Genomic DNA, 56,220 nt, shown 5'->3' with positions numbered 1-56,220 from the left:
GCACCTGGTAGAACTCTTCGAAGACACGCTCGCGCTCGTGCTCGGGAATGCCCACACCGGTGTCCCACACCTGCAGCTGCACACGCCCGCCGCGCCGGCGGCAGCCCACCAGCACGCCGCCATCGGGCGTGTAGCGAATGGCGTTGGCGACCAGGTTGCGCAGGATGCGCTCCACGAGCACGGGGTCGGCATGCACCCGGCAGGCCGCACCGCGGAAGCGCAGGGACAGGCCCTTGTCGAAGGCCACGGGCTCGAAGTGCAGACGCAGCTTGCGGAACACCTCGCGCACCTCGAAGTCCTCCGGCGACACGGTCACCGCGCCGCCGTCGATCTTGGTGACGTCGAGCAACTCGGAGAACAGGTCTTCGAGTGCACCGACCGAGCTGTGCAGGCTGGCGACGAGCGGCGCGAGCGCGCGGTCCTGGCTGCGCTGGCTGAGCGCTTCAGAAAGCAAGCCCATCGCATGCAGCGGCTGGCGCAGGTCATGGCTGGCCGCGGCGAAGAACTGCGTCTTGGCGCGGTTGGCCACCTCCGCCTCGTGGCGCGCCGCATCGGCCACGTGCCGGGCCTCCTCGGCCAGCTCCTTCTCGCGCCGCAGCTGAGTCATCACGACGCCGCCGAATCGGCGCAATTGCAGCAGGTGATGGCGTGCGATGAAGGTGGTGCCGCCGACCACGCCGAGCACGAAGAGCGCGGCCATCAGGTCGCTCAACCGGCCCGGCAGGGCAATGCGCACCAGCAACGGCCCGATCAGCAGCAGGCAGTTCACCTCGAACGCACGGAAGGCCGCCACGGTGTGGAAGGCATTGAGCATGCACAGCCCGTAGAGCACGAAGCCGAGCAGCAGCGTCTCGATGGCACTGCCGTGGCCATAGAGCAGCCAGCCGTTGAAGCCCCAGTAGAGCCCCGTCACGGTGGCAAGCAGGAACCACAGCGGCTGCGAGTCGCGGGCCTGGCGGTCGGGCCGGGCGCGCCAGGCCTTCAGCGCGCGGATGATGGCCAGCCGCGCGCCGATGAAGACCGCGAGCCCCACGACCCACGCGATGCGCTCGGCGGTGGGCAGGCTGGGCCAGTACCACGGCACGAGCAGGAAGGCGAGGGCCAGGTAGAGCGCGGTGAGGCGAGGCAGGATCCAGAAGCCTCGGTCCAGCCATTCGACCTCGTCGGTCAGTCCGCCAGTGTTCGGGGCCGGGGAGAAGGCGACTTGCTTCCCGGGTGCTTTCAGGGCAGTCATGCCACGCCGTCGAGTTGGTTCAATGTCGGCCGCCCGGCGCACGACGTAAAGGAAAGGAACACAAAGAAAAAGGGCACAAAGGATTTTCTCCTTTGCACCCTCGTGCACAACACCAGGACCCAGGGGTGCGGCACCCCCGGGTGGCCGCCAATCGTGGCTCATGCCTTGGGTGCGCGGTACTTGCCCATCTCCCAGCGGGCGATGGCGCGGTTGTGGACTTCGTCCGGGCCGTCGGCCAGTCGCATGGTGCGCATGCTGGCGTACTGCTTCGCAAGGCCGAAGTCTTCCGACACACCACCGGCGCCGTGCGCCTGGATCGCGTCGTCGATGATCTTGAGCGCCATGCGAGGGGCAGCCACCTTGATCATCGCGATCTCGAGGCGGGCGACCTTGTTGCCGACCTTGTCCATCATGTCGGCCGCCTTCAGGCACAGGAGGCGGGTCATCTCGATGTCGATGCGGGCGGTGGCGATGCGCTCTTCCCACAGCGAGTGGTCGATGATGCGCTTGCCGAAGGCCACGCGCGACTGCAGGCGCTTGACCATCTTCTCGAGCGCCACCTCGGCGCTGCCGATGGTGCGCATGCAGTGGTGGATGCGACCCGGGCCCAGGCGGCCTTGCGCGATCTCGAAGCCGCGGCCTTCGCCTAGCAGCAGGTTTTCCAGCGGCACTCGCACGTCCTTGAACACCACCTCGGCGTGGCCGTGCGGCGCGTCGTCGAAGCCGAACACCGGCAGCATGCGCAGCACGGTGATGCCCGGGGTGTCGAGCGGCACGAGGATCTGCGACTGCTGCGCATGCGAGGGCGCATCGGGGTTGCTCTTGCCCATCACGATGGCGATCTTGCAGCGCGGGTCGCCCACGCCGGACGACCACCACTTGCGGCCGTTGAGCACGTAGTGGTCGCCGTCACGCTTGATCTCGAGCGAGATGTTGGTGGCGTCGGAGGATGCGACCGCGGGCTCGGTCATGAGGAAGGCCGAGCGGATCTTGCCGTCGAGCAGGGGCTCCATCCACTGCTTCTTCTGTGCGTCGTTCGCATAACGCGCCAGCACTTCCATGTTGCCGGTGTCGGGTGCCGAGCAGTTGAAGACCTCGGAGGCGAAGCCCACCTTGCCCATCTCTTCCGCGCACATCGCGTACTCGAGGTTGGTGAGGCCGGCGCCGCGGTAGGGGCTGTCTTCGGGCAGCGAATCCTTGGGCAGGAAGAGGTTCCACAGGCCTTCCTTCTTGGCGATGGCCTTGAGCTCCTCGACCACCGGCACAACCTGCCAGCGGTTGGTGCCGAAGCCCTTCATCTGCTCGTAGTACGTGGGCACCGCGGGGTACACGTACTGGTGCATGAACGCGACCACGCGATCACGCCAGTAGACCTGGCGTTCCGACATCGAGAAATTCATCTGCTCTTCTCCAAAGGTGTGTGAGTGACTGGGAGCCGCCCCGTGGCATGCATCGAGATTCTCTGGCAGACTGGTTTTTCGAAAGCCGATCTGTACCGCCACGGAGAACGCCAGCCCATGGGCGTGTTTATAGACGAGGATTCTGCAGGCCCAAGTCTCGTCTGCGACAGGGGCGGGACTGAATCAACACATACTTGTCTTTCCAGATTTCACCGCAGCCGCCACGCACCCCGATGACCGCCGAAAGCTCCAAGGAACTCAACATTCAGTCACCGCTGGCACCGTTCAAAGGGGAAAAACCCGAGGCGCCGAGCTGGTTCGACAAGGCCCTGAAACGCGAGCCCGCACGCAGCTTCGTCCACGTGAAAGGCGCACGCATCGAGACCCTCACCTGGGGCGAGATCGGCAAGCCCGGCCTCGTGCTGCTGCATGGCAACCGCGCGCACGCCGACTGGTACAGCTTCATCGCCCCGTTCTTCGCAGACGACTTCCGCGTGGTCGCGATGTCGTGGTCGGGCATGGGCGGCTCCGACTGGCGCGACAGCTATTCGATCGAACTGCTGTCCGAAGAAGTGGCCGCGGTGGCCGACGCCACCGGTGTCTTCGAGAGCAAGGTGAAGCCCATCGTCGTCGCGCATTCGTTCGGCGGCTTTCCGGCGCTGCGCTACAGCGCACGCGCGGGCACGAAGGTGGGTGGGCTGGTGCTGGTCGACTGCCCCGTGATGTCGCCCGAAATGCGCAAGGCACGGCGCGGCGGCGGCCCGGGCAGCGTGGAGCCGCGGCCCAACCGTGTCTACGAGGCGCTGCCCGCCGCACTTGCTCGCTTTCGCTTCGCGCCGCCGCAGGTCTGCAAGAACCTGTACATCGCCGACCACATCGCACGCACTTCCCTGAAGCGCGCGCCGCTCGAGTCTGGCCACGGCGACGACACAAGAGAGGGCTGGACCTGGCGCTTCGACCCCTTCCAGTGGCGCGACATGCGCATGGAGAACCCGCTGCCCGACTTCCACGCGCTGCAGTGCCCGGTCGCCGTGGTGTGGGGTGCGCAGTCGCTGCTGTTCGACGCCGACATCCTCGCCTACACCGCGAGCCTCGCGCCGCCCGGCACGCCGCGCATCGAGATCCCCGCCGCACGCCACCACCTGATGGTCGACCAGCCGCTCGCGTTCGTGACCGCGCTGCGCGGGTTGTTCGCCGGCTGGCCCGCCCGCACAGCGGAATAACACGCGCCCGCCAACACGCGCCAGAGTCGAACAACGAAGCGCGAGTTCCACCTCGCCTCTTCGTGTTTTCCCGGATTTCGAATGTCGGGTATGCGTCCACGTTAGCCCGGACACCGAGGGCAGCTAAGTGTTTGCCCTGCGAGACTTCGAATGTTCTTCAGTGGATGATTCGCCCGACTTGGCAGCAGCTCGCTGCAAGAACCCAGGGTCCGGCGCATGCAAACTGAATTCCGACAGGCAGAAGAATGGGTATGGTGGCGGAACGCCGCGCAGCGTGAGGAGCAGACCTGATGCGCGGCTATGTGATCCGGCGCCTGCTGTCGCTGCTGCCGACCCTCTTCTTCGCGAGCCTCATCGTCTTCATCACGGTGCGGCTGATCCCCGGCGACATCATCGACATGATGCTGAGCCAGAACGACGTGGCGGCCGACAAGAAGAGCCGCGACCAGGTCGTGGCGGCCCTCGGCCTCGACAAGCCGATGTGGGAGCAGTACGTCACGTGGGTTTCCAACATCGTCTTCCGCGGTGACCTCGGCAACTCGCTGTGGCAGAACTCGCCCGTCACCGAGTTCCTGAAGGCACGCATGCCGGTGACCTTCGAGCTCGGCCTGCTGGCCTTGATCGTCGGCCTGCTGATCGCGATTCCGATCGGCGTGTACTCGGCGATCCGCCAGGACACCGCCGGCGACTACATCGGCCGCTCGTTCTCCATCTTGCTGCTCGCGGTGCCGAGCTTCTGGATCGGCACGATGGTGATGGTGTTCCCGTCGATCTGGTGGGGCTGGTCGCCCGAAGTGGAGTACGTGCCCTTCTTCACCGACCCGTGGCAGAACCTCAAGCAGATGATCCTGCCGGCCATCATCCTCGGCGCGGCACTCTCTGCGATCACCATGCGCCTCACGCGCACCATGATGCTCGAGGTGCTGCGGCAGGACTACATCCGCACCGCCTGGGCCAAGGGCCTGGGTGAGCCGCTGGTCGTGATGCGCCACGCACTGCGCAACGCGCTCATCCCGGTCGTCACGCTGATCGGCCTGCAGGCGCCGCTGCTCATCGGCGGCGCGGTGATCATCGAGCAGATCTTCGTGATCCCCGGCATGGGCCTGTTGCTGCTCGATGCGGTGAACCAGCGCGACTACCCCATCATCACCGGCGTCTTCCTCGTGGTCGGCGTGGCGGTGATGCTCATCAACCTGGTCGTGGACCTGAGCTACGGCCTGCTCGATCCCAAGGTGAGGTACCGCTGATGGCTGCCGTCATTGAAACCAACGCTGCGGCGGCACCGGTGGCGGTGCCGCCACGCGCGCCCTCGCGCAGCGTGATCAAGCGCCTCTTCAAGCAGAAGCCCCTCGGCGCCACCGGCGGCGTGGTGCTGCTCTTCATGCTCGTCGTCGGCCTCTTCGCCGAGTTCTTCGCGCCCTACGGCTACAACGAGATCAACATGCTCGAGCGCCTGCAGGCGCCGTCGTGGTCGCACTGGTTCGGCACCGACAACCTCGGCCGCGACGTCATGTCGCGCTGCATCTATGGTGCGCGGCTGTCGGTGATCATCGGCTGCTCGGCCGCGCTGCTGTCGACTGTCATCTCGATCCTCATCGGCGTGACCAGCGGCTACTGGGGCGGTCGCTTCGACATGGTGATGCAGCGCTTCGTCGACGCGTGGATGAGCTTCCCCGGCCTCATCATCCTGATCGTCGTGGTCTCGGTGTTCGGCCCCGGCATGACGCAGACCATCATCACGCTCGGCGTGCTGCTCGGCATCGACGGCTCGCGCATCGTGCGCAGCGCGGTGGTCGCCGTGCGCGAAAACATGTACGTGCATGCCGCGCAATCGCTCGGTGCCTCGTCGCTGCGCATCCTGTGGAAGCACATCCTGCCCAACGTGATGCCGGTGGTGATCGTGATCTTCACGACGCGCGTGGGCACGGTGATCCTGGCCGAATCGGGCCTCGCCTTCCTCGGCCTCGGCGTGCCGCCGCCGGCGCCCACCTGGGGCGGCATGCTCTCCGGCAGCGGCCGCACCTACATGTTCCAGGGCCCCTGGCTGGCCCTCGCACCGGGCCTGTGCCTGACCGTCATGGTCTACGCGACCAACGTGTTCGGCGATGCCCTGCGCGACCTGCTCGACCCGCGCATGCGTGGCTCGCGCTGACCCCTGTCCCGTCTTTCTCTCTCAACAGGAATTTCATGCACCTCACGACCTTGGCGCGGCAGCTGCGCGCCATCGCTTCCCTGGCGATCGCTCCCGCGGCCCTGTCGCTCGCGTCCCCGGCCGCCCTGGGCCAAGCCGAGAAGCCGCAGTACGGCGGCCAGCTCAACATCGGCAACGTGTACGTCACGGTCTCGCCGCTCTCGTCCGACCACGTCGACTGGGCGTGGAAGCACAACCAGGACACCGGCCTCGTCTACGAGCAGCTCTTTGCCGCCGACCTGAGCAAGTCCAAGCGGAACGGTGGCAAGTACTCCTTCAGCCCTGACGCGTGGCTGCCGCCCGACGCGCTGCGCGGCGAGCTGGCCGAGAGCTGGAAGATGGAGCAGAACCCGCTGCGCGTGGTGGTCCAGCTGCGCAAGGGCGTGATGTTCCCGGCCCGGCCCGGCGTGATGGAGGCCCGCGAGCTGACGTCTGAAGACGTGGTCGGGAGCTACGACCGCCTCAGCAAGAGCCCGAAGAAGATCCCCGGCTACTTCGACCACCTGACCAAGGTCGAGGCGAACGACAAGTACACCGTCACCTTCCACTTCAAGGAATACAACGCCGAGTGGGACTACCGCTTCGGCTGGGGCTACTACTCGGCCATCGTGCCGAAGGAAGTGGCAGCCGCCGGCGCCAAGGACTGGAAGAACCTGAACGGCACCGGCCCCTTCATGTTCGACAGCTACACGCAGAGCGCGTCGCTCTCGTTCAACAAGAACCCGAACTACTGGGGCAAGGAAAAGATCGGCGGCACCGACTACAAGCTGCCCTTCGTCGACAAGATCACCTACCGCTACATCAAGGACGAAGCCACGTTCCTGACGGCGCTGCGCACCGGCAAGCTCGACGTGCTCGAGGCCGTGCGCTGGAGCGCGGTGGAAGAGCTCAAGCGCTCGGCACCGCAGATCAAGTGGAACAAGTACCTCGCCAACGGCGGCAACTTCATCGCGCTGCGCATGGACACCAAGCCGTTCGACGACATCCGCGTGCGCCGTGCGCTCAACATGGCGGTCGACAAGCAGGCCATCATCAAGAGCTACTTCGGCGGCAATGCCGAGATGCTCAATTACCCGATGCACATGAACTACACCGGGTACTACGAGCCGCTGGACAGCATGCCGCCCGAGATCAAGGAGCTCTACACCTTCAACCCGGCCAGGGCCAAGCAGCTGCTCGCCGAAGCGGGCCTCGCCAAGGGCTTCAGCTTCAAGGTGCAGACCTCCAGCAGCAGCACCGACGCCGACCTCCTGGCCCTGATCGCCGCCTACCTGCAGAAGGTGGGGGTCACGATGGAGATCGAGACGCTCGACTACGGCGCGTATCTCTCGGCCATGACGACCAGGAAGAACGCCCCGGGCTACTTCATGTTCCTCGGCCACACCAACCCGACGACCGCGCTGCGCAAGAGCTTCGTCAAGGGCCAGATGTGGAACCCGTCGCAGTTCTACGACCCGACCATCGAGAAGATGATGAGCGAGGTGCTCGCCGAGCCCGACGAGCGCGTGCGCCAGGTCAAGGTGCGGCAGATGACGCGGATCATCCTCGCGCAGGCGCCGGCCCTCTTCCTGCCCTCGCCCTACGTCTACACCGGCTGGTGGCCGTGGGTGAAGAACTACGGCGGCGAGCTGCGCGCAGGCGCCGACCGCCCCGGCCCGATCCACGCCCGCATCTGGGTGGACCAGGAACTCAAGAAAAAGATGGGCAAGTAGGACCCATCCCTCCCTTCCACTTCAACAGGAGACGAGCCCCATGAAGACGTTCAGCAGTTGCTTGCATGCATGCGCCCTCGCGGCCGCCATCGCCGTGGCGCCTGCCGCCGCCTTCGCCCAAGGCAAGCCGCAATACGGCGGCGAGCTGCGGCTGGGCACCGTCTACGTGGGCATCTCCGCCCTCTCCTGGGACCCGGCCGACTACAACTGGAAGATCAACCACGACGCCGGCGGCCAGTACGAGGTGCTGTGGGCCGGTGACCTGTCCAAGTCGGTCAAGAACGGCGGCAAGCACCGCTTCGTGGCCGATGCCTGGCTGCCGAGCGACGCCATCCGCGGCGAGCTGGCCGAGACCTGGAAGTGGATCGACCCGCTCAAGCTCGAGGTCAAGCTGCGCAAGGGGATCATGTACCCCGAGAAGCCCGGCGTGATGAAGGCGCGCGAGTTCGTCGCCGACGACGTGGTCTACGCCTTCACCCGCCAGGAGAAGAGCCCGAAGAAGGTGCCCGAGTACCTCGACCACATGGCCAAGGTCGAAGCCACCGACAAGCACACCGTGCTCTTCACCTTCAAGAACTACAACGCCGAGTGGGACTACCGCTGGGGCTGGGGCTACTACTCCGCCATCGTGCCGAAGGAAGTGGTCGACGCTGGCGCCTCCAACTGGAAGAACGTCAACGGCACCGGGCCCTACCTGCTGCAGGACTTCCAGGCCGGCAACTCCAACACCTACGTCAAGAACCCCAACTACTGGGACAAGGAAAAGATCGGCGGCCAGGAGTACAAGCTGCCCTTCGTCGACAAGATCACCTACCGCACCATCAAGGACGAGGCCACGCGCTACTCGCTGCTGCGCACCGGCAAGCTCGACATCCTGGAAGTGATTCGCGCGAGCGAGGTGGAAGACCTGAAGAAGCAGGCGCCGCAGCTCAAGTGGTCGCGCACGCTGGCCATGGCCGGCACCTACATGGCCATGCGCGTCGACGTGAAGCCCTTCGACGACATCCGCGTGCGCCGCGCGATGAACATGGCCGTCGATCGGCAGGCCATCATCAAGTCAATCTACAGCGGCCACGCCGAGGTCTTCGGCTTCCCGATGCACCCCGACTACGTGGGCTACTTCGAGCCGCTCACCGCCATGCCGCAGGCGGTGCAGGAGCTCTACACCTACAACCCGGCCAAGGCCAAGCAGCTGCTCGCCGAGGCGGGCTACCCCAACGGCTTCAGCTTCAAGGTGCAATACAACGCGGTCAACGGCACGCATGCCGACCTGGTGCAGATGCTGGCGTCGTACTACGACAAGATCGGCGTCAAGCTCGAGATCCAGCCGATGGAGTACCCGGCCTTCCTGTCGGCGATGACCACGCGCACCAACGCGCCGCTGTACCTGATGGACAACGGCCACACCAACCCCACGACCTCGATCCGCAAGAACTTCGTCAAGGGTCAGGTCTGGAACCCGTCGCAGTGGAACGACCCCGCCTTCGAGAAGAAGATGGACGATGTGCTGCTCGAGCGTGACGAAGGCAAGCGCCAGATCATGCTCAAGGTGATGACGCGCGAGATCCTCGAGAAGGCACCGTACGTCTGGCTGCCCACGCCCTACAACCACGTGGCCTGGTGGCCGTGGGTCAAGAACTACGACGGCGAGCTGCGCGCAGGCGCGGTGCGCCCCTGGCCGATCTATTCACGCATCTGGATCGACCAGGACCTGAAGAAGAAGCTGGGCAAGTGATGCCTCCAAAGGAACGCAATTGACCGAACCCCTGCTCCAAGTCCGCAACCTCACCACGCGCTTTCGCACCGAGCGTGGCGAGGTGACCGCGGTCGACAACGTCTCCTTCGACGTCGCCCCGGGCGAGACGCTCGCCATCGTGGGCGAGTCGGGCTCGGGCAAGAGCGTGACCGCCTTGTCCCTGCTGCGGCTCATCCCCAACCCGCCGGGGCGCATCGAGAGCGGCCAGATCCTCTTCGAAGGCAAGGACCTGGTGAAGATGAGCGACGAGGACATCCGCAAGGTGCGGGGTGACCGCATCGCGATGATCTTCCAGGAGCCCATGACCTCGCTGAACCCCACCATCACGGTGGGCAAGCAGATCGCCGAGCCGATGAACCTGCACCGCGGCACCGCGTGGGACAAGGCGCTCCAGACCGCCGGCGAGCTGCTGGCCAAGGTGCGCATCCCCGATGCCGCGTCGAAGGCCAGCGCCTACCCGCACCAGTTCTCGGGCGGGCAACGCCAGCGCGCCATGATCGCGATGGCGCTCGCCTGCAAGCCGCGGCTCATCATCGCCGACGAGCCCACCACCGCGCTCGACGTGACGGTGCAGGCCCAGGTGCTCGACCTGCTGAAGGAGCTGTGCCGCGAGACGCAGGCCTCGCTCATCCTCATCACGCACGACCTCGGCGTGGTCGCGCGTTATGCCGACCGCGTGGCGGTGATGTACGGCGGGCGCATCGTCGAGCAATCGTCCGCGCGCAACATCTACAAGAACCCGAGCCACCCCTACACCCGCGGCCTGCTGGCCTCGGTGCCGCGGCTCGATGGCGATTCGTCGCAGCGCCTCGTGCCCATCGAAGGCTCGCCGCCCGACCTCACGCGCCTGCCGCCCGGCTGTGCCTTCGCCCCCCGCTGCCGCTTCGCCATCGCCGAATGCCAGCAGCAGCGCCCCCAGCTGCGCCCGGTCGGCACCGACCACATCATGGCCTGCATACGCGACCTGCCCGCCCTCTCTCCTGCCCGCCCGGAAGCCGTGAACCCATGAGCACCTCCTCCCCCTCCGCCAAGGCCGACCCGCTGCTGCGCGTCGAGGGCCTGAAGGTCCACTTCCCCGTGCACTCGGGTGCGGTGATCCAGAAGCAGGTCGGCGCGGTGAAGGCCGTGGACGGCGTGTCGTTCACCCTCAACCGGGGCGAGACGCTGGGGCTCGTCGGCGAATCGGGCTGCGGCAAGTCGACCACCGGCCTCGCCATCCTGCGCATGCAGGACATCACCGAAGGCAAGGTCTTCTTCGAAGGCGAAGACATCACCGCGCAGGACCGCCGCACCGGGCGCTTCCGCCGCCGCATGCAGATGGTCTATCAAGACCCGTACGGCTCGCTGAACCCGCGCATGACGGTGGCCGACATCGTGAGCGAGCCGCTCGAGGTCTACAACGTGGGCACGAAGGCCGAGCGCAAGGAGCGTGTCGCCGCCCTGCTCAAGACCGTGGGCCTCCTGCCCGACATGGCCGACCGCTACCCGCACGAGTTCTCCGGCGGCCAGCGGCAGCGCATCGCCATCGCCCGCGCGCTGGCACTCGAGCCCAGCCTCATCATCTGCGACGAGCCGGTGTCGGCACTCGACGTGTCGATCCAGGCGCAGGTGGTCAACGTGCTGGTCGAGCTGCAGCAGCGCCTGGGCCTGTCGTACCTCTTCGTCGCGCACGACCTCGCGGTGGTGCGCCACATCAGCCACCGCATCGCGGTGATGTACCTCGGCCGCATCGTCGAGATCGCCTCCAAGGACGACCTCTACCAGCGCCCGATGCACCCCTACACCCAGGCGCTGATGTCGGCCGTGCCGGTGGCCGACCCCGAGATCGAGGCCACGCGCCCGCGCATCGTCGTCACCGGCGAAGTGCCGAGCGCGCTGCGCCCGCCGTCGGGCTGCCGTTTCCACCCCCGTTGCCCGATGGCGATGGACGTCTGCAAGACCCAGGACCCGGCCCTGCTCGACAAGGGCGCCGGCCGCGCGGTGGCCTGCCACCTGCACGACCCGGTGGTGATGCAGATGCCGGAATCGCGCAAAGTTGCCGCCTGAGTTGCGCCACGCGGAACAACGGGAGGGGGCTGGCGGATAATCCACGCCTCGCCGCTACATGGCTGCACGCAAGTCCCCTTCCTCCTCTTCGCCGATGTCCGCGACGCTCCCTGCCCAGACGCAGCGCTTCCAGGAGAAGCGCGAAGCCATCCTCAGTGCCGCTGCCGCGCTCTTCAACCAGCACGGGGTGAAGGGCGCCACGCTTGCCGACATCGCCGCGAGCGTGGGCCTGGTCACCAACAGCGTGACCTACTACTACCGCAAGAAGGAAGACCTGGCGACCGCCTGCTTCCTGCGCGCGATCGAGGTCTTCCGCGACATCATCGACCAGGCCTCGGCCAAGAGCGGCATCGAGGCGCGCGTGCACGAGTTCTTCCGCCTGCAGGCGGCCCTCTTCGCCGACATCGACCGCGGCGCGCATGCACCGCTGATGCAGTTCAACGACATGCGAGCGCTGCCGAGCCCGCATTTCGAGGTCGTCTCCGACGCCTACAACGACATGTTCCGCCGCCTGCGCGAGCTGATGCGCACGCCGCAGACCGCGCAGCTCGGCCGTGCCGACCTCGCCGCACGCACCTACATGCTGCTGTCGGTGGCCCACTGGGTGCGCGGCTGGATCGACCGCTACGAGACCGACGAATACGCCCACATCGCCGACCGCGTGAGCGACATCGTGATCCGCGGCAGCGCAGGCCCCGGCTCGGTGTGGGCGCCCTCGCAGGCCGAGCGCGAATGGCGCCTCACCGTCAACGACGACGCCACCTCCGAAGCCTTCCTGCGCGCGGCATCGTTTCTCGTCAACGAGCAGGGCTACCGCGGTGCCTCGGTCGACATGATCTCGGCCAAGCTCAACGTGACAAAAGGGTCGTTCTACCACCACAACGACAACAAGGAAGACCTGATCTCCGACTGCTTCGAGCGCACCTTCGCCGTCATCCGCCGCGCGCTGAGCCTGGCCGAGGGCATCGACGGCAAGGGCTGGGACCGCGCCTGCGCGATCTCGCGTTCGCTCGCGCGCTTCCAGCTGTCGCCCGAGGGCCCGCTGCTGCGCCTGGGCGCGACGAGTGCGCTGTCGGACCCCGCACGCCGCAGCGACGTGCGCCGCACCATGAGCCGCCTCACCGAGCGCCTGGCCGGCGTGGTGGTCGACGGCATGATGGACGGCTCCATCCGCCCGCTGCACCCCGTGATCGCCGCACAGGTGGCCAGCGGCCTCGTCAACTCGGCCGGCAGCCTCGCGCACTGGGTGCCCAGCGCCACGCAGGACAACGTGGCCGAGATCTACGTGCGGCCCATCTTCCTGGGCATCCTCTGCCCACCGAGCCAGGCCGCTTGACCGGTGGCCACCAAGCACGCGGTACGCCGCATCCCGCCGCCTCGCACCCTGGCGCTTGATTCGATCGCGGACCTGCAGGCCTTCCGCCAGTCGATCCGCAAGCGCTGGACGATGCCGCACCTGCGCGTGGCGCTGCGCCTCCCGGGCCTGCGCTCCGCACGCAACGAGCACTTCGAGCGCCTGATCAACCGGCAGCTGCGCCGCACCGGCGGCTGGGCGGCGCTGTGGACGGCCGTGGGGTTCACCGGCCTCGCGATGTACTTCCCCGTGCCACCGGCGGGTGTCGAGTCGATCCCGGCGCTCGGCGCCTGGGTGGCCGAAGTGGCGCTCGGCTGGGTGGTCGGCTGGGGCGTCGGCAAGGGCGGTGCGCTCGCGCAGGCGCACTGGCGCATCGCGCGGCTGTGCGCTCGCGCCGAGCGCGAGTCCGCCACGCGCTGAGGCGTCACGGCGCGGGGCTGAAGTACTTGCGGATCAGCGTCGGCGTGCCATCGACCTTGGCCGCATCGACCGTCGCGGTGTAGCAGGTGGCATGCGGCGCGTGCTTCTTCTGCCCGAGCGTCACATAGGCCCACTCGCCCCCCGCCGGCCGCCACAGCGCAATGGCCTGCGGCATCAGCCCGTCGCGCTCGATCACCGGGTAGCGGCGCACGATGGCCGCCGCCACCTCGGCGCCGTCGCGCTCGTTGAGCATGAAGCCGTTGACCCCCGGCTTGAAGGTGAGCTGGGTGGTGCTCACGCAGTTGTCGACGACGGAGCGGCCCTGTCGATCGACGGCGAGGTCAGGCACCTGAGCGCTGGCCAAGGCCCAGCACCCCCACACGGCCGCTGCACCGCAGCAACGCACGAGACATGACGACAGGGTCTGCATAGAGGCCTCCGCAAGACAACCGGACCACCTCCCCTGCGGCAATCTTCATTCCGCGCTTTGCGCCGCGCCATCCTCCATTCGCGGCACCCGCCTCAGAACACGTGCGAGAGGCCGGCCTGGAACTGCACTTCGCCCGCGCCCGGGTACGACGGCGTGTTGACCGTGAGCGTGCCGCCGTTGCGGTTGATCATGCGGGCCCAGGCACCGTAGAGCATGGTGCGCTTCGACAACGGGTAGGTGTAGCCGGCGGCTAGCATGCGCGCATCGCGGTCCAGCGCCCGCTGGTCGTCGAGCGAGACCACGCTGGCCATCAGGCTGCCGCCGAAGAGCGGTGCGCTCGCCCCCAGCAGCCAGCTCGACCCTTCTGCGCCGGCCACCGGCGTGGGCGCGGCCTGGATCGTCGGGTTCATGTCGTCCATCACCGCGTAGTGGCCGAACAGCTTCACCACGCCGAAGTCGTAGCTCGCGCCGACGATGGAGAACCTGGCCGTGACGTTCGCGCGGAAGCTGCCCGACGCGGGCGGCACCTCGTCGGCGCTGCCCTGGCGCGCATGCGCGGCGCCGATCCACAGGGGCCCGCGCTGGTACTTGAGCGCGAGGTTGACCTGTCGGCCGGCGGCGCTCGACCCGTTGCGCTCACCCAGCGCGAGCATGCCCTGTGCGGTGAGGCCGGCGACGCTGGGCGTGCCGTAGACGATGGCGTTGTCGGCACGTGGGTTGGCATGCGCCACGTTGCCGGAGTTGCCGACGAGGTTGTTGCCGAAGGGGTCGGAGGTGGAGAGCACGTCGAACCACGGCGTGTACTGGCGGCCCACCGTGAGCCGGCCGAATCCACCGTCGAGCCCGATGTAGACCTGCCGGCCGAAGATGCGCCCGCCCTGGCCGATGACGCCGGTGTCGGCCTGCAGGCCGCTTTCCATCACGAAGAGCGCCCGCGTGCCGCCGCCCAGGTCTTCGCTGCCGCGCAGGCCCCAGCGGCTGCCGTTGCTCCCGCCACTGTCGGCGTACCAGCGACCACCACCCACCACGACGCCGCTTGAGAAAAGGCGCGTCTGGTACGCGATGGCCATGTCCATGCGGCCGTAGAGCGTGACGCCGGCGGGGGTCTGCGCGTGGGCCACCTGGCTGAGTGACGCGGCGAGCGATGCGCAGGCGAGTGCGATCCTGGTTTTCATTCGATGTCTCCTCGTGTTGTAGGTCTTCAGGGCTGCACGGTCACCGTCACTCGCCGCTTCGAGGGCTCGTGCATCGGCGCTTCGCTCGCGAGCGGCGCGGGGTCGCCTTGCCACTTCACCTGCAGCGTGTGGGCGGGCACGCCCATGCGGCGCAGCGCCTCGGCCGTCATCTCGGCGCGGGCCTTCGCCAGGGCCAGCGTCTCCTTGTAGAGGCGGCCCGAGGCTTCGACACCCCGGGTGTCGGCGTAGCCGGTGACGAGCACGCGCCTGGCCTTGCTGGCCTGCGCGAGCAGTGTCGCGTTCTCGATGGTGAGCTCGACGCTCTGGTAGACGAGGAAGTCGCTGTCGTAGTCGAAGATGAGGTGGAACTGCTTCTCCTCGAACGGCGGCTGCGGCATCTTGCGCGGCACCGCGAGCGGCGCGATCACGTTGGGCGGCGTGACCGACGGCTTGCTGGGCCAGCCTTCGGCCGGGATGATCACCTCGGGGCAGGGCTCCTGCAGCACCGAGATGCGCACCGGCTGCATCACGATGCCGCCACAGATGTCGCGCTCGTTCGACAGCACGCCCTCGACAAGCATCAGCCGGCCGGCGAGCGGCTTGTCGGGGCTGTTGCTCACGTCGAAGCGCTGGCTGGTCTCGATCTGCGTGCCCAGCCAGCAGCCCGACTTGCGGCCGGCGTCGGTGTCGCGGTAGACCGGGCAGGTGACGAAGCGGCGGAAGTCCGCTTGCGCGCTGGCGGCATCCGCGGCGAGCAGCGCGGCGATGATGAAAAGGGTGTTCCTCATCACAGCACGCTCATCAGGTTGGTGAGGTCCTCGATCTCCTGCGGCGACAGGCGGATCTGGTAGCGCCGGTTGTAGACCTCGACGATCTCGCGCAAGGTCTTGGCCGAGCCGTTGGCGAAGTACGGCGCCCGCGCTGCAAGGCCGCGCATGCTCTGCATCGTGATCTTTCCGATGTCTTCGCAGCGGCCGGTGGTGAGCGCATAGCCCGGGTCCTGCGTGTAGACCGTGCGGCCAAGGAAGGGATGCGGCTTCACGTTGGCGTTGCACGTCAGCTTGAAGAGCGGCAACTCGGGCGAGGGCTTGGCCCAGGGTTCGTTGGTCGTGCCGAGGTCCACCTGGCCGGGCGCGACGTCGATGCCCACGTTGGCCATGTTGTGGCACATCGCGCACGAGTTGAGCACCGGGCTGCCGAAGCCCATGGAGTTGATGCCGGTCGAGCCCGAGATCAGGAACATGCGCTTGACGAAGAGCTCGGCCCCACGCGCCACCGACTCGCGGAATCTCTGCTGCTCCGCATGGGCCGCGGGTGCCGAGGTCTTCCAGGGCAGGAACTCCTTCCACATCGGGTTGCGCTGCGCGTTCTGCAGCACGCCGGCGCGCGACTTTTCCAGCACCTCCGGCCCGCCCATCGCGCCGCCATCGGTCAACGCCCCGCCCCACTTGTCGTGGCTCTGCGCCGAGAACACCTGCTGCTCGAAGTCGAGGATCTGCTTGACCTGCTCGGGCGTCGGGTTGCCGTTCATCTGCAGGTGGCTGCGCACGGCGTCCTGCAGTTGCAGCGGCAGCGTGAGCGCGCGCGCATCCGACAGCAGGTTGCCGCTCATGTACTCGCCGGTGAGCGGGTCGCGCTTGAGCGGCAGGCCGTTCTTCGGATCGAAGGGGAAGCCGACCGCGAGGATGTACTTGAGGTTGGCCACCGGGCGGGGTCGGCGGTAGACCGAGACGGTCGGGTTGTCGCTCTTCAGGCCGTGCTTCGCGTGCAGGTTGCAGCCGGTCGGGTCGCGCACGACCTCGAGCGAGAACTCGGGCTTGATCGGCCTGCCGTCGTCGCCGCGCGGCGGCCAGGGGCGCGCGATGCGGAAGAGCCCGCGCTCGAGCAGCAGCGAGTGCGAGGCCTCCTGGCCTTGCGGGAGGTTGGGACAGTTGGCACCGTCGACCGCGGCGAAGAGCGGGTCCCGCCCCTGGGTCGCCGCCCATCGCTCGCGGATGGTGGCGACCGACAGGCCCATCGCATCGGCCGGCTGGTGGCAGGTCGCGCACGCGCGGCCGTTGACGCCGAGCGGTGTGAAGAAGGCATGGCCTTTGGTGTCGACCGGGCCTTTCGCATTGAGCGTGGTCGTCGCACCGGACTCGTTCGGGTAGCGCAACTCTTTCGGCAGCTCGCGCCCTTCGTTGACCGGAAACCAGCGTTCGCTGCCCGCATAGTCGACCGCCATCGCGCCCTGTGCCGTCAGGCACAGGACCGCACACACGAGGAACTTCATGGTGGCCTCAGAAGCTGTGGCGGATGCCGGTCTTCAGCACCAGCTGGGTGTTGTCGTTGGAGCGGAACGACGCCGCCGGGCCCCCGATGCCCGGCGTGCTGCTGTACGCGGTGCCGGTGCTGCCTTCGCTCTTCACGTGCGACGCGATGCCGTAGAACTCGGTGCGGCGGCTGAAGTTGTAGGCGAAGCCGGCGCCGAGCTGCTGCAGCTTGCCGTCGACGTTGGCGGCGTTCTTCGTCTTCGAGTGGCCGAACATCACGCCGAGCGAGAGCGGCTGGGTGAGCTTGTACAGCACACCGCCCTGCAGCATGTCGTTGCGCGAACGGGTGTCCGCGGCGACGTAGGCCTTGCTCTGCGTCCAGTTGAGCACCAGCTTGGCGGCGGGCGTCGCGTCCCAGTTGACGCTGGCGCTGGCGATCTTGTTGCCCGAGGCGGCGGGGCTGTAGTTGTCGCGCAGGTAGGCCACGCCGGCCCACAACGTGCCGGCGCGGTAGACCAGCGCGGCCGAGGCCATCTTGTCGTTGTCGTTCTCGCTGCCGAATCCCCACATCGCACCGGCGGTGACGGGCCCCAGGCTGTGCTGCCACTTGATCGTGTTGTCGTAGCGCACGCCGCCGAGGTGGTTGTCGACCGAGGTGCCGGCACCCGCGCTCGCACCGGCGAGGCCGCCGACGAGGAAGGCGCCCATGTCGAGCGGCATCGGCGAGCCGGCATAGAGGAAGTCGTACTGCCGGCCGAGCGTGAGCGTGCCCACCGCCTTGCTCGCCAGGCCCACGAAGCTCTGGCGCCCCCACATGCGACCGCCCTGGCCGATGGTGCCGTCGTCGGCGTTGAAGCCGTGCTCGAGGGTGAACAGCGCGGCGAGGTCGCCGCCCAGGCTCTCGCGGCCGCGAAAGCCAAGCCGGTTCGACAGCTTGCTGCCGGAGCCGACGAACCAGCGGTCGTTCCCCTGGATGTTGTCGACCCAGGTGACGCCGACGTCGATCGAGCCGTAGATCGTGACGCTGGAGCTGTCTTGCGCATGCGCGAGCGGGGCGGCAGCGAGTGCCGCGAGCCACAGGGTTGTCTTCTTCATGTCTCCTCGTTTCTTTCTTGGAATGAATTCAGGCCGGCGTGAACCTGAGCGGCACGCGCCACGGACCGATCTCGGGGAAGGGTGTCATCACGATCTCGCCCGCGAGCTCGATGTGCCGCGTGCGCGCGAGCAGCTCTTCGAGCGCGACTTGCAGCTCCACGCGGGCAAGCGCGGCACCGGCACAGTAGTGCGGGCCGCGGCCGAAGGCGAGGTGCTCGCGGATGTTGGGGCGGTGCAGCTGGAAGCTCGCCGGATCGGGGAAGACGTCTTCGTCGCGGTTGGCGCTCGCGTAGAGCAGCGCGATGGGCTCGTCTTTCGCAATGGAGCGGCCGCGGAACTCGACGTCTTCGGTCGCGGTGCGTGCGAAGCCGCGGTACGGTGTGTACAGGCGCAGGAACTCCTCGACCGCGGCGGGCACGAGCGAGAGATCGCCGCGCAACTGCTGCTGCAGCTCGGGATGGCGCGACAGGTGCACCGACATCGCGCCCACCATGACCATCGGCGCCACGATGCCCACCACCAGCACCTGGCGCACCATGCCGACGATCATGTCGTCGGGCAGCGGCTCGCCATCCTGGCGCGCGGCGAGCAGGGCGCTGGTCGGGTCGATGGCCGGGTCGAGCCGCGACTGCTTGCGCAACGCGATGAGCGCACGCGCCATGTCGTAGAGCGTGAGGCTGGTCTCCCGCATCACGTCTTCCTGTGCCGACTGCACCGCGCGGATGAACGCCGGCCCGGCCTGGGACAGGGCTTGCTCCAGATCCGGCGGCAGGTTCATCCAGTGGCCGAACACCCGCACCGGCAGGTGGCTGCCGAAAGCTTCGCAGATGTCGGCCTCGCGGCGGGCGATCATCGGCGCCAGCAGGTCGATGGCGTAGCGGCGCACCATGGGCTCCAGCTTTGCCACGCGCTCGGGCGTCAAGAGCGGGTTGAGCGCGGCGCGGTAGGGCGTGTGCTCGGGCGGGTCGAGGTGCAAAGGCGGGCGTCGGCCGGTGAAGGCGACCTTGGGCACGACGTTCTGCTTCGAGGTGACGAAGGTCGCGGAGTCGCTCAGCGCGCGCACCACGTCGTCGTATTTCGTGAGCGCCCAGAAGCCGCCATAGGCCTCGCTTCGCGCGACGGGGCAGCGTGCGCGCAGCTCGGCATATTGCGCATGGGCGCTGTCGAAGGTCTCGGGCAGGAGCGGGTCGAAATCCGAATGAACGGGACAACGGGACGACATGGATCAGGACTCGGCGGTGAAACCCACGGTTCTGATGAGCGAGCGCCACTCCTGGCTGTCGGCCTTGAGCATCTCGGCGAGCTGCTGCGGCGTGGAGTGCGCGGCCTCGAGGCCGAACTGACGGATGCCTTCGGCCACGTCGGGCGACGACAACGCCATGCGCAGGTAGGCCGCCGAGCGCGTGACCATCGCGGCGCGTGTCTTCGCCGGCACGAAGAAGCCGTACCACTCGCGCGCGGTGATCGGGTAGCCCAGCTGGCGGTAGGTCGGCACGTCTTTCACAAAGGGGCTGCGCTGGTCGCCCGACACGGCGAGCAGCCGCACCTGGCCCGATGCGAGGTGCGGCAGGAACGCACCGACCGGCGACGACATCGCGGCGAGCTGGCCGCCGCGCAGGTCCTGCAGGCCTTGGGTCGATCCGCGGTACGGGATGTGGCGCAGCGGCACGTGGGTGAGCTTGGCCAGCACCACCATGATCAGGTGCGGGATCGAGCCCGACGCCGGGGAGCCGTAGCTCGCCAGTTCCGGATGGGCCTTGGCCCAGGCGAGGAAGTCCTTCAGCGTCTTCACGCTCAGCGGCACCGCGGGCCCGACACCCAGCGCGTGGTTGGAATAGGCGGCGAGCGACACCGGCGCCAAATCTTCCTGCGGCTTGTACGGCAGCCTGGCGTAGGTGTAGGGATAGATGGAGAGCAGCGACGAGGGGGTGAGCAGCAGCGTGCTGCCGTCGTCGGGCGCGTCCTTCAGCGCGGTGATGGCGAGCTGGCCGCCGGCGCCGGGCCGGTTTTCCACGATCACCTTGCTGGCGTAGCCGCCCGCGAGCTTGTCGGCGAGGCGGCGGGCCATCAGGTCACCGGCACCGCCGGCGGGCGCGCCGAGCAGGATCCTGGCAAGCGAGAGCGGCTCGGCCGCCGTCGAGGGCGCGCTCCAGGGCCCGAGCGCCACGCCGCACGCGCCCAGCAGGAAATGACGGCGAGTCGTCATTCGCTTGTCTCCAGTAATAGTTATTGATGTGAAAGACTACGTGGCGTTTGATATAAGTCCAAGACAGACTTCTTTATCAAGCGATAGGCCTGACTTATGGCAACTGCCGTTTCTCCGATGACCGCGCGCATCGAGCAGCTCCGGCTGCGCGACCTGCTGTTGCTCGAGCACATCGCCGAGCACGGCAGCCTGCGCAAGGTGGCCGAGGCGCTGCACGTCACGCAGCCGGCGGTGACACAGGCGCTGCAGGGGCTGGAGCAGGCATTCGGCGTCGAGCTGGTGGAGCGCGGCCGGCGCGGCGTGTCGCTGACCCCGGCGGGAAACGCGGCGCTCGCGCGCCTGCGGGTGGCTCGGCGCGAGGTGAGTGCGGCGCTCGATGCGGCCCTCACCCCTCAGCGACCGCGCCTGCGCCTGGGCAGCTCACCGATGGCGGCGCTGGACATCGTCCCCCAGGCGCTGGCCGAACTGCGGCGCGCCTTGCCGGAGGCGCACGTCGTGCTGACCCAGACCAGCGTGCTGCGGCTGTGGGCGGCGCTCGGCGACGGCGAACTGGACGCGATCGCCTCCAGCCGGCCGGTGCTGGGCCCGGGCGAGCGGCCGCCGCCAGGGGTGGTGGTCGAGGGAATCGGCACCGAGCGGATGGTGGTGGCCGCCTCGCGCAAACATCCCCTGGCGAGCATGCACCCCACGGTGCTGCAGCTGGCGCAGCACCGCTGGGTGCTGCCGCCGGTCGGGTCTCAGGCGGTCGCGATGCTGGACGAGTGGTTCTCGCGCGCCGGCCTGCCACCGCCTCGGATCAGCATCACGTCCGACTCCTTCGCCACCAACCTGCGCCTGGCCTCCGCAGGCGACCTACTGACCGTGGCCCCCGAGACCGCTGTGCGGAACCATGCGGTGGCGCTCGATCTAAGGGTAATCGCCACCCCGTGGCCTCATCTTCCCGGTGAGTTGGTGTTTGCATACCGGACGTCAAGCTTGGACAATCCAGTCTTCGCGACCCTCCGGGGGTGCTTTGTTTCACCCTGACGCGTGCGCGTCAACCGAGATCGCAGGACAATACAGGGTTTGCGTTTTCAACCAATTGAGGAAGTTACTTTGGCAAAAGACGTCGTCAAAACCAAGATCCAGGCCGATGGGCTGCGTTACAAGGTCAAGGAAGGCGGCTCGCCGTTCGCGAGTGCTGGTGACTTCCAGGCCGGGACCATGTCGTGCTTCCTGTGCGGCAAGCACCGCCCCCGCAACACCCTGAAGACCCGTCGCCTGCTGGGCAAGGCACAACACGTGTGCGCCCCGTCCTGCAAGGAAGCGGAAGAAGCGGCACGCGCCAAGCTGTCGCCCTCCACCGCGTCGTCAACCCCGACGACGGCCACCACCGCCTGATGCGGCCTGCCGGGGCTCCTCCGCGAGCCCCGGTTGTGCCAGCACCGCAGGCGCCACCCCTGGCGCCGACAGAAACGCCAACAACCGGCACTCGGCCACCGTCAGGCCCCGGCAGCGTTTCAGCACCCCCTCCGACAAGGCCTCGACGCCACGCTGCGTCGCGACCGCCATCACGCCCGGGTGCACATACGACTTGCGGCAGACCGCGAGCGTGTTGCCCAGCAACCCGGCCACTTCGCGCAGGACCTCGTTCGCCCGCTTGCGGCTCACCGGCCCGGTGACCGGCAAGGCGCACAGCCGCGCCAGCGCATGCACGCTCGCATGCCAGGTGCGAAAGTCCTTGGCCGTGAAGTCGGCGCCGCTCAGGGCCTTGATGTACTCGTTGACGTCGGCCGAGCCCACGCAGCGCGTCTCGCCGTTGTCGTCTTCGTACTGGAAGAGCTCCTGCCCCGGCATCGCCTGGCAGGCGCGGACGATGCGCGCGACCTGCGGGTCTTCCAGCGTGAGCTCGTGCCACACGCCGCTCTTGCCGCGAAAACGCAGGTGAAGCGTGGCGCCCTTCACCGCCGCGTGCTTGTTGCGCAGGGTGGTGAGGCCGAAGGAACCGTTCTCGCGCGCGTATTCGTCGTTGCCGATGCGCACGAGGGTCGTGTCGAGCAGGCGCACCAGTGCGGCCAGCACCGAGGCGCGGCTGCCCACGGGCGCTGCCAGGTCGCGCTTCACCTTGGCGCGGATGCGGGCCAGCGCCTGGCCGAATTCGCGCATGCGCTCGAACTTGTGCGCGTCGCGTGCCTCGCGCCAGTCGGGGTGGTAGCGGTACTGCTTGCGGCCGCGCGCATCGCGGCCCGTCGCCTGGAGGTGCCCTTCGGCCAGCGGGCAGATCCACACCTCTTCGTACGCCGGCGGGATGGCGAGCTTGCGGATGCGTTGCAGCTCCTTCTCGTTGCGCAGCAGGCGGCCCTTCGGGTCGCGGTAGCGAAAGCTGTCGCCGTCGCGCAGCCGGCGAATGCCGGGCATGGTGTCGCTGACGTAGCGCAGCCCCGGCGGTGCCTCGGGTTCGAAGGGGTTGCCTGCGGCTCTCATCGTGCCGCCTTTGGATCGAAGCCCATGGCCTTCATCGGCTTGACGAGGCTCTGCTTGGTCTTCGCGTAGTCCGCCCATGGCGCGTTGCCGATGGCCAGGCGCTCGGTGACGTTTTGCACCGTCCACTGCGCACCGCTCTTGAGGCCCGCCAATTCATCCCATGCCACCGGCACCGACACGCCGAGCCCCGGCCGCGCGCGCGCCGACCAGGCGCACACCGTGGTCGCGCCCAGGCCGTTGCGCAGGTAGTCGATGAAGATGCGGCCCACGCGGTTCTTCGGCCCGCTCTTGGCCACGAACCGATCGGGGATCACCGAGGCCATGTGCGCCACGATGGCCTGCGAGAAATCCTTCACCGTGTCCCAGTCGTACTTGGGCGCGAGCGGCACCACCACGTGCAGGCCCTTGCCGCCGCTGGTCTTCAGGAAGCCGATGAGGCCGATCTCGTCGAGCAACGCATGCACGAGCTGCGCCGCCTCCTGCACCTGCGGCCAGCCCACGCCTTCGCCGGGGTCGAGGTCGAACACCATGCGGTCGGGCCGGTCCATCGCGCGCGTCGTCGCGTTCCAGGTGTGCAACTCGATCACGTTCATCTGCGCCGCCGACAGCAGCGCGATCGGCTTGCCGATGGCGAGCAGCGGGTCGTGCGAGGGGTACAGCGCGCGGTCGAGGATCTCGATGTTCGGAAAGCTCTTCTTCTCGGCATGCTTCTGAAAGAAGAACTCGCCCCCCACGCCGTCGGGCGCGCGCAGCAGCGACACCGGCCGCTGCTTCAGGTGCGGCAGCATCAGCTCGGCCACCCACGCGTAGTACTCGATGAGCTGGCCCTTGGTGACGCCGGTGCTCGGGTCGATCACCCGCTCGGGGTGCGTGATGCGGAAGTCCTTCGGGACCGCCGTGCCCTTCGGTGCCGAGTTGTCGACGTGCCGGGCCACTTCCTTGGTGATGCGCTCGGCGGGCTTGTCGTTGCGCAGGCCGTGGAACACCGCCTGGCGCACATGGCCGCTCTTCGTCCATTCGGCAAACGCCACTTCGGCGACCAGCTTGGGCTTCACCCAATGCGGCTTCACGAGCTTGACCGTGCCCACGCGGGTCGGCCCGTCGGTGTAGGGGCTGGTCGCCGTCTCGATCTCGTCGAGCTGCTTGCGCAAGGCCACGAGCGTCTTGTCGTCGAACCCGGTGCCCACGTTGCCCGCGTAGCGCAGCTGGCCCTCGGCATCGTGCACGCCGAGCAGCAGCGAGCCGATGCCGGCGCGCGAGCCCTTGGGGTCGGTGAAGCCGCCGATCACGAACTCCTGCCGCTGGCCGATCTTGAGCTTCACCCAATCGGCCGAACGCCGAGAGTGGTAGGTCGCGGAGGCCCGCTTCGCGATCAGGCCTTCGAGGCCGGCCTCCTTGGCCGAGGCGAGCAGCTCGCGCGGGTCGGCGTCGAACGAGGCGCTGAACTGCACGGTGCCGAGGGTCTGGCCTTGCAGCAGGGACTGCAGTCGCTCGCGCCGTTCGCGCAAGGGCCGCTCGCGCAGGTCTTCGCCCCCATGGAAGGGCAGGTCGAACACGTAGTACTGGATGTCCTGCGTGCGCTGCGCGTCGAAGGCGTTCTGCAGCAGCTGGAAGTCGGGCGTGCCTGTCGGCCCGGGGACGATGATCTCGCCGTCGAGCCAGCCCCAGCCGATGTCGAGTGACCGGATCGCCTTCACCAGCGCCGGCAGCCGGTGCGACCAGTCGTGCCCGTTGCGGGTGAAGCAGCGCACGTCGTCGCCATCGATGCGCGTGACGATGCGGTAGCCGTCGAACTTGATCTCGTACAGCCAGTCATCGCCGGGCGGGATGTCGTCGACCAGCGTCGCGAGCTGCGGTGTCAACGACAGCGGCAACTCCGCCGTCGCCTTGCGCTTCTTTGCCTTGACCGGTGACTTCGCCGGTGCCTTGGCCGCCACCGGCCGCTTCTTCTTCGCCGCGTTGAGCACGCTGTCGGGCAGCGCCTCGATCACGTCGAACTCGCTCGCCGGCCGCGCTTCGTCGTCATGCTCCTTGATGAGCAGCCACGGCACCTGCCGTTCGTTCTCGCGCGACTTCATGCGCACCAGCGTGAAGCCGCCGTGCAGCTTCTCGCCGCGCAGCTCGAACTTGAGCTTGCCCTCGCGGTAGCCCTTGTGCGGGTCGCCGAGCGGCACCCAGGTGCCGCGGTCCCACACGATCACCGAGCCGGCGCCGTAGTGGCCTTCGGGGATCACACCTTCGAAGCCACCGTACGACAGCGGGTGGTCTTCCACCTGCACCGCCATGCGCTTGTCGTGCGGGTCCAGGCTCGGCCCCTTCGGGATGGCCCAGCTCTTGAGCGTGCCGTCGAGCTCGAGGCGGAAGTCGTAGTGCAGCCGCCGCGCCGCGTGCTTCTGCACGACGAAGCTCAGCTCCTCGCCCGACGCGCGCACCTCGCCCGCCGGCTCCGGCGTGGCGCGGAAGTCGCGCATGCGCTGGTAGGCGGCGAGGCTGCTGGTTCCCATGGCAGGTCGTCAGGCGGCGCGCTTCTTCTTCGGCGCGGCCTTGTGGTGGTTCTTCGATTCGGCACGGCCCTTCAGGCTCTGCTGCAGCAGTGCGGTGAGGTCGACCACATCGGCGCCCTTGCCGGCGGTGGGCAGTGGCTCTTCCTCGGGCTCGAGCACCGTCTCGGTCTCGCCCGCCTCGACCTTGCGCTCGACCAGCGCCATCACCTGCTCCTTGAAGCGGTCGGCAAACTGCGAGGGGTCGAAGGCGACCGTCATGTCGTCGATCAGCTGGCCTGCCATCTGCAGTTCGCGCTCGCTGATGTTGTTGGCCTTTGCGCCCTCCTTGGGCAGCGACAGGTCGTCCCAGGTGCGGATCTCGTCGCTCCAGCGCAGCAGGTTGAGCACCAGCGCCGGCCCGGCGGGCACGAGCGCCGCCAGGTGCTGCTTGGTGTGGATCACCACCCGCGCCAGCCCGATGCGACCGCTCTTGAGCAGAGCCTCACGCAGCAGCGCGTAGACCTTCTGCCCGCGGCCGACCGGGGCCAGGTAGTACGGCCGGTCGAGGTAGACGAACGGGATCTCGTCCATCGAGACGAAGGCCTCGATCTCGATCGCCTGCGTGGAGCGCGGGTACACCGCCTCGATTTCCTCGTCGCTGAGCAACACGTACTTGTCGTTCTCGTACTCGATGCCCTTGACGATGTTGTCCTTGGTGATTTCGCGGCCAGTGCGCTTGTTGATGCGCTTGTAGCCGACCGGGTCCATGCTGCGCTTGTCGAGCCAGTCGAAGTCGACCCCGCTTTCCATGGATGCCGAATGCAGGCTCACGGGGATGTGCACCAGCCCGAAGCTGATGGCGCCTTTCCACAGTGAACGCGATGCAGTTGCCATGCGCGCAAGGCTACGAGCCGCATGTGGCGCCGCACCAGTCTGCAACGCCCGATTCGGCTGTGGGAAAGCACCTACTCATCGGTAAAACTTGCAAGCTGTACCGCAGCGTGGGGACATGCGCGCTCCTCCAGAATCGGCGGACTTTCGTCTCGATCTGGAGTGCTGGCGTTGCACGCTGAGGCATGGCTGTTGAATGAATTGCGTGACAAGACACGCACCGAGCACACGCGGATCGAGTCCGTGTTGCGGCTGACACAGCCCATGAGCGTGGCACGCTACGCCGGCGTGATGACCGGCTTCCATGAGTTCCTGCGCCGCTGGGAGCCACGCCTGGCCTCCACCCTGCCCTCGCGCCTGCACGACTGGTCGGCCAGGCGCAAGCGCAGCGGCTTTGCGGCCGACGACCTGCGGCACCTCCACGCACCCCATGCCCCGCAGCTCGCCGAGGCGGCCGAGCGCGCGGTGCGCAGCATCCCGATGGGCGACACAGCAGCAGCGCTCGGCTCGATGTACGTCATCGAAGGCTCCGCGCTCGGCGGGCAGGTGATCGCCCCGATGCTGAAGGCCCACCTCGGGCTCACGCCTGCCGGCGGTGCGAGTTACTTCCATGGCCACGGCCCGGCCACCGGTGCGATGTGGCGCGACTTCCGCGAGGTGATCACACGCGAACTTGGCCACGACGAGGCCGCCGCGCGCACCGCCTGCCACAGCGCGCGGCACACCTTCTCGGCCTTGTGCGACGTGTTCGAGGGGCTGCCGGCATGAGCAACACGCCCACCACCGAGACGCTCACCTCGCTCGACCTGGCGCAGTGCGCACGTGAACCGATCCGCGTGCCGGGGGCGATCCAGCCGCATGGCTGGATGGTCGCGCTCGATGCCCGCACCCGCGAGCTCGTGGCCCACAGCGCGAACTGGGCGCAGCTGCTCGGCGCGTCGCCCGACCTGCCGCGGCGCATCGAAGACGTGTTCGCCCACCTCGACTTCGAGGTCGCCGACCTGTCGCTCAACGACGGCTCCTCGTCGCTCGGCCACATGCGCGTGGGCGGGCGATCGCTGCACGCCAGCGCGCACCTGCGAGACGGCCTGCTCAACGTCGAGCTCGAAGCGCAACCGGAAGATTGGGGCTCGCGCGCGCCGATCTATTCATTGACGCGCCAGCTGCTGCCGCGCATGCAGGCGGCGCAGACTGTCGAAGCCCTGTGCCAGCTGGCGGCCTCGTCGATGAAGCAGCTCACGGGCTTCGGCCGCTGCCTCGTCTACTCGTTCGACAGCGACGGCCACGGCGCCGTGCTGGCCGAGGAGCTCGACGCCGGCTACGACTCCTACCTCGGCCACCACTTCCCCGGCTCCGACATCCCGCCGCAGGCGCGCGAGCTCTACAAGGTGAACCGCTTCCGCCTCATCGCCAACGCCAACTACACGCCGGTGCCGGTGCACGTGGTCTCGCCGGCGTGGGCCGACAAGCCACTCGACATGTCGCTGCTGCAGCTGCGCAGCGTCTCGCCGGTGCACCTGGAATACATGCGCAACATGGGCACGCTCGCGTCGAGCTCGGTGTCGATCATCGTGCGCGGCGAGTTGTGGGGCCTCATCTCCGTGCACCACCACGCACCACGCCAGCTCGACTACGCCACCCGCATGGCCTGCGAGCACCTCGGGCAGCTGCTGTCGCTGCAGATCGAGGCCAAGGAAGACAACGCCCGCATCTCGCAGGAGGCCGAGCTGCGCCAGCTCACGCTCGCCCTCGTGGCGCACATGGCCGACAGCGACGCCACCCTGCAGCGCCTGGTCGACCACCCCGGGCTGCTGCTGCGCATCGCCCGCGCGGGCGGCGCCGCGGTCGTGCTCAACGACGAGTGCTGGACGGTGGGCGACGTGCCGAACGACAGCGCCCTGCTCGCACTCGTCGACTGGCTCGGCTCGAAGACCGCGCCGATCTTCCACACCGCCCGACTGCCCGAGCAATGCCCGGCCATGGCCGGCTACACCGCCATCGCCTCGGGCGTGCTCGCGATCTCCATCTCGCAGGTGCACCGGCAGCTCATCCTCTGGTTCCGGCCCGAGGTGGTGCAGGAGATCCACTGGGCCGGCGACCCGCGCAAGAACGTCGACGTGCACGGCGACGGCCGGCTGCACCCACGGCGCAGCTTCGCCACCTGGCGCGAAGAAGTGCGAGGCCGGTCCTTCGACTGGTCGGCGGGCGAGCTGGGGGCCGCGCTCGAGTTGCGCCAGGCCCTGATCGGCATCGTGCTGCGCCGCGCCGAGGAGCTGGCCGAGGTGGCCACCGAGCTCGGCCGCGTCAACAAGGAGCTCGAAGCCTTCTCGTACACCGTGTCGCACGACCTGCGCGCGCCCATGCGCCACATCGCCGGCTACGTCGACCTGGTGCTCGACGGCGAGCAGCTGGGCGAGCGTTCGCGGCGCTACCTCTCGCATGTGAAGGGCGCCGCCGCGTATGCCGGAGAGCTGGTCGATGCGCTGCTCGAGTTCTCGCGCATGGGCCGCTCGGCGCTGCGCCGGGTCGACATCAACCTCGGCGCGCTGGTCGACGACCTCGTGCGCGAGTTCGACGCGCCGCAGCCCGGGCGCATCCGCTGGCGCATCCAAGGCCCGTTCCCCACGCTGTGGGGCGATGCGCTCCTGCTGCAGGTGGCGGTGCGCAACCTGGTCGGCAACGCCGCCAAGTACAGCCGCAAGCGCGAGGCGCCCGAGATCACCCTGCGGGCCGTGTCGACCCCCGATGGCGACGGGCTGTCGATCAGCGACAACGGCGTGGGCTTCGACATGAAGTACGTCAACAAGCTGTTCGGCGTGTTCCAGCGGCTGCACCAGGTGGAAGAGTTCGAAGGCACCGGCATCGGCCTCGCCAGCGTGCGCCGCATCGTCGAGCGCCACGGCGGCATGGTCAGTGCCGAAGGTGCGCCCGACCGGGGGGCCACGTTCACCCTGATACTTCCGCGCCGCGAGACGCTGTTGTCCGCTTCCACTCCTCACTAAGCCCATGCTCAAGCCCATCCTCCTCGTCGAAGACGACCCCCGCGACCTTGAGCTCACCCTGGTGGCACTCGAACGCAGCCAGCTGGCGAACGAAGTCATCGTCGTGCGCGAAGGCGCGGCCGCCCTCGACTACCTGAACCGCGAAGGCAGCTACCTCGAGCGCACCGAAGGCAACCCGGCGGTGATCCTGCTCGACCTCAAGCTCCCCAAGGTGAACGGGCTCGAGGTGCTCAAGAGCGTGCGCGCCACCGAAGGCCTGCGCAGCATTCCGGTGGTGATGCTGACCTCGTCGCACGAAGAGTCCGACGTGTTGCGCAGCTACGAGCTGGGCGTGAACGCGTATGTGGTGAAGCCGGTGGAATTCAAGCAGTTCGTCACCGCGATCGCCGACCTGGGCGTGTTCTGGGCGGTGCTGAACGAGCCGCCGCCCGGCTCGCTCAAGGTAGGCCGGCGGCATGAGTGAGGGCACGGCCGCAAGCGCCGCCGGCTTCGACACCTCGCCGCAGGACCGCCGCCTGAGCGTGCTGCTGCTGGAAGACTCGGCCTTCGACGCCGAGCTCCTGCAGGAGTGGCTCAAGCGCGCCTATCCCCACGTGCGGGTCACCTGGGTCGACGACGAGGCGAGCTTCGTCGACGCACTCGGGCGCTACCGCTACGACGTGATCCTTTCCGACTACCAGATGCCGCGCTACACCGGCGCACAGGCGCTCGACCTCGTGCGCCAGCGGCATGCGCACGTGCCGTTCATCTTCGTGTCGGGCGTGATCGGGGAAGACAACGCGGTCGACATGCTCAAGCGCGGCGCGACCGACTACGTGATCAAGAACCGCCTGTCGCGCCTGCCGGTGGCCATCGACCGCGCACTCGAGGAAGTGCGCCTGCGCGAGGCCCGCGAAGCGGTGGAAGCGCAGCTGCGCGACGCCGACGCGCTGTATGCGCGCGTGGTGGACTCGCTGCGCAACTACGCCGTGATCCTGCTCGACGGCGCGGGCATCGTGCGCTCGTGGAACCTCGCCGCCCAGGCCATCTTCGGCCACCGCCGCGAAGACATGCTCGGCCGCTCGATCGAGATCGTCTACACCCCCGAAGACCGCGAGCACGGCGTGTGGCGCCGCGAGCTGGAAACGGCCTTCGCGCAAGGCCACGCGCAGAACGACCGCTGGCTCGTGCGCGCCGACGGCTCGCAGCTGCGCGGCGAAGGCGTGATCACCTCGCTCTACAACACGCAGGGCGACCACACCGGCTTCTCGATGCTGGTGCATGACGCCACGACGGCCTGGCACGACGCGAAGGCGCTGCGCGAGGCGAAGGAAGAAGCCGAACGCGCCAACCGCGCGAAAGATCGCTTCCTCGCGGTGCTGTCGCACGAGCTGCGCACGCCGCTCGCGCCCATCGCCGCGGCTGCGCAACTGCTGGAGCGCACCGCCACCGTGCCCGACAAGCTGGCCCACCTGCTGCCGATGATCCGGCGCAACGTGGCCCTCGAGGCGCGCCTCATCGACGACCTGCTCGACCTCACCGCCATCGGCGCCGGCAAGGTCAACCTGCGCCTGCAGCCGGTGGACGTGCACAAGCTCATCCACGCGGTGGCCGAGATGCTCGACGCCGATTTCCAGCGTGGCGGCCTGCAGCTCGACCTGAAGCTCGAGGCGGCCCAGAGCGTGGTGCAGGGCGACGAGGCGCGCATCCAGCAGGTGCTGTGGAACATCGTGCGCAACGCGGTGAAGTTCACGCCGACCGGCGGGCGCATCGAGGTGCGCTCAAGGCTGGTCGACGGCGAGCTGGAAGTGAGCTGCACCGACACCGGCATCGGCATCCACGCCGATGCCCTGCCACGCATCTTCCTTGCCTTCGAGCAGGCCGATGCCGACGTGTCGCGCCGTTTCGGCGGTCTGGGCCTCGGCCTCGCCATCGCGCACGGGCTGGTGGCGCGGCACCAGGGCAGCCTGCGGGCCCACAGCGAAGGGCGCGACAAGGGGGCGGTCTTCACGCTGCGCCTGCCCACCACGCCGGCCGGCCCCTCGCAGCACGAAGCGCCCGAGGCCGATGCGGGCACGGCACGCGCCGCGCAGTCGGTGCACGTGCTGCTGGTGGAAGACAACCACGATGCCGCCGACGCGCTCGGCCTGTCGCTGCACCACTTGGGCTACCGCGTGACCCATGCCTACAGCTGCGACGAGGCGCTGGCGCTGGCCGACAAGCAGGATGGCTTCGACGTGGTGGTCACCGACCTCGGACTGCCTGATGGCAGCGGCATCCAGATCGGCCGCCACCTGCGCGGCCGGCTGCCGGTGATCGCGCTCAGCGGCTATGGCACGCAGGGCGACATGCAGCAGTCGAGGGATGCAGGTTTCGCGGCCCACCTGGTGAAGCCGGTGGCGCCCGCGGCGGTGGACGCGGCGGTGCAGGCCGCACTCGACGCGCGGCGGCACACGGCGCCGCGACCCGGCACGCCGTAGATCAGGCGGCCATCAGCTTCGGGGCAGCCTTCGGGGCCACGAAGGAGGGCGACGGGCCGCTGCGCGTGTCGTCGTCGAGCGGGCGCGGTTTCTCCACGCCGTAGCCTTGCACGTAGTCGACGCCCAGGCCGCGCAGCAACTCGATGGTCACGTCGTTCTGCACGAACTCGGCCACGGTGCGCAGGCCCATGCGGTGGGCGATGTTGTGGATGGCCTCGACCATCGCGAAGTCGACCGCGTCCTTGGCCATGTCCTTCACGAAGGCGCCGTCGATCTTCACGTAGTCGACCGGCAGGCGCTTCAGGTACGTGAACGAGGACATGCCGGCGCCGAAGTCGTCGAGCGCAAAACGGCAGCCCAGCTCGCGCAGGCCGTTGATCATCTGCACCGCCACGTCGAAGCTCGCCACCGCCGCGGTCTCGGTGATCTCGAAGCAGATCAGCTCGGGCGACACGCGGTGCTTCTTCAGCTCCTGGCGCACGAAGTCCACGAGCGTCGGGTCCGCCATCGACGCGCCCGAGAGGTTGATCGAGAAGCGCGCCGGCAGCGTGTAGTGGCGCGCAAAGTCGGCGTGCATCTCCAGCGCCTTCGAGATCACCCAGCGGTCGATCTGCGGCATGAGGCCGTAGCGCTCGGCGGCCGGAATGAAGGCGATGGGCGCGACGATCTTGCCTTCGTCGTCGCGCAGGCGGATCAGCACCTCCACGCTCTCGTAGCCGCCGGCGTCTTCCTGGATGGAGGCGATGCGCTGTGCGTAGAGCACGAAGCGGTCGTGGGTGAGCGCCTTCTGCAGGCGCGAGTACCAGTCGAGCTCGTCGTTGCGGGTGGCCACCGCCGTGTCGGCCTCGTCGTAGACATGCACGCGGTTGCGGCCGGCTTCCTTCGCGACGTAGCACGACGAGTCGGCCACGCGCAGCAGGTCGGAGCGGGTGTACTGGTGGGCCTTGAAGGGCACCACGCCCACGCTCACCGTGAGCTGGAAGGAGCGGCCTTCCCAGGAGAACTGCAGCTCGCTGATGCGGCGGCGCATCGCCTCGGCCACGCGCAGCGCCGGCTCGAGCGGGCAGGCTTCGAGCAGCACGGCGAACTCGTCGCCGCCCAGGCGGGCCAGCGTGTCCTGCTTGCGGATCTCCTGCATCAGCAGCGCAGTGACCTGCTTCAGCAGCTGGTCGCCGGCGACGTGGCCGCAGGTGTCGTTGACGACCTTGAACTGGTCGAGGTCGAGGAACATCACGACGCCGGTGTCGTCCAGGTCCTGCGTGGTGATGGCGGCGTCGAGGCGCACCTCGAAGGCCGCGCGGTTGACGAGGCCGGTGAGCAGGTCGTGGCTCGCCTGGTACGACATCTCGGCGGCGAGCTTCTTGGCCGGGCTCACGTCGTGCAGCACCAGCACCGCCCCCACGGCCTGGCCGTTGCGGTTGAGGATGGGCGCGGCCGAGTCCTCGATCGAGCGGTGGGCGCCGTCGCGCTGCACCAGCACCGAGTCGCGCGGGGGGCGCGGCTGGGCACCGGGGCGGGCAAACTCGTTGAGGCCAAGGCCGAGGCGCTCGCGGGTGTGGGCGTGCGTGAGGCAGATCACCTCCGACACCGGCTTGCCGATGGCCTGCGCGGCGGGCCATCCGGTCATCGCTTCGGCGGCGGGGTTGAGGTAGGTGATGCGGCCGAGGTAGTTGGTGGTGGCCACGCCATCGACGATGGAGCGCAGCGTGACCTCGAGCATTTCCTTCTCGTGGTAGACGCGCAGCTCGGCGGCCTCCTTCTGGATCACGGTACGGCGCAGGCGCATCGACTGGCGCGAGAGCACCACCGTCATGAAGAGGATGAGCAGCGCACCGGCGGCGGCGGTCGCGAGCGTCTTGGTGCGCAGCGCGTAGTAGCCCGCCATCGAGGTCGACGCCGGCACCGCCACCACGGCATAGAGGTCGTGGCCGGGAATTGGCGTGACGGAGCGGAAGCGCACGATGCCGTCGATGGAGCTGGCCGATGGCACCATCGCCCGGTCGGCACGGTTGACCGCGCGCACGATCTGCTCGCCGTCGACCTGGTCACCGGCGCTCTGGCGCTCGTCGGCCAGGCGCGACCGGAAGATGCCGTCGCTGCCGACCACGCCCACCGCGTTGCCGGGGCTGTCGTTGACGACGAAGCCTTCGGTCAGCAGCGCCGCATCGAAGGCGAGCAGCACCGCGCCGGCGAACTTGCCGTTGGGATGCTGCAGCTGCTTGCCGCCGGGCACCAGCCAGCGCTTGAGTTCGTCGGAATACACCGGCTGCGCGATCGCGAGGTCGGTGCGCGTCCATGAGCCCTGGAAATGCTGGCGGTCGGCCACGTGCTTGGCCTTGGCCGGCACGGCGCCTTGCGCTTCGGTCATGCCGAGCACCTGGCCCATCTGGTCGGCCAACGCCATCGACAGGCGGCCGGCCGGGATGAGCAGGCCGCTCTTCTCCATCATCACGAGGTCGGCGCCGCCGTTATTCTCTTGGTAATGCTTGACGAGCGAGGCGGTCTGGTTGAGCTGGTCGAACAGGCGCTGCACCCGGTCGCTCAGGCGCTGCGACGCGCTGTCGACCTCGCTGTAGGCGAGCTGCACGCTGGTCGTGTAGGCCCGCTCCAGCATCCACCACGTGCCCCCGCCCAGCGCGGCCAGCAAGGCACCGGCCACGCTGGCGGCGGTGACATACAGGCGGGTGATGGCGGGAATGGCCCGCCAGCGGATGAGGACGTGTCGATACATGGCACAGGGGCCCGAGGAGGTTCTGACGGGATATCGGGCGCCGCCGGTCGGCCTTGAGCACTCGCCGCCGAAAGGCAAGAGGCAAGGTCACAAACGCTTGCAAACCGTGAAGAGTTTTGCAAGCCGGGCCGGCTTTCAGGCCTTGGCCCGGTAGGCCTCGCGCAGCTTCTGCTTGTAGAGCTTGCCGTTGTCGAGCCGCGGCAGCTGGTCGACGAAGTCGACGCTCTTCGGGCATTTGAAGTGCGCCAGCCGGTCACGGCAGTGGCCGATCAGCGCCTGGGCGAGTTCGGGCGAAGGCGCGTGTGTCGCCTGCAGCATCACCACCGCCTTCACTTCCTCGCCCCACTCCTCGTTGGGCACGCCGATCACGCCGACGTCGGCCACGGCCGGGTGCGTGAGCAGCAGGGCCTCCACTTCGGCCGGGTAGATGTTGACGCCGCCCGAGATGATGAGGTGCGCGCTGCGGTCGGTGAGGAAGAGAAAGCCGTCCTCATCGAGGTAGCCCATGTCGCCGAGCGTGTAGTGCGAGCCGACGTAGGCCTTGGCGGTCTTGGCCGGGTCCTTGTAGTAGCTGAAGCGGCCCTCGTCGGGCGCGCGCAGGTAGACGGTGCCCACCTCGCCGGCCGGCATCTCGCGCCCGTCTTCCCCGAGGATGCGGATGTGCCCCGGCTCGGGCTGGCCCACCGTGCCGGGCTTGGCCAGCCAGGTGGGCGAGTCCACCAAGCAGCCCATGCCCTCGGTGGCCGCGTAGTACTCGTGCACGATCGGGCCGATCCACTCGATCAGCCGCCGCTTCACCGTGACCGGGCATGGCGCGGCGCCGTGCAGCACGTAGCGCAGCGAACGCAGGTCATGCCGCGCACGCGTGGCCTCGGGCAAGGCCAGCATGCGGTGGAACATGGTGGGCACCATGTGCGTGTGCGTGACCTGGTGCTGCTCGATGAGCTGCAGCGCTCGCTCGGCGTCCCAGCCGTCCATCATCACCACCGCGGCACCATACGTGTTGGGCACGGCGAGCGAAAACGTGAGCGGCGCGGCGTGGTACAGCGGCCCGGTGCACAGGTGCACGCTCGCGCCCGGCGTGTAGGCCGCGGCCTCGCTGGTGGGGCTGCCCGCCACCGCCGCACGGTTCACGCCCTTGGGGCGGCCGGTGGTGCCCGAGGTGTAGAGCATCGAGGTGCCGAGCTGCGGGTCGGCGATGTCGTCGATGGGCTGATCGGCAATCGCGGCCTCGTAGTCGTCGAAACCGGCGAGCCCACCGCCGATGGCAAAGCGCGCGCAATGCGTCTTCTCGACGAGCTCCTGCGCGATGCCGGTGAAACGCGCGTCGAAGAAAAGCGCCTTGGCATCGCAGTCGTTGACGATGTAGGCCGCCTCGTCGGCGGTGAGGTGCCAGTTGACCGGCGTGATGCGCAGGCCGGCGCGCCGCGAGGCCCAGAAGACCTCGGCAAACTCGACTCGGTTGCTGCACAGGAGCGCGATGCCGTCACCCGCCGCGAGGCCCCGTGCGCGCAGCATGCGCACGAGCTGGTTGCAGCGCGCATTGAGCTCGGCAAAGCTGCGCGAGCCGGCCTCGCTCACGATCGCGCGGGCCTCTGGCATGAGCCGGGCCCACAGGGCCACCGACATGCCACGCGTCATGGCCACCGCCATCGCCTGCTGCAATACGGTGGCGTCGAGAGCGGAAACAACTGCGTTCATGCGTGAAGCCTCTCGTGGGTGAGCTTCATTTTTCGCCGCGGAGCACACCGATCCTCATGGGGGCATACCCGCAAAAAAAACGGGGGCCGAAGCCCCCATCAAAGCATGCAGCCGGACTCTCACCCCGGCACCGCCTAGAAACATCAGAAGTTGTGGCTGAGGCCCGCCTGGATGGCACGGCTGGTGCCGTTGGCCACCGGGGCGTAGCCCGCGAGGAAGCTGTACGAGCCGCCGTTCTTGTTCTTGATTTGCACGGCGTTGGCGTACACCGCCGTGCGCTTGGACAGGTGGTACGAATAACCGAGGCCGATCTGCTTTGGGTCGACGTTGGCCAGGCCCTTGTCGTTCTTCGTCGAATACGCGGCCTTGATCGTGTTGGCACCGATGGCCCACGAGAAGCCGACGAGCCAGTCGTCGACCTGGCGGTCCAGTTCGGTCACGCCACCGGCGACGCCGAAGCGGTCCATCACCTGCGACTGGTAGAAGAACATGGGCTTGAAACCACCGAAGGCATACGACACACCGAAAGACCACACCGTGAGGTTGTTGTCGCCCGAGGTCGATGCTGCGGTGACTGCACCGGGGACCCCCACGGTGGTCGAGCTCCCGATCAGCGGCCCCTTGGTCTTGCCCCACGCGCCACTCACCAGCAGCGGCCCCTTGCGGTAGCCGGAGCCCACGCCGGTGAAGCGTGCGCCGGTGCCTTCACCGGCCGCGACTTGTGCATAGGCATAGAGGCCCGGCACCCAGGTCGCGGGGATGTAGTAGCCGACCATGTTGCTCGCACGCACGAGCGGGGGCGGTGCCACGGTCTGCGTGTAGAAGACCTGCAGGTTCACCGCGCTGGCCACGCCCGCGCTGAAGAACGGGTCCATGTAGGTGGTGGGCACGAAGGTCGTGGTGTAGTCGCGGCCGAAGCGCACTTCGCCCAGAGGCGAGTGCAGGCTGACGGTGGATTTGCGGTTCCAGTTGAGGCCGCTCGGCGTGCCGGTGGGCGGGCTGTTGGTGGCGGGCGTGTTGCCGGTGTTGGTGTTGGAGCCGAGGCCGGTGTCGCTGCTCGCCTGCGACTCCATCACGAAGCTCGCGGCCCAGCCACCGCCCAGGTCTTCACGGCCGGTGAAGCCGAGCTTGGTGACGTACATGCCGCCGTCACGCACCTGCCAGATCGAGCCACGGCCGGTGGCGCTTGCGCGCGTCACGTTGCCGTCCACGCCGCCGTACAGGACCACGCCGGGCGTGGGCGGCACTTGCGCCATCCCACTCGAACAGGCCGCCGCTGCGGCCAGGGCCATCACCGATCGCTTCATCACGTTTGTCTCCAGTCCTTGTTCGTCCTGCCGTGCAGCACACGGCGGGTGCGTTCCACACTTCTCTGTGATCCCGGACGTTCGGCGCCATCTTGGGCGGGCACCTTAGTAGACAAATGGTCTACAAATAGACCTGACAGCTCAAGCGAGGGGAATCCCTCCACCGCAGTGCATCAAGCAGAACACCGCAGGAGGCACCGGCTCAGCGCCGGGGAGACGCGCGCTTGCCAGTCGCCTTCGCGACGCTCCGCTTCGGGTTCTTCCGGTGCGGGTTCGACAAATCCATGTCGCTTGTCGACAACGCGGGTTTGCCCGTTGCGCGCGGTGCCGTGGCGAACCGGCGCGCCACCGCCGCCCATCCACCGAGCACGAACTCGGACCACACCTCGGCGCTCATGTCGGGCGCAAAGCCGAAGCGTCGCAGGCCGCGTGCGGCCGCCGCAGGCGCGTTGATGGTGATGACGGCGATCACCTGCGCCACCTCGGGCGGCACTTCGTAGGTGCGGATGGATTTCTCCACGAAGAAGCGCGTGCTCTGCAGGCGCTCCTTGCGATCGCGCTCCTGCAGCAGCTCGATCGCCGAGCGGTCGCTGAACAGCTCGCGCAGGATCGCGCCTCGCTCGTGCAGGTATTCGAAGGCCCGCCGTGTGGACACGCGCACCACATGCTCGAAAGGCGCATCGGGCGCAAAGGCGCCGAGCCCACGGCCACGCAGCACGGCGAACTCATGCTCGAGCAGCGCCTTGAGCAGCTCATCGCGGCTGGAGAAATGGCGGTAGATGAGCGCCTTGCTGATGCCGGCCGCCACCGCCACTTCGTCGAGCGTGCAATGCGCGAGACCGCGGCCCACGATCAGCGCGGTGGCGCTGTCCATGATCTGCAGGCGCCGCGCCTGCGCGGAGAGGCGCGCCTTCGGTGCAGCGGGCGCTGCGGCCTTGCGAACCATGCGCGTGCGGCTGCGTGAGTCAGGCGGCCCGCACCGTTGCCTGCAGCAACTCGATCAAGTGGCCATCAGGGTCTTTCGCGAAGCCGACGATCGCATCGCCGAGGCCAGGCACCGGCGCGGGCTCGCGCACCACCTCCAGGCCCTCGTCGCGGAAGCGCTGCGCCACGGCCTTCGGGTCGGGCACGTAGAAGACGAGCTTGATGCCATTGCTGCCGTAGTGGCGCTCGGAGCCATCGGTCCAGTGCATGAGCACGATGGCCGAGCCGCGGCTGCCTTCCAGGCCCAGCACGATCTCGTCCATGTAGGGCAGCTTGAAGGTTTGCAGCTGCTTCATGCCCAGCACGCGTTGGTAGAACCCGGCAGAGCGCTGCAGGTCGCGCACGCCGATGCCTATCGCTCCCAAGGTGGCTCCGAACGCGGCGCCCAAGGTGCCGTTCGACGTGGCGCTCGCCGCGGTGGAGGTCTCGGTGCTCATGGGTGTCTCCGTTGGGGGTGGAAAGTCGGGCGGCAATCTAGCACCCGCCCCAAAGGCGGGCGTTGCGTCCAGCCGAACGAGACGTTTTGCACACCATCCGGACAAGCCTTCGCCCCGCTGTCACAAAGGCACCCATGTGCACTCCCTCATCTCGGTGGAAGAACCCACAACACGGCTTTTTCTGACATCCGTTACGAGTCTGAGATGTCTATGCTTCCGCTCATGGAAGACATCAACGCCTCGCTGAACAAGCTGAGCCTCCTGCAAATGATCTGCGCATGGGCTTTCGTCGCCTGCTACGCGCTGGCACTCGGGGGCATGCTCGAGGCGCGAGGCGCCCGCCGCGCCGCCGCGCTGGCGGTCATCGCCGCGGCGCTCTTCTGCGCGCTCGGCGACAACTGGGTGCACGGCGCACTGCTCGTGACCTTCGCGGTGGCCGGCATGGGCCTCTTCGTCGCCGTGGCCTGGGCGCTCGCGCGCTCGGTGGCCTGGACGCTTGCACGCGGCACGCCGACCCGGCCCACACCCGCGGCGCCCGCCAAGGCCAAGCCGCAGCCGATCGGCGTGATGCTGCGCGACCTCTGGCGCTCGCAGGCCTGAGCCTCGCTTCCATGCGCCTGGCGGGTTAGCCACGCCCGCGCCGGAGGCACTCGCGAATAAAAAAAGGCAGGTGCATCGCACCTGCCTTTTTGCATGAAGCCGAAGTGGATTACTTCTTGGCTTCTTCCTTCTTCTCGGCCTTCTTGTCGGCCTTCTTGTCGGCCTTCTTGGCGCCGCTGGCAGCGGGCTTGGCTTCGGCGGGCTTGGCATCCTTGGCCGGTGCAGCGCCGGCGTGCGAAGCGGCTTGTGCGCCCACGGCGGTCAGGGCGAAGGCAGCCACGATCAGGGAAGAGAGAAGCTTGCTCATGGGATTTTCCTTGGATGGTTGAAAACAAACACTGGCTGGCCATTCCGCAACGGGCCTCGGCAACCGGCTTGCCGTCGTGGAATCAGCCCCACGCCAATGAACCGGATCGAGGCTGACATCGCCACAACGGCAGGCATCCGGATTCGTTGACAGGGCCGGCGCGCATTCTGATCCCAAATGTGAGATGTGCGCGAGCGTCGTGACAGGGTTGCTACCATCCGCGCTCGTTTTTCGTGGCTGCCATGCGACTGCCTGACACGTTTCGCCACATCTTCCTGCTCCTGTTGCCTTTTGCCAGCGCGGCGGCCGGGGCAGCGCCTTTCACCCCCGCATCCGACGCCGAGTTGCTGGAAACCCTGCCCGGCCGCGCCACCCCGGCCCGCATGAGCGACCTGCGCGAGATGCGCGCCGCCTGGGCCCGCCAGCCGAACGATGTCGACCTCGCCGTGCGCCTTGCGCGCCGCTACTACGAGGAAGTGGCGGCCGAAGGCGACCCGCGCTGGGTGGGCTATGCGCAGGCGGTGCTCGCCCCCTGGTGGAACGCACCCACGCCGCCACCTCGCGTGCGCGTGATGCGCGCAGTGCTGCGCCAGTTCAACCACGACTTCGAAGGCGCCCTCGCCGACCTGCGCGGCGCCGTCGCGCAAGACCCGTCGCTCGGTGACGCCTGGGCCTGGCAGGCGGCGATCCACATGGTGCGCGCCGACTACCCCGCCGCGCGACGTGCCTGCGAGCAACTCGCGCCGCACGCCTCTGCGCTGATCGGTGTGGCCTGCGTGGCCAGCGCCGATTCGCTCTCGGGCCAGGCCGACAGCGCCGCCAAGGCCTTGCGCGCAGCCCTCGCGGCCGCGCCCGGAGCCGAGCCACCCGAGCGCCTGTGGGCTCTCACCCGTCTGGCCGAGATCGAGGAGCGCCTGGGCCGCTTCCGCGAGGCCGACGAGGCCTTCCGCCTAGCCGTCGCCCTCGGCGTTGCCGACAACTACCTCCTGGCCGCCTACGCCGATTTCCTGCTCGACCGCGGCCGCCCGGCCGACGTGCTCACGCTGCTCGACGGCAAGGGTCGCTCCGACACGCTGCTGCTGCGCCTGGTGCTGGCCGCCAGCCAGCTCAAGGACCCGCGGGCCCGGCAATGGCAGGCCGACCTCGCGGCGCGCTTCGACGACGCACGCCGCGGCCGCACCACGCACGAGAAGGAAGAAGCGCGTTTCCTGATGGCCGTGCGCCAGGACAACGCGCAGGCGCTGAAGCTCGCGCGCCACAACTACGAGGTGCAGCGCGAGCCTGCCGATGCACGCGTGCTGCTCGAAGCCGCCATCGCCAACCGCGACCGCGCCGCGGCCCGGCCGGTGCTGGACTGGATGGCCCGCTCGGGCGTGCAGAGCGTGGCGCTGCAGCAGCTGGCCGAGACCCTGAAAGGCCTGCCATGAGCTGCACCCGGCGGTGGCTCTTCACCGGCATCACCGCCTTCCTCGCCCTCTTCGCCGGCTTGAGCGGCCTGGCGCAGGCGCACAAACCCTCCGAGAGCTACCTCACGATCCGCACGGACGAGTCCAGCCCCGCCGGCCTGTCGGGCCAGTGGGACATTGCCCTGCGCGACCTCGATTTCGCGATCGGCCTCGACGCCGATGGCGATGGCGCCATCACCTGGGGCGAGACGCGCGCCAAGCATGCGGAGATCGCGGCCTACGCGCTCGCGCGCCTGTCGCTGCAGGCCGATGGCCAGCCCTGCACGCTTGCCGTGCCGCGCCAGCTGGTCGACCGCCACACCGACGGTGTCTACAGCGTGCTCGAGCTGTCGATCCGCTGCCCGAGCCCCTCGCCTGCCGAGCTGTCGCTCGAGTACCGCCTCTTCGCCGACCTCGACCAGCAGCACCGCGGCCTGCTCAAGCTCCAGACGGCTCGCGGCGCCCGGAGCGTGGTGCTCGACCCGGCGGCGGGCAAGACGCCCTTCGTCCTGCGCGACGTGCACCCGGCGTCGCAGTTCCTGTCGTACGGCCGCGAGGGCGTGTGGCACATCTGGATCGGCTTCGACCACATCCTTTTCCTGGTGTCGCTGCTGCTGCCCGCGGTGCTGGTGTGGCGCAAGCCGCGGTGGGAGCCGGCCTCGAGCTTCCGCTCGGCCTTCTGGGAAGTGGCGAAGGTCGTGACCGCGTTCACCGCGGCCCACTCGATCACGCTCTCGCTCGCCACGCTCGGCTGGGTGTCGCTGCCGTCGCGCTGGGTCGAGTCGGCGATTGCGGCGTCGGTGGTGCTGGCCGCATTGAACAACCTCCGCCCGCTCGTCGAAGGGCGGCGCTGGCTGGTGGCCTTCTGCTTCGGGTTGATCCACGGCTTCGGTTTCGCAAGCGTGCTGCAGGACCTCGGCCTGCCGCCCGACGCCCTGCTGCTCTCGCTGGTGGGCTTCAACCTCGGCGTTGAAGTCGGGCAGCTCGCGATCGTGGCGGTGCTGCTGCCTATCGCGTTCGTGCTGCGGCGGCAATGGGTCTACAAGCGGCTGATCCTCGTCGGCGGCTCGCTGCTGATCGCGCTGCTGGCGGCGGTGTGGTTCATCGAGCGGGTCGGCAACCTCGAGCTGATGCCGTTCTGAACGAACGCTACGGGCGACGCCGCCTGAACCACAGCGCGCCGGGCCGAGTGAAGACGAGCGCCATCGCGATCAGGTCGAGCGTGGAGCCCACCGCGTAGCCCACGAGGTGCGTGAGCGAGGTCGCTTCCTCTTCGGTCGGGAAGAACAGGAAGGCCACGCCCAGCACGGCGATCACCAGGTACGCGATGCGCGCCCAGTTGCGGCCCTTGTAGATCATCACGTTGAGGAACGCATTCAGCGCCAGGAAGGCGAAGGTGAAGACCGCGATCGCCGCGGTGGCCGCGGGGGCGAACTCGGACGGGTCGGCCGTGGTGACGGTCTGGTGCAGCTCATGGGCGGTCACCGCCGTGCCAAGCGTGAAGCTCAGCCACAGCAGCACCGAAGCCCAGCGCACCTGGCGCGGCCGCTCGGCCACCTCGCGCTCGGCTTCGACATCCACCAGCTCGGCGGTGGGCGGCAGGTAACGGCGGTCATCGGTCATCACCCGACGATACAGGGCCCGGGATCACCGCCGGGCGTTGAGCCACGCGATGATGTCGCGCTCCACCTCGTCGCGGTTGGTCTCGTTCAGGATCTCGTGCCGCGCACCGGGGTAGAACTTGTGCTGCACATCGGTGAGGCCGTAGCGCTGGTAGTTGGCCAGCAGGATCTTGAGGCCCGCGGTGTTGCCGCCCACTGGGTCCTGGTCGCCCGAGAGCACGTAGATCGGCATGCCCTTGGGGATGCGCGCTTCGTTGGCCGGGTTCCAGAGGTCGCGCAGGCCGGTGAAGAAATCGGCGACCAGCTCATTGCTGAACGCAAAGCCGCAGGTCGGGTCGTCGGTGTATTTCTTCACCTCGGCGGCATCGCGGCTCAGCCACTCGAAGCCGGCCTTGCCGGTGAAGGGCTTGTTGAACGACTCGAAGACCGAGGCGAACACCGGCGACGGGCCGAGCGGGTCTTTCTTCGCCAGGTCGCGCACCGCGGCGACCGTCTGGTCGGCATTGGCGAGCACGCCGTTGCTGCCCGAGAGCACGACGCCGGACACGGCGTTGCCATAGCGCTGCACATAGTCCTGCGCGATGAACGAGCCCATGCTGTGGCCGAGCAGGAAGACCTTGAGCCCTGGGTGCTGCTGCTTGATGTGGTCGGTGAGCGCCTTCTCGTCGCTCACGAACTTGTTCCACGCGTCGGGCCCGGCGTCGCCCAGCGCCTTGGTGCGCACGCGGGTGCCGGCGTGGCCGCGGTGGTCGTCGGCATACACGAGCCAGCCATCGCGGTTGAGGTGCTTCGCGACACGGTCGTACCGGGCGCTGTGCTCCGCTGCGCCGTGAATGATCTGCACCACGCCCTTGGGCGTGCCGCTCACCGCCAGCCAGCGGCGCACGAAAAGCGGCGTGCCGTCGGCCATCGGCAAGGTGAAGGTCGGCGCGGCCGCGGGGCCGGGGGTGCCGCAGCCCGTCAGGCCGAACGCGCCCATGCTGGCAAGGGCAAGGAGGTGGCGGCGGGAACGCATCATGGGTGTGTCTCCTATGGTGGACGGCCTGTTCGGCTCATGGAGGTGAACCCGACGGAAACGAAAACATCTGCGTTCAATTCGCTCAGATGGTTTTTTCGTTTTCTGTCGGATCCGTTCGTTTCTAAGCGAACGGTGTGCGGCGCACAAGAGGAATGACATGTGCTTGACGTGGCGTGGGGAGCCCGTGTTAGCCCGCCTTCAACCCCAAGTTGATGCGCAGGACAATCGCAACTGCACACAGATGCACTTTTCAGGGACGGTTCAGGGAGATGGACAAACTGCTGCTCAGCTACGCCCACCTGATGGCCACCTGCCTGGCCCTCGGCCTCATCATGACGACCGACCTGCGGCTGCTCGCCAAGATGGCGCGCTACCGCTGCATCATCCGGCCGCCGCGGCGCTTCGAGACGCGGGTGATCGCGACGGCGCTCATCGTGCTGTGCCTCTCGGGCGGCGGCTCCATCCTGGTCGGCCTCTCGGCCTCACCCGACTATCTCCACAACCCCAAGCTGCAGGGCAAGCTCTTGCTGGTGGCGTTGCTGTGTGTGAATGCCTTCGTCCTGCACCGCATCACCTTCCCGCGGCTGGCGAAGCCGCACCGCGTGTCGGGCTGGACCTTGCGCGACCACTTGAGCGTGGCGCTGCCGGTGGCCCTGTCGAACACCCTGTGGCTGTACTGCGCCTTCCTCGGCGTGGCGCGCAGCTGGAACCACACCCGCTCGCTGGCCGAGGTGCTGCTGCCGGCCGCGGGCCTGTACCTGCTGGCGTCGGCCGGCATCCTCGCGGCGCTGCGTGTGGCCGCGCGCGACGAGCCGCAGACACCACCCGACTGGATCGACTCGATGAAGGCACGCCTGAGCGACCACGCGCCCCTGGGTGGTTATCGTGCCTCGTTCGAGGACTCGCAACAGCCCGGGCCGGGCTGAGCGAGTTCTCGTCCGCCTCGCCTCAGGCCGAGCGGCGTGAGCGCTGCTTCTCCGCCAGGCGCTGCGCCTCGGCACGCTTCGCTCGCGTGGCATCACGCCGGTAGTTGGCCTCGGCGTCCTCGCGCAACTTGATGGCACGCGCCAGCGCATCCTCGAAACGTTGCACCGTGTAGGTGTTTTCGTTGCCGATGTAGATCGTGCTGCGACGCGGCACCGCGCCATAACGCGGGAGCGACACCGACAGGTTGCACTCGCGCACCTTGGCACCCGGGCGTTGCCGCACGATGGGGCCCGAGATGCCCACGGGCAGGTCGGTGGTCTTGTTCTCGCTCGGCTTGCGTTGCAGCCGCGACGGTGCCGGCAGCTTGGCGATGCGCTTGAGCAGCTCTTCGGTGGCGGCCTTCAGCGATGCCGCAGCGCCGCTGCCATCGGTGCTGCCGTCAGAAAAAAGCTTGGTGCCGCCGTAGCGGAGTTGCCAACCGTGCGTGGCACGGTGATCGATGCGCTGGATGCCCTGGGGGACTTTGAAGCGCTTTCCCGAAAAGATAACGACGTCTCTGGTCTTCATGAGGTTCCAAAAAATGCTTCTTCAGTGAACCTCCCTGCGCGGCGTAGTGTAGAGAGACAAACACGTCAGGCCTCATCGATCCCATCAAATGCCCAGCCATGCGGCGGGTCATTTGGTGAAGATGTGTTGCTGAGCACGCGTGTGCGCGCACACCGATTGCCCTGCCGCACTGCAACGAGCGCCTACAGGATCAGCAAGGCGCGGAAGTCGTTGACGTTGGTGTAGGTGGGGCCCGTCACCACCAGGTCGTCGAGCGCCGCGAAGAAGCTCCACGCATCGTGCGAGGCGAGGTACTCGTCGGGCTTGCGGCCGAGTGCCATGGCACGCGCCAGCGTGTCGGGCGTGACGATCGCACCCGCGTTGGTCTCGATGCCGTCGATGCCATCGGTGTCGCCCGCGAGCACCCACACACCGGGTTCGCCTTGCAGGGTCACGGCGCAGGCGAGCAGGAACTCGCTGGCGCGCCCACCTCGGCCGCGAGCGTCCTTGCCGACGGTGACGGTGGTCTCACCTCCGCTCAAGATGACGCAAGGCCTGGTGAACGGCTCGCCACGTCGCGCGACGGCACGTGCAAGCGCCGCATGCACCTTGCCGACTTCACGCGACTCGCCTTCGATCTCGTCGCTCAGCACATGCGCGGTGATGCCGGCCGCACGTGCAGCCTGCGCCGCTGCCTGCAGGCTCGCCTGCGGCGTGGCGATCATCGCGAGTGTGTTGCGCGCGAGCCGCTCGTCGCCCGGCTTCGGCGTCTCGAACGCCCCCGTGCGCAGGCCTTGGGCCGCGAGCGGCGGCACGTCGATGCCGTAGCGCTGCAGGATGCCGAGCGCTTCGCGGCAAGTGCTCGGGTCGGCGACCGTCGGGCCGCTCGCGATCACGCTCGGGTCGTCGCCCGGCACGTCGGAGATGAGCAGGCTCACCACCGGCGCCGGCGCGCACATCGCCGCGAGCCGGCCACCCTTGATGGCCGAGAGGTGTTTGCGCACGCAGTTCATCTCGCTGATGCTGGCGCCGCTCTTGAGCAAGGCCTGGTTGATGCGTTGCTTGTCGGGGAGCGTGAGGCCTTCGGCCGGCATGCTCAGCAGCGCGGAGCCCCCGCCGGAGATGAGGCACAGCACCAGGTCGTCGGCGGTGAGGCCCTGCGCCAGCGCGGCGATGCGGCGCGCGGCTTGCGCACCCGCTTCGTCGGGCACCGGGTGCGACGCTTCGACGACTTCGATGCGGCCCGGTTGCTTCTTGTAGGCCGGCGGCACATGGTCATAGCGTGTGACGACCAGGCCCGACAAGGGTTTGTCGACCGGCCACAGCGCATCGACCGCCGCCGCCATCGCCCCACCTGCCTTGCCCGCGCCGATCACCACCGTGCGGCCTTTGGGCGGCGGCGGCAGATGCGGCGCGATCACACGCTCCGGCTGCGCTGCGGCAATCGCCGCATCGAAGAGGGAACGGAGAAAGGCGCGAGGGTCGAGGCTCATGCCGCGATTCTGCTCGCCCACGGCGCGTCACGCGTCGGGGGTCACCACATGCCCGGCCATCAGTTCGAGCGCCTTCACCAGGGCCGAATGGTCGAGCTCGGCGCCGCCGTTCGCGGCCACGGCCTGCATCAGCTGCGCGGCCCCCGCCGTCTGCGGCAAGGCCACGCCCAGCGTGCGCGCGCCCGCGAGCGCGAGGCTCAGGTCCTTCTGGTGCAGCCCGATGCGAAAGCCCGGGTTGAAGGTGCGCTTGATCATGCGCTCCCCATGCACTTCGAGGATGCGGCTCGCCGCAAAGCCGCCCATCAAGGCCTGGCGCACCTTGGCCGGGTCAGCACCCGCCTTGCTGGCGAAGACGAGCGCTTCGCCGACCGCCGCGATGTTGAGCGCCACGATGATCTGGTTGGCGACCTTGGTGGTCTGTCCGTCGCCCACGCCGCCCACGAGCGTGATGTTCTTGCCCATCTTCTCGAAGAGCGGCTTCACGCGTTCGAAGGCCGACTCCTTGCCACCGCACATGATGGTGAGCGAGGCGGCCTTCGCGCCGACTTCGCCACCCGACACCGGCGCATCGACATAGTCGCAGCCGAGCGCTTCGATCTTCTTCGCGAACTCCTTGGTCTCCATCGGCGAGATGGAGCTCATGTCGACGACGACCTTGCCTTGGCTCAGACCTGCGGCCACGCCCCTTTCGCCGAAGAGCACCTTCGCCACGTCGGGCGTGTCGGGCAGCATGAGGATCACCACGTCCACCGATTGCGCGACCGTCGCCGCATCGGGGCAGGTGATCGCCTTTGCGGCGATCTCGGCCGGCGGCTTGCTGCGCGTGTGCACGAAGAGCTCGTGGCCCGCGGCGATGAGATGGCCGCACATGGGCGCACCCATGATGCCCAGCCCGATGAATCCAACCTTCATGGTGATGTCCTCTATCGAAATCAGTAGGAACCGGAGCCCGCGTCGCTTGCGGTGCGGCCAGCCTTCATCTTGCTGACCACCGCTTGCGCACCCGCGGCCATCAGGCGCGCGTCGGAGCCGACGGTCACGAACTGGAAGCCCTTGGCGATGCGCGCCAGCGCCGCCTCAGGCGCGCCGTTGTGGATGCCCGCGACCACGCCGTGCGCCTTGGCGCGCGCGAGGATGTGGTCGATGGCCTGCGCGGCCTTCGGGTCCACCTCGTCGAAAGCCGGCTTGCAGCCGAGCGCGAGCGACAGGTCGGAAGGGCCGATGTAGATCGCGTCCAGGCCTTCCACGCTCAGGATGTCGTCGAGGTTGTCGAGCGCCTGCGCGGTCTCGATCATCGCGAAGCGCACGATGGTGTCGTTGGCGTACTGCGGGTAGTCGGCGCCGCCATACAGCAGCGCGCGGACCGGGCCGAAGCTGCGCGTGCCCTTGGGCGCGTAGCTGGTGTAGGCCACGAGCTTCTGCGCGTCTTCGCGTGTGCTGACCATCGGGCAGATCACACCGTAGGCGCCGGCGTCGAGCGTCTTCATCAGGATGCCCGGCTCGAGCCAGGGCACGCGCACCACCGGCACCGTGGGCGTGGTCGAGATGGCTTGCAGCATGCCGACCATCGCCTGGTAGTCGACCACGCCGTGCTGCAGGTCGATGGTGAGCGTGTCCCAGCCCTGGTGGGCCATGGTCTCGGCCGAGAAGCTGTTGGGGATGGCAAGCCAGCCGTTGACGGCCGCTTCACCGGCCTTCCACATCGTGCGCAGGCGGTTCTCTCTCATGGGTGTCCTCGTGTTGTCTCGTCGGTGTATGTCGTGGTGATCAGTCGATCGTGACCTTGCCCTCGGCCACCACCTTGGCCCACTTGGCGCGCTCGCGCTCGAAGAAGGGTCCGAAGTCGGCCGGCGCGATCACCGCAACTTCTGCGCCTTGCGAGGCGAGGCGCTTCTGGATCTCGGGCGACTGGATGATGCGCGCCAACTCGGTGGCCACGCGCGATACCACTGCCGGCGGTGTGTTCGCCGGCATCAGCACGCCCTGCCAGGTGCCCGACTCGAAGCCGGCGATGCCCTGCTCGGCGATCGTCGGCACCTCGGGCAGCAGCGGCACGCGGGTCTTCTTCGAAACACCCAGCACCTTCAGCTTGCCCGACTGCACGAAGGGCAGCGTGGCCAGCATGCCGTTCATCACCACATGCGTCTGGCCCGCGACCGTGTCGGCCACCGCCTGCGAGCCGCCCTTGTACGGGATGTACTCCCACTTGGCCTGGGTCGCCTTCTCCACGGCCACGCCGGCGAGGTGCGGCGCGCTGCCCATCGCGGTGACGGCGAAGTCGATCTTCTCTTTCTGCGACAAAGCGACGAGCTCCTTGAGGTTGCTCGCCTTCACCGACGGGTGCACCACCAGCAGGTGCGGCGAGTACGCGAGCATGCTCACGCCCTTCAAGTCCTTCGACGGGTCGAACGGCAGCTTGAGGTAGACCGAGGGCGAGATCGCCAGCGCGCCGACGTCGCACAGCAGCAGCGTGTGGCCGTCGGTGCTCCTGGCGACGAAATCGGTGCCGGTGTTGCCGTTGGCGCCCGGCTTGTTTTCGACGACGACGGTCTGCTTCAGCGCATCCGACAGTGGCTGGCTGATGGCGCGGGCAATGATGTCGGACGAGCCACCCGGCGGGTACGGCACCACGATGCGCAGCGGCTTGTCGGGCCAGGCCTGGGCGAGTGCACCAGCGGACGAGGCCGCGAGCAGGGCAGCGGCGAGCAAGGGCTTGAGCATGAAAGTCTCCTCTTTATGGGCAGCAGACAGCGCTGTTGTATGTCATCGTACAACTCACGATGAAACGGTGCAATCCGTAGTGCCCACAAGCCCCTGCGCACCCCTCGGCGATGGGGCGGTGTTCAGCCGTTGCTGGCCATCGCGGCCGCACGGCGGCGGCGCTCGCGGCTGTTGGTCAGGTGGGTGCGCATCGCCGCGCGGGCGGCTTCGGCGTCCTGCGTGGCGATGGCTTCGAAGATGCTCTCGTGCTCGCGGTGCACACGGCGCAGGTAGTCGAGACGCTCGGCGTCTTCCGAACGTTCGGGCTGCAGGCGCACGCGCGGGATCGCGGTGATGCCGAGCGCGCCGATCAGGTCGGCGTAGCGCGGGTTCTGGGTCGCGCGCGCCAGCTCCGCGTGAAAGGCGAAGTCGGCGGCGACGGCATCGCGGCCGGCTTCGACCGCAGCGCCGAACTCGTCGAGTGCCTGTCGCATCACCGCGAGGTTGGCCTCGGTGCGGCGCTGCGCGGCCAAGGCGGCCGCTTCGGTTTCCACGCCGATGCGCAGCTCGAGCACGGAGATCACGTCGCGCAGCGTCGCCAGTTGCTCGGGCCCGACGCGAAACGCGCCCGGGTCGCCCAGGCCGACCACGAAGGTGCCGATGCCGTGGCGCGTCTGCACCACGCCCGAGGCCTGCAGCTTCGACAAGGCCTCGCGCACCACGGTGCGGCTGACGCCGAAGGTTTCCATGATGGCCGCCTCGGTCGGCAGCTTGGCGCCGATCTCGAGCGAGCCGGCGCGCACCTGCTCGGTCAGGGCATCGACGAGGTCCAGCGCCAGGTTGCGGGGTTTGGATCGCTTGCTGGCCGCGGCGGGCAGGTTCATGGAGGCAGGTAAAGCGGTTGTATGACAACGCGAATGTAGCAAGGCCCGGCACGCGGTGGTGCCGGGCCCGACCCTCAGAGCGCCATCAGGTCGTGGGCGCCGTCACCGGCGACACGAACGCGATCAGCCGCCCCATGTTCGACACCCAGTTGGCCGTGGAGATGCCCAGCGGCTGCTCCTTCACCACGTAGGGATCGATGCGCGGCGGGTCGGCCGCGTCGTAGGGCGAGGTGTCGTACACGTCGCCCACGTGCTTGCTCATGTACTCGTTGCCGAGGTGCGGCGTCGCGGGGCCGTTGCCCTTGTAGGCGTTGGTGACCTGCGGCAGGCGCGTGAGCCAGTGGTTCTTGCTGCCGAGGTCGTCGACCACCGCCTGGGCCTGCGCCTCCGTCACCGTCGGCGTGGTCATCACCGCGCCTTCGTAGAGGTCGGCGAAATCGACCTCGCGTATCGAGAAGTAGGTCGGCAACGCGCGCGGCTTCTTTGCGTTGAGCGGCGAGCGGGCCACGAGGTCGGCGACCTGCGCGTCGGTCATCGCCATCAGTTGCGCATAGGTGTTGCGCATGCCGGTGATGTTGATGTTGCGGCCGGCCGAGTAGTGGCTGAGCGTGTTGCGGTGGTCGTGGTTGAAGTAGTAGGCGCCATTCCAGATGTTGGAGCCGTAGCGGTGCACGAAGCGGCCGACGTTGGTGCCGAGCTCGATGTAGGTCGGGTGTGTGCGGCCGGCGAGCAAGGGGTTGTCGGCGATCTGCTGCGGCGTGAGCTTGCAGGTCTCCAGCCAGTCGAGCGCCTCGGGCACGCGCGCGAGGTACTTGCGGTCGCCGGTGAGGCGGAAGTAGTTGAAGAGCTGCTGAACGTTGGTCTGCGTGGTGTGCGTGGCCAGGCCGCGCGGCTCGTAGCTGCGCGCCCCGGCGGGCGCGCCCGCGGGCCGGCCGCCTCTGTCGGTTGCGAGGTGCTGCAGGCCCCAGCCGGCCTGCGGGCCGGGCTGCTGCAGGCGGCGCAGGCATTCCATCGCGCGGTGGATGTAGGGCACGAGCTGCGTCGCGCCCAGGCTCACCACGCACATCAGCAGGAACTTGATGTTCTCGCCGGCCACGTCGTCGTTGAAGGTGACCATCGTCGTGTAGTCGCCGTCTTCCATGCCGGCCCACGAGCCTTCGGGCAATTGCGACGGGTTCGGGCGCGGCATCGACGAGATCGCGTTCGGGTTGACCGGCCAGCGCTGCGGCCAGCCGCCATCGGCCATGCCGCCCTTGAACTGCGCTGCGAGCACGAAGCCGATCGCCTTCAGCACCGGCACGAGGAAACGCGGGTCGCGCTTCTCGAGGTACATGCGCAACAGGAACTGCGACGAGACCGCCGTGCCCGCATCGTCGAAGGTCGCGTTGCCGTAGTAGTGCTGGAACTCCTCGAGCCGCCAGCCGTTGGCGCCGATGGTCGTGTACCACTGGCGCAGCGACCGTTCGCCGGCAAAGTCGTAGATGTAGTTCCAGCCGCCGGCCGGGTGTTGCGCTTCGACCAGTGCGCGCGCGGTGCGGTGGGCCGCCTCGTAGAAATACTCCGCGCCGGTTGCGTGGTAGGCGTCGAGGAAGGCATGGCCCGCGGTCGGCGTGCCGGGCGGCTGGATCCAGCACATCGTGCGCTTGGCCTCCATCTCGCCCCACACGGTGGAGAAGTCGGGCAGGTACTGCCACACGTAGCCGCCGCGGTACGACACCGTCTCGTTCATGAACTTCGCGGCGCGTTTCAGCGCATCGAGTGCCGCGGCACGGGTGCCAGTCGCCGGCGGCGTAGGGGTTGTGGTCGCCTGCAGCGCGGTGGCGCGTTCGGCATCGGCCGAGGTGGCCGTCTCGGTCGCGTCCTCGCCTCCGCCGCAGGCGGTCAGCGCCACCGGCGCCAGGCTGGACATCACGAACATTCTTCGTTGCATGGGTTGTCTCCTCTGTCGGTTGAACTTCTGTTGTCAGTCATCGTATGACTGAGCGGCGGAGTGTGCGTTTCATCACGACTTCGCGCCAAGAGGTGACCCCTTCCTGCACCAGGACATCCCGAAGAATCAGGGTAAGCCCGCTATGAGCAGCGCATCCCTTCACGGACGATCGCGCTGTTGTACGACAACCTACAACACGGCCGGCGGCGTGTCTGGCGGCCTGCTGACCGCTGTTCCGTTGCCCCCGACAACTTCTGACGCCCGCCGATTTGCCATGCCTGCTGCCACGCCTTTGCGCTTTTCCCGTTTGTTGATGACCGGTGCGGCCGGCGGCCTGGGCCGCCAACTGCGCGGCAGATTGAATGCCTATTGCGACACGCTGCGCCTGTCCGACATCGCCGACCTCGGCACCGCGGCGGCCGGCGAGGAGCTGCGCCCTGCCAAGCTCGAAGACCGCGAGGCCATGCTCTCCCTGCTGGAGGGTGTAGACGCGGTGGTGCACCTGGGAGGCGTGTCGACCGAGCAGCCCTATGAGCTGATCCTGCAGGCCAACATCGTCGGCACGTACAACCTCTACGAAGCCGCCCGCAAGCAGGGGGTGAAGCGCATCGTCTTCGCAAGCAGCAACCACGTGACCGGCTTCTACCGCCAGGACGAGGTGATCGACGCCAACGCCCCGCTGCGCCCCGACGGCCACTACGGCATCTCCAAGGCCTACGGCGAGAACCTCTCGCGCTACTACTGGGACCGCTTCGGCATCGAGACCGTCTGCCTGCGCATCGGCTCCTCCTTCCCCGAGCCTAAGGACCGCCGCATGCTCGCCACCTGGATGAGCTACGACGACCTCGAGCGTCTGGTGGTGGCGAGCCTCACCGCGCCGGTGGTGGGCCACTCGATCGTCTACGGCATGAGCGACAACGCCACAACCTGGTGGGACAACACGCTGGCCCGCCACATCGGCTACCGCCCGCAAGACAGCGCGGAGCAATTCCGCGCAGCTGTCGAAGCCCGCCACCCGACGCTGGACCTGAACGACCCCGCGGTCATCTACCAGGGCGGCGCCTTCACGCGCACCGGCCCCTTCGAATAAACCCTCGCACACAACTTCCACCAGGAGACATGAGATGAAAAAACTGATCGCACTGGCCGCCCTGCTCGCCCTCGGCGCGGCCCACGCCGCCGAATTCCGCTCCTCCGACATCCACCCCGAGGACTACCCCACCGTGCTGGCCGTGCGCCACATGGGTGAGCTGATCTCCAAGGCCACCAACGGCAAGCACAGCGTGAAGGTGTTCGCCAAGTCGGCCCTCGGCGCCGAGAAAGACACCATCGAGCAGACCAAGCTCGGCGCACTCGCGATGACGCGCGTGAACGTGGCGCCGATGAACAACATCTGCCCGGCCACCATGGTGCCCACCATGCCCTTCCTCTTCCGCTCGACCGAGCACATGCGCAAGGTGCTCGACGGCGAGATCGGCCAGGAGATCCTGAAGGACTGCGAAGCGCAGGGCTTCATCGGCCTCGCCTTCTACGACTCGGGCTCGCGGTCGATCTACTCGGTGAAGAAGCCGGTCAAGAGCATCGCCGACACCAAGGGCATGAAGATCCGCGTGCAGCAGAGCGACCTGTGGGTGGCGCTGATGAGCGCGATGGGCGCCAACGCCACGCCCATGCCGTTCGGCGAGGTCTACACCGCGCTGAAGACCGGCCTGGTCGACGCCGCCGAGAACAACTACCCCAGCTACGAAAGCAGCCGCCACTTCGAAGTGGCGAAGTACTACAACAAGACCGACCACTCGATGGCGCCGGAAATCCTGCTCTTCTCCAAGCGTGTGTGGGACACCCTGCCGGCTGCCGAACAGAAGATCATCCGCGACGCCGCCAAGGAGTCGGTGGCCTACATGCGCAAGCTGTGGGACGAGCGCGAAGCCAAGTCGCTCGCCACCGTGAAGGCCGGCGGCGCCGAGATCGTGGAAGTGGACAAGGCCTCGTTCCAGTCGGCGATGAAGCCGGTGTACGACAAGTTCCTGACCGACCCCAAGCTGCAGGCCCTGGTCAAGCGCATCGGCGAAGTGAAGTGATCGGCTGACCGCGACGACGAAGAGAGAAGCCTCACTCCATGTACACCCGACTGTGCGCCGCCATCGCGCGGCTGTGCCTGCGCCTGGGCGTGGCCGGCCTCGTGCTGCTGATCATCGCCGTGCTCTACCAGGTGATCGGCCGCTATGTGTTCAACGACACCCCCACCTGGGCCGAAAGCTCGGCCGTGCTGCTGGTGCTCTACGTCACCATGCTCGGCATGGCGGTGGGCGTTCGCGATGCGGGGCACATCGGGCTGGAGAGTTTTCTCGCGCTGGCGCCCGAGGGGCTGCGGCTCAAGATGGAAGTGGTGATCCACGCCCTGGTGCTGGTCTTCGGCCTGCTGATGGCGTGGAACTGCGGGCTGCTCGCCGAGAGCGTCGCGGGCTACAAGATCCCGACGCTGGGTGTGTCGGAGGCCTTTAAGTACGCACCGCCCGCGGTGGCCGGCGTGCTGGTGGCGATGTTCTCGGTCGAGCACATCATTGCGCTGATCCGTGGTGAAGAGGTGGTCCCGTCATGGCACTGACCATCCTCTGCGTCACCTTCCTGGTGCTGCTCCTGATGGGGGTGCCGGTGGCGTTTTCCATCGGGCTCTCGTCGCTCGCGACCATCCTGTACGAAGGCCTGCCGCTCGCGGTGGGCTTCCAGCAAATGATCTCGGGGATGAACCCGTTCTCGTTCCTCGCGATCCCGTTCTTCATCTTTGCCGGCGAAATCATGATGTACGGCGGCATCGCCGACAGGATCATCGACTTCGCGAAAGCGGTGGCCGGCCATGTGCGCGGCGGCCTGGGCATGAGCAACGTGCTGGCCTGCACGCTCTTCGGCGGCGTGTCGGGCTCGCCGGTGGCCGACGTGTCGGCCATGGGCGCGGTGCTGATCCCGCAGATGAAGAAGGAAGGCTACGACGCCGACTACGCGGTCAACGTGACCACGCATGCGTCGCTCGTGGGCGCGCTGATGCCCACCTCGCACAACCTCATCATCTTCACGCTCGCGGCCAGCGGCAAGGTGAGCATCGCAGCGCTGATCCTCGCGGGCATCGTGCCGGCGATCATCCTCACGGTGTGCAACCTGGCCGCGGCGTACTTCGTGGCCGTCAAGCGCGGCTACCCGGCGGGCACCTTCCCGGGCTGGGCCATCGTGTGGCAGTCGTTCGCGCTCTCGCTGCCGGGCCTCTTGGTGGTGGTGATCATCATCGCCGGCATCCTCTCCGGCGCGTTCACCGCCACCGAGTCGGCCTCGGTCGCGGTGGTGTGGGCGCTCTTCCTCGCGGCCATCGTCTACAAGCGCCTGACGCGCGAGCAGTTCCTGAAGGCAGCGGCCAAGGCGGTGAAGACCACCGGCACCGTGCTGCTGCTGATCGGCATCAGCTCGATGTTCGGCTACCTCATCGGCCTGTACGGCGTGGCCGAGCTGACGGGCAAGGCACTCGCCTCGATGACGAGCTCGCCCTGGGTCATCTTCCTGTGGGTGAACATCATCCTCTTCGTGCTGGGCACCTTCCTCGACATGGCGGCGACCATCCTGATCTGCACGCCGATCTTCCTGCCCATCTGCCAGCAGTACGGCATGACGACCGAGCAGTTCGGCATCGTGATGCTGATCAACTGCGCGCTCGGCTTGAACACACCGCCGGTCGGCACGACGCAGTTCGTCGGCTGCACCATCGGCGAGGTGTCGGTGGGCACGGTGATGAAGACCATCTGGCCCT

Annotated in this window: 50 protein-coding genes (2 of these 50 only partly in view); 23 read left to right on the top strand and 27 right to left on the bottom strand. The window is 68.0% G+C overall.

Annotated elements, in window-relative coordinates:
- Window positions 1-1,234, bottom strand: partial view of a HAMP domain-containing sensor histidine kinase gene (locus JI745_RS19860; protein WP_201811017.1) — the 5' portion only. Its footprint begins 185 nt before the window's first position; 1,234 of the gene's 1,419 nt are visible here — the first part of the coding sequence; its start codon is at window positions 1,232-1,234; its stop codon lies off the left edge, out of view.
- A 158-nt stretch (window positions 1,235-1,392) separates the two neighbouring features.
- Window positions 1,393-2,634 (bottom strand): acyl-CoA dehydrogenase family protein, encoded by a 1,242-nt coding sequence (locus tag JI745_RS19855; protein WP_201811015.1) that lies wholly within the window; start codon window positions 2,632-2,634, stop codon window positions 1,393-1,395.
- Window positions 2,635-2,867: 233 nt separating this feature from the next.
- On the opposite strand from JI745_RS19855, the gene JI745_RS19850 reads away from it, so the two are divergent.
- The 9 genes from JI745_RS19850 to JI745_RS19810 all read left to right on the top strand — a co-directional run bounded on the left by JI745_RS19850 (window position 2,868) and on the right by JI745_RS19810 (window position 13,336).
- Window positions 2,868-3,857, top strand: a complete 990-nt coding sequence (locus JI745_RS19850) for an alpha/beta fold hydrolase (RefSeq protein ID WP_201811013.1) — start codon at window positions 2,868-2,870, stop codon at window positions 3,855-3,857.
- Window positions 3,858-4,147: 290 nt separating this feature from the next.
- Entirely contained in the window at window positions 4,148-5,104 is a 957-nt protein-coding gene (locus JI745_RS19845; RefSeq protein WP_201811011.1) for an ABC transporter permease, read from the top strand.
- The gene (locus JI745_RS19840) at window positions 5,104-6,009 is read left to right on the top strand and encodes an ABC transporter permease (protein WP_201811009.1); all 906 of its coding nucleotides are present in this window, start codon (window positions 5,104-5,106) and stop codon (window positions 6,007-6,009) included. The genes JI745_RS19845 and JI745_RS19840 overlap by 1 nt, the downstream gene beginning before the upstream one ends.
- 35 nt (window positions 6,010-6,044) lie before the next feature.
- Window positions 6,045-7,760: an ABC transporter substrate-binding protein gene (locus JI745_RS19835; protein WP_201811006.1), complete on the top strand. Its 1,716-nt coding sequence runs from the start codon at window positions 6,045-6,047 to the stop codon at window positions 7,758-7,760.
- Between the two features lie 40 nt (window positions 7,761-7,800).
- Entirely contained in the window at window positions 7,801-9,495 is a 1,695-nt protein-coding gene (locus JI745_RS19830; protein ID WP_201811003.1) for an ABC transporter substrate-binding protein, read from the top strand.
- Window positions 9,496-9,514: 19 nt separating this feature from the next.
- Complete coding sequence (locus JI745_RS19825) at window positions 9,515-10,525, top strand: ABC transporter ATP-binding protein (protein ID WP_201811000.1); 1,011 nt, start codon at window positions 9,515-9,517, stop codon at window positions 10,523-10,525.
- On the top strand, window positions 10,522-11,562 hold the full coding sequence (locus tag JI745_RS19820; protein WP_201810998.1) for an ABC transporter ATP-binding protein: 1,041 nt from the start codon (window positions 10,522-10,524) through the stop codon (window positions 11,560-11,562). The genes JI745_RS19825 and JI745_RS19820 overlap by 4 nt, the downstream gene beginning before the upstream one ends.
- Before the next feature lie 94 nt (window positions 11,563-11,656).
- A complete protein-coding gene (locus JI745_RS19815) occupies window positions 11,657-12,898 on the top strand; it encodes a TetR/AcrR family transcriptional regulator (protein ID WP_201810995.1) in 1,242 nt (413 codons plus the stop codon).
- A gap of 3 nt (window positions 12,899-12,901) precedes the next feature.
- On the top strand, window positions 12,902-13,336 hold the full coding sequence (locus JI745_RS19810) for a hypothetical protein (RefSeq protein WP_201810992.1): 435 nt from the start codon (window positions 12,902-12,904) through the stop codon (window positions 13,334-13,336).
- Window positions 13,337-13,340: 4 nt separating this feature from the next.
- Here the strand turns inward: JI745_RS19810 and JI745_RS19805 are convergent, their stop codons facing one another.
- The 7 genes from JI745_RS19805 to JI745_RS19775 all read right to left on the bottom strand — a co-directional run bounded on the left by JI745_RS19805 (window position 13,341) and on the right by JI745_RS19775 (window position 20,494).
- Window positions 13,341-13,685, bottom strand: a complete 345-nt coding sequence (locus JI745_RS19805) for a hypothetical protein (RefSeq protein WP_201810989.1) — start codon at window positions 13,683-13,685, stop codon at window positions 13,341-13,343.
- A 173-nt stretch (window positions 13,686-13,858) separates the two neighbouring features.
- Window positions 13,859-14,941, bottom strand: coding sequence for a porin (locus tag JI745_RS19800; RefSeq protein WP_201810986.1), 1,083 nt, complete (start codon window positions 14,939-14,941; stop codon window positions 13,859-13,861).
- Between the two features lie 26 nt (window positions 14,942-14,967).
- Window positions 14,968-15,729, bottom strand: a complete 762-nt coding sequence (locus tag JI745_RS19795) for an OmpA family protein (protein WP_201810984.1) — start codon at window positions 15,727-15,729, stop codon at window positions 14,968-14,970.
- Window positions 15,729-17,213 carry a hypothetical protein gene (locus JI745_RS19790; RefSeq protein WP_201810981.1) on the bottom strand — a complete coding sequence of 495 codons (1,485 nt, stop codon included), beginning with the start codon at window positions 17,211-17,213 and terminating at the stop codon, window positions 15,729-15,731. Before JI745_RS19790 ends, JI745_RS19795 begins: the two co-directional genes overlap by 1 nt.
- A gap of 7 nt (window positions 17,214-17,220) precedes the next feature.
- Entirely contained in the window at window positions 17,221-18,288 is a 1,068-nt protein-coding gene (locus JI745_RS19785; protein WP_201810978.1) for a porin, read from the bottom strand.
- Window positions 18,289-18,316: 28 nt separating this feature from the next.
- Window positions 18,317-19,510, bottom strand: a complete 1,194-nt coding sequence (locus JI745_RS19780) for a cytochrome P450 (protein ID WP_201810975.1) — start codon at window positions 19,508-19,510, stop codon at window positions 18,317-18,319.
- A 3-nt stretch (window positions 19,511-19,513) separates the two neighbouring features.
- On the bottom strand, window positions 19,514-20,494 hold the full coding sequence (locus tag JI745_RS19775) for a tripartite tricarboxylate transporter substrate-binding protein (RefSeq protein ID WP_201810972.1): 981 nt from the start codon (window positions 20,492-20,494) through the stop codon (window positions 19,514-19,516).
- A gap of 117 nt (window positions 20,495-20,611) precedes the next feature.
- Between JI745_RS19775 and JI745_RS19770 the strand changes: the two genes are divergently transcribed.
- Window positions 20,612-21,520 carry a LysR family transcriptional regulator gene (locus JI745_RS19770; RefSeq protein ID WP_201810969.1) on the top strand — a complete coding sequence of 303 codons (909 nt, stop codon included), beginning with the start codon at window positions 20,612-20,614 and terminating at the stop codon, window positions 21,518-21,520.
- Window positions 21,521-21,589: 69 nt separating this feature from the next.
- Entirely contained in the window at window positions 21,590-21,874 is a 285-nt protein-coding gene (locus JI745_RS19765) for a hypothetical protein (protein WP_201810966.1), read from the top strand.
- Here the strand turns inward: JI745_RS19765 and JI745_RS19760 are convergent.
- The 3 genes from JI745_RS19760 to JI745_RS19750 are packed head-to-tail and all read right to left on the bottom strand — an operon-like array spanning window position 21,845 to window position 26,334.
- The gene (locus tag JI745_RS19760) at window positions 21,845-22,957 is read right to left on the bottom strand and encodes a DNA topoisomerase IB (protein ID WP_201810964.1); all 1,113 of its coding nucleotides are present in this window, start codon (window positions 22,955-22,957) and stop codon (window positions 21,845-21,847) included. The two genes, JI745_RS19765 and JI745_RS19760, sit on opposite strands and share 30 nt — an antisense overlap.
- The gene (gene ligD, locus JI745_RS19755; protein WP_201810962.1) at window positions 22,954-25,461 is read right to left on the bottom strand and encodes a DNA ligase D; all 2,508 of its coding nucleotides are present in this window, start codon (window positions 25,459-25,461) and stop codon (window positions 22,954-22,956) included. Before ligD ends, JI745_RS19760 begins: the two co-directional genes overlap by 4 nt.
- A 9-nt stretch (window positions 25,462-25,470) precedes the next feature.
- Window positions 25,471-26,334: a Ku protein gene (locus JI745_RS19750; RefSeq protein WP_201810960.1), complete on the bottom strand. Its 864-nt coding sequence runs from the start codon at window positions 26,332-26,334 to the stop codon at window positions 25,471-25,473.
- A gap of 21 nt (window positions 26,335-26,355) precedes the next feature.
- On the opposite strand from JI745_RS19750, the gene JI745_RS19745 reads away from it, so the two are divergent.
- Genes JI745_RS19745 through JI745_RS19730 form a run of 4 tightly spaced genes read left to right on the top strand, consistent with a single transcriptional unit; the run spans window position 26,356 to window position 31,792 of the window.
- On the top strand, window positions 26,356-27,099 hold the full coding sequence (locus tag JI745_RS19745) for a biliverdin-producing heme oxygenase (RefSeq protein WP_236675059.1): 744 nt from the start codon (window positions 26,356-26,358) through the stop codon (window positions 27,097-27,099).
- Window positions 27,096-29,333 carry an ATP-binding protein gene (locus JI745_RS19740; protein WP_201810956.1) on the top strand — a complete coding sequence of 746 codons (2,238 nt, stop codon included), beginning with the start codon at window positions 27,096-27,098 and terminating at the stop codon, window positions 29,331-29,333. The genes JI745_RS19745 and JI745_RS19740 overlap by 4 nt, the downstream gene beginning before the upstream one ends.
- A gap of 4 nt (window positions 29,334-29,337) precedes the next feature.
- Entirely contained in the window at window positions 29,338-29,796 is a 459-nt protein-coding gene (locus JI745_RS19735; RefSeq protein WP_201810953.1) for a response regulator, read from the top strand.
- Window positions 29,789-31,792, top strand: a complete 2,004-nt coding sequence (locus tag JI745_RS19730; protein ID WP_201810949.1) for a response regulator — start codon at window positions 29,789-29,791, stop codon at window positions 31,790-31,792. Before JI745_RS19735 ends, JI745_RS19730 begins: the two co-directional genes overlap by 8 nt.
- A gap of 1 nt (window position 31,793) precedes the next feature.
- Here JI745_RS19730 and JI745_RS19725 read toward each other — a convergent pair whose 3' ends face one another.
- From JI745_RS19725 to JI745_RS19705, 5 genes are all read right to left on the bottom strand, one after another.
- Window positions 31,794-34,523 carry an EAL domain-containing protein gene (locus tag JI745_RS19725; RefSeq protein ID WP_201810945.1) on the bottom strand — a complete coding sequence of 910 codons (2,730 nt, stop codon included), beginning with the start codon at window positions 34,521-34,523 and terminating at the stop codon, window positions 31,794-31,796.
- Between the two features lie 135 nt (window positions 34,524-34,658).
- Entirely contained in the window at window positions 34,659-36,224 is a 1,566-nt protein-coding gene (locus JI745_RS19720; protein ID WP_236675058.1) for an AMP-binding protein, read from the bottom strand.
- A 143-nt stretch (window positions 36,225-36,367) separates the two neighbouring features.
- Window positions 36,368-37,531 carry a porin gene (locus JI745_RS19715; protein WP_236675369.1) on the bottom strand — a complete coding sequence of 388 codons (1,164 nt, stop codon included), beginning with the start codon at window positions 37,529-37,531 and terminating at the stop codon, window positions 36,368-36,370.
- A 202-nt stretch (window positions 37,532-37,733) separates the two neighbouring features.
- Window positions 37,734-38,477: a TetR/AcrR family transcriptional regulator gene (locus JI745_RS19710; RefSeq protein ID WP_201810941.1), complete on the bottom strand. Its 744-nt coding sequence runs from the start codon at window positions 38,475-38,477 to the stop codon at window positions 37,734-37,736.
- Between the two features lie 19 nt (window positions 38,478-38,496).
- Window positions 38,497-38,952, bottom strand: coding sequence for a VOC family protein (locus JI745_RS19705; RefSeq protein ID WP_201810939.1), 456 nt, complete (start codon window positions 38,950-38,952; stop codon window positions 38,497-38,499).
- A 204-nt stretch (window positions 38,953-39,156) separates the two neighbouring features.
- Between JI745_RS19705 and JI745_RS19700 the strand changes: the two genes are divergently transcribed.
- Entirely contained in the window at window positions 39,157-39,552 is a 396-nt protein-coding gene (locus tag JI745_RS19700; protein ID WP_201810931.1) for a hypothetical protein, read from the top strand.
- A gap of 109 nt (window positions 39,553-39,661) precedes the next feature.
- Here the strand turns inward: JI745_RS19700 and JI745_RS19695 are convergent, their stop codons facing one another.
- Window positions 39,662-39,859 carry a hypothetical protein gene (locus JI745_RS19695; RefSeq protein ID WP_201810928.1) on the bottom strand — a complete coding sequence of 66 codons (198 nt, stop codon included), beginning with the start codon at window positions 39,857-39,859 and terminating at the stop codon, window positions 39,662-39,664.
- Between the two features lie 242 nt (window positions 39,860-40,101).
- Here JI745_RS19695 and JI745_RS19690 point away from each other — a divergent pair, with 242 nt between their 5' ends.
- Together JI745_RS19690 and JI745_RS19685 are read left to right on the top strand one after the other, a co-directional pair.
- Window positions 40,102-41,286, top strand: a complete 1,185-nt coding sequence (locus tag JI745_RS19690; RefSeq protein WP_201810926.1) for a hypothetical protein — start codon at window positions 40,102-40,104, stop codon at window positions 41,284-41,286.
- Window positions 41,283-42,446, top strand: a complete 1,164-nt coding sequence (locus tag JI745_RS19685; RefSeq protein WP_201810923.1) for a HupE/UreJ family protein — start codon at window positions 41,283-41,285, stop codon at window positions 42,444-42,446. Before JI745_RS19690 ends, JI745_RS19685 begins: the two co-directional genes overlap by 4 nt.
- Before the next feature lie 7 nt (window positions 42,447-42,453).
- On the opposite strand, the gene JI745_RS19680 is transcribed toward JI745_RS19685, so the two are convergent.
- Window positions 42,454-42,927, bottom strand: coding sequence for a hypothetical protein (locus JI745_RS19680; protein ID WP_201810921.1), 474 nt, complete (start codon window positions 42,925-42,927; stop codon window positions 42,454-42,456).
- Window positions 42,928-42,951: 24 nt separating this feature from the next.
- Window positions 42,952-43,944 carry an alpha/beta hydrolase gene (locus JI745_RS19675; RefSeq protein ID WP_201810919.1) on the bottom strand — a complete coding sequence of 331 codons (993 nt, stop codon included), beginning with the start codon at window positions 43,942-43,944 and terminating at the stop codon, window positions 42,952-42,954.
- A 269-nt stretch (window positions 43,945-44,213) separates the two neighbouring features.
- Between JI745_RS19675 and JI745_RS19670 the strand changes: the two genes are divergently transcribed.
- Window positions 44,214-44,870: a hypothetical protein gene (locus JI745_RS19670; protein ID WP_201810916.1), complete on the top strand. Its 657-nt coding sequence runs from the start codon at window positions 44,214-44,216 to the stop codon at window positions 44,868-44,870.
- 22 nt (window positions 44,871-44,892) lie between these two features.
- Here JI745_RS19670 and JI745_RS19665 read toward each other — a convergent pair whose 3' ends face one another.
- The 7 genes from JI745_RS19665 to JI745_RS19635 form a co-directional block, all read right to left on the bottom strand.
- Window positions 44,893-45,438 (bottom strand): hypothetical protein, encoded by a 546-nt coding sequence (locus JI745_RS19665; protein ID WP_201810914.1) that lies wholly within the window; start codon window positions 45,436-45,438, stop codon window positions 44,893-44,895.
- A gap of 182 nt (window positions 45,439-45,620) precedes the next feature.
- Window positions 45,621-46,910, bottom strand: a complete 1,290-nt coding sequence (locus JI745_RS19660) for a glycerate kinase (RefSeq protein ID WP_201810912.1) — start codon at window positions 46,908-46,910, stop codon at window positions 45,621-45,623.
- A 27-nt stretch (window positions 46,911-46,937) separates the two neighbouring features.
- Entirely contained in the window at window positions 46,938-47,822 is an 885-nt protein-coding gene (locus JI745_RS19655; RefSeq protein WP_201810910.1) for a 2-hydroxy-3-oxopropionate reductase, read from the bottom strand.
- Window positions 47,823-47,842: 20 nt separating this feature from the next.
- Window positions 47,843-48,637: an HpcH/HpaI aldolase/citrate lyase family protein gene (locus JI745_RS19650; protein ID WP_201810896.1), complete on the bottom strand. Its 795-nt coding sequence runs from the start codon at window positions 48,635-48,637 to the stop codon at window positions 47,843-47,845.
- 40 nt (window positions 48,638-48,677) lie between these two features.
- Window positions 48,678-49,631 (bottom strand): tripartite tricarboxylate transporter substrate binding protein, encoded by a 954-nt coding sequence (locus JI745_RS19645; RefSeq protein ID WP_201810893.1) that lies wholly within the window; start codon window positions 49,629-49,631, stop codon window positions 48,678-48,680.
- A 122-nt stretch (window positions 49,632-49,753) separates the two neighbouring features.
- The gene (locus JI745_RS19640; RefSeq protein ID WP_201810891.1) at window positions 49,754-50,494 is read right to left on the bottom strand and encodes a FadR/GntR family transcriptional regulator; all 741 of its coding nucleotides are present in this window, start codon (window positions 50,492-50,494) and stop codon (window positions 49,754-49,756) included.
- An 85-nt stretch (window positions 50,495-50,579) separates the two neighbouring features.
- Window positions 50,580-52,424, bottom strand: a complete 1,845-nt coding sequence (locus JI745_RS19635; protein ID WP_201810889.1) for a pectate lyase — start codon at window positions 52,422-52,424, stop codon at window positions 50,580-50,582.
- Between the two features lie 274 nt (window positions 52,425-52,698).
- Here JI745_RS19635 and JI745_RS19630 point away from each other — a divergent pair, with 274 nt between their 5' ends.
- The 4 genes in view from JI745_RS19630 to JI745_RS19615 are tightly spaced (at most 38 nt apart) and all read left to right on the top strand, a layout consistent with a single transcriptional unit that may run on beyond the window.
- Window positions 52,699-53,514, top strand: a complete 816-nt coding sequence (locus tag JI745_RS19630; RefSeq protein ID WP_201810887.1) for an NAD(P)-dependent oxidoreductase — start codon at window positions 52,699-52,701, stop codon at window positions 53,512-53,514.
- Between the two features lie 34 nt (window positions 53,515-53,548).
- Window positions 53,549-54,505: a TRAP transporter substrate-binding protein gene (locus tag JI745_RS19625; protein ID WP_201810885.1), complete on the top strand. Its 957-nt coding sequence runs from the start codon at window positions 53,549-53,551 to the stop codon at window positions 54,503-54,505.
- Between the two features lie 38 nt (window positions 54,506-54,543).
- Entirely contained in the window at window positions 54,544-55,032 is a 489-nt protein-coding gene (locus JI745_RS19620; RefSeq protein ID WP_201810883.1) for a TRAP transporter small permease, read from the top strand.
- Window positions 55,023-56,220, top strand: partial view of a TRAP transporter large permease gene (locus JI745_RS19615; RefSeq protein ID WP_201810880.1) — the 5' portion only. 86 nt of this gene lie beyond the right edge of the window; only the first 1,198 of its 1,284 coding nucleotides appear in the window; it begins with the start codon at window positions 55,023-55,025; its stop codon lies beyond the right edge, outside the window. Before JI745_RS19620 ends, JI745_RS19615 begins: the two co-directional genes overlap by 10 nt.

The organism is Piscinibacter sp. HJYY11, assembly GCF_016735515.1.
Lineage (GTDB): Bacteria > Pseudomonadota > Gammaproteobacteria > Burkholderiales > Burkholderiaceae_C > Rhizobacter.
Note: the sequence above shows the minus strand (reverse complement) of the source record. Positions and strands in the feature narration are given on the sequence as shown.

What these genes read in the sequence shown, in the direction of transcription:
- JI745_RS19855 (WP_201811015.1), bottom strand. Translation starts at nt 2,634, where the DNA reads ATGAATTTCTCGATGTCGGAACGCCAGGTCTACTGGCGTGATCGCGTG.
- JI745_RS19850 (WP_201811013.1), top strand. Translation starts at nt 2,868, where the DNA reads ATGACCGCCGAAAGCTCCAAGGAACTCAACATTCAGTCACCGCTGGCA.
- JI745_RS19845 (WP_201811011.1), top strand. Translation starts at nt 4,148, where the DNA reads ATGCGCGGCTATGTGATCCGGCGCCTGCTGTCGCTGCTGCCGACCCTC.
- JI745_RS19840 (WP_201811009.1), top strand. Translation starts at nt 5,104, where the DNA reads ATGGCTGCCGTCATTGAAACCAACGCTGCGGCGGCACCGGTGGCGGTG.
- JI745_RS19835 (WP_201811006.1), top strand. Translation starts at nt 6,045, where the DNA reads ATGCACCTCACGACCTTGGCGCGGCAGCTGCGCGCCATCGCTTCCCTG.
- JI745_RS19830 (WP_201811003.1), top strand. Translation starts at nt 7,801, where the DNA reads ATGAAGACGTTCAGCAGTTGCTTGCATGCATGCGCCCTCGCGGCCGCC.
- JI745_RS19820 (WP_201810998.1), top strand. Translation starts at nt 10,522, where the DNA reads ATGAGCACCTCCTCCCCCTCCGCCAAGGCCGACCCGCTGCTGCGCGTC.
- JI745_RS19815 (WP_201810995.1), top strand. Translation starts at nt 11,657, where the DNA reads ATGTCCGCGACGCTCCCTGCCCAGACGCAGCGCTTCCAGGAGAAGCGC.
- JI745_RS19800 (WP_201810986.1), bottom strand. Translation starts at nt 14,941, where the DNA reads ATGAAAACCAGGATCGCACTCGCCTGCGCATCGCTCGCCGCGTCACTC.
- JI745_RS19795 (WP_201810984.1), bottom strand. Translation starts at nt 15,729, where the DNA reads ATGAGGAACACCCTTTTCATCATCGCCGCGCTGCTCGCCGCGGATGCC.
- JI745_RS19790 (WP_201810981.1), bottom strand. Translation starts at nt 17,213, where the DNA reads ATGAAGTTCCTCGTGTGTGCGGTCCTGTGCCTGACGGCACAGGGCGCG.
- JI745_RS19785 (WP_201810978.1), bottom strand. Translation starts at nt 18,288, where the DNA reads ATGAAGAAGACAACCCTGTGGCTCGCGGCACTCGCTGCCGCCCCGCTC.
- JI745_RS19780 (WP_201810975.1), bottom strand. Translation starts at nt 19,510, where the DNA reads ATGTCGTCCCGTTGTCCCGTTCATTCGGATTTCGACCCGCTCCTGCCC.
- JI745_RS19775 (WP_201810972.1), bottom strand. Translation starts at nt 20,494, where the DNA reads ATGACGACTCGCCGTCATTTCCTGCTGGGCGCGTGCGGCGTGGCGCTC.
- JI745_RS19770 (WP_201810969.1), top strand. Translation starts at nt 20,612, where the DNA reads ATGACCGCGCGCATCGAGCAGCTCCGGCTGCGCGACCTGCTGTTGCTC.
- JI745_RS19760 (WP_201810964.1), bottom strand. Translation starts at nt 22,957, where the DNA reads ATGAGAGCCGCAGGCAACCCCTTCGAACCCGAGGCACCGCCGGGGCTG.
- ligD (WP_201810962.1), bottom strand. Translation starts at nt 25,461, where the DNA reads ATGGGAACCAGCAGCCTCGCCGCCTACCAGCGCATGCGCGACTTCCGC.
- JI745_RS19750 (WP_201810960.1), bottom strand. Translation starts at nt 26,334, where the DNA reads ATGGCAACTGCATCGCGTTCACTGTGGAAAGGCGCCATCAGCTTCGGG.
- JI745_RS19745 (WP_236675059.1), top strand. Translation starts at nt 26,356, where the DNA reads ATGTGGCGCCGCACCAGTCTGCAACGCCCGATTCGGCTGTGGGAAAGC.
- JI745_RS19740 (WP_201810956.1), top strand. Translation starts at nt 27,096, where the DNA reads ATGAGCAACACGCCCACCACCGAGACGCTCACCTCGCTCGACCTGGCG.
- JI745_RS19735 (WP_201810953.1), top strand. Translation starts at nt 29,338, where the DNA reads ATGCTCAAGCCCATCCTCCTCGTCGAAGACGACCCCCGCGACCTTGAG.
- JI745_RS19730 (WP_201810949.1), top strand. Translation starts at nt 29,789, where the DNA reads ATGAGTGAGGGCACGGCCGCAAGCGCCGCCGGCTTCGACACCTCGCCG.
- JI745_RS19725 (WP_201810945.1), bottom strand. Translation starts at nt 34,523, where the DNA reads ATGTATCGACACGTCCTCATCCGCTGGCGGGCCATTCCCGCCATCACC.
- JI745_RS19720 (WP_236675058.1), bottom strand. Translation starts at nt 36,224, where the DNA reads ATGAACGCAGTTGTTTCCGCTCTCGACGCCACCGTATTGCAGCAGGCG.
- JI745_RS19715 (WP_236675369.1), bottom strand. Translation starts at nt 37,531, where the DNA reads ATGAAGCGATCGGTGATGGCCCTGGCCGCAGCGGCGGCCTGTTCGAGT.
- JI745_RS19710 (WP_201810941.1), bottom strand. Translation starts at nt 38,477, where the DNA reads ATGGTTCGCAAGGCCGCAGCGCCCGCTGCACCGAAGGCGCGCCTCTCC.
- JI745_RS19705 (WP_201810939.1), bottom strand. Translation starts at nt 38,952, where the DNA reads ATGAGCACCGAGACCTCCACCGCGGCGAGCGCCACGTCGAACGGCACC.
- JI745_RS19700 (WP_201810931.1), top strand. Translation starts at nt 39,157, where the DNA reads ATGTCTATGCTTCCGCTCATGGAAGACATCAACGCCTCGCTGAACAAG.
- JI745_RS19695 (WP_201810928.1), bottom strand. Translation starts at nt 39,859, where the DNA reads ATGAGCAAGCTTCTCTCTTCCCTGATCGTGGCTGCCTTCGCCCTGACC.
- JI745_RS19690 (WP_201810926.1), top strand. Translation starts at nt 40,102, where the DNA reads ATGCGACTGCCTGACACGTTTCGCCACATCTTCCTGCTCCTGTTGCCT.
- JI745_RS19685 (WP_201810923.1), top strand. Translation starts at nt 41,283, where the DNA reads ATGAGCTGCACCCGGCGGTGGCTCTTCACCGGCATCACCGCCTTCCTC.
- JI745_RS19680 (WP_201810921.1), bottom strand. Translation starts at nt 42,927, where the DNA reads ATGACCGATGACCGCCGTTACCTGCCGCCCACCGCCGAGCTGGTGGAT.
- JI745_RS19675 (WP_201810919.1), bottom strand. Translation starts at nt 43,944, where the DNA reads ATGATGCGTTCCCGCCGCCACCTCCTTGCCCTTGCCAGCATGGGCGCG.
- JI745_RS19670 (WP_201810916.1), top strand. Translation starts at nt 44,214, where the DNA reads ATGGACAAACTGCTGCTCAGCTACGCCCACCTGATGGCCACCTGCCTG.
- JI745_RS19665 (WP_201810914.1), bottom strand. Translation starts at nt 45,438, where the DNA reads ATGAAGACCAGAGACGTCGTTATCTTTTCGGGAAAGCGCTTCAAAGTC.
- JI745_RS19660 (WP_201810912.1), bottom strand. Translation starts at nt 46,910, where the DNA reads ATGAGCCTCGACCCTCGCGCCTTTCTCCGTTCCCTCTTCGATGCGGCG.
- JI745_RS19655 (WP_201810910.1), bottom strand. Translation starts at nt 47,822, where the DNA reads ATGAAGGTTGGATTCATCGGGCTGGGCATCATGGGTGCGCCCATGTGC.
- JI745_RS19650 (WP_201810896.1), bottom strand. Translation starts at nt 48,637, where the DNA reads ATGAGAGAGAACCGCCTGCGCACGATGTGGAAGGCCGGTGAAGCGGCC.
- JI745_RS19645 (WP_201810893.1), bottom strand. Translation starts at nt 49,631, where the DNA reads ATGCTCAAGCCCTTGCTCGCCGCTGCCCTGCTCGCGGCCTCGTCCGCT.
- JI745_RS19640 (WP_201810891.1), bottom strand. Translation starts at nt 50,494, where the DNA reads ATGAACCTGCCCGCCGCGGCCAGCAAGCGATCCAAACCCCGCAACCTG.
- JI745_RS19635 (WP_201810889.1), bottom strand. Translation starts at nt 52,424, where the DNA reads ATGCAACGAAGAATGTTCGTGATGTCCAGCCTGGCGCCGGTGGCGCTG.
- JI745_RS19630 (WP_201810887.1), top strand. Translation starts at nt 52,699, where the DNA reads ATGCCTGCTGCCACGCCTTTGCGCTTTTCCCGTTTGTTGATGACCGGT.
- JI745_RS19625 (WP_201810885.1), top strand. Translation starts at nt 53,549, where the DNA reads ATGAAAAAACTGATCGCACTGGCCGCCCTGCTCGCCCTCGGCGCGGCC.
- JI745_RS19620 (WP_201810883.1), top strand. Translation starts at nt 54,544, where the DNA reads ATGTACACCCGACTGTGCGCCGCCATCGCGCGGCTGTGCCTGCGCCTG.